Consider the following 56,009-nt stretch of genomic DNA (forward strand, 5'->3'; position numbering starts at 1 on the left):
CCGAGTTGATCCCATCGCAGGCAAGCCAGCTCCCACAGAAAAGCACAGTGGCCGGTATGCTCGGTTCATCCCACTCAGCGACGTTCGATTGCCACGAACTTGCGCTGCTCAACGCCGATGTACTCGGCGCTTGGACGGATGATGCGGTTGTTGGCGCGTTGTTCGAACACGTGTGCCGCCCAGCCAGTCAGGCGCGAGCAGACGAAGATCGGCGTGAACAGCTTGGTCGGGATGCCCATGAAGTGGTACGCCGAGGCATGGTAGAAGTCGGCGTTGGGGAACAGTTTCTTCTGTTCCCACATGGTCTTGTCGATGGCTTCGGAAACCGGGAACAGCACCTTGTCGCCCACTTCGTCGGCGAGTTTTTTCGCCCAGCCCTTGATCACTTCATTGCGCGGGTCGTTGTCTTTGTAGATCGCGTGGCCGAAGCCCATGATCTTGTCTTTGCGCGCCAGCATGCCGAGGGTGCCTTCGACGGCTTCTTCAGCGGACGAGAAACGCTCGATCATTTCCATCGCCGCTTCGTTGGCGCCACCATGCAGCGGGCCGCGCAGGGAGCCGATGGCCGCAGTGACGCAGGAGTACAAATCCGACAGGGTCGAGGCGCACACGCGGGCGGTGAACGTCGAGGCGTTGAATTCGTGCTCGGCGTAGAGGATCAGCGACACGTTCATCACCTTGACGTGCAGCTCGCTCGGCTTCTTGCCATGCAACAGGTGCAGGAAGTGGCCGCCGATAGAAGGCTCGTCGGTCACGCAGTCAATGCGCTGGCCGTCGTGGCTGAAGCGGTACCAGTAGCACATGATCGCCGGGAACGCGGCGAGCAGGCGGTCGGTCACGTCGTGCTGGGCGCTGAAGTCTTTTTCCGGTTCGATATTGCCCAGGAACGAACAGCCGGTGCGCATCACGTCCATCGGGTGGGCGTCGGCGGGGATGCGTTCCAGCACTTCTTTCAGGGCTTGGGGCAGGTCGCGCAGCTTGCTCAGTTTGGCGCTGTAGGCGGCCAGTTCGGTCTTGCTCGGCAATTCGCCGTACAGCAACAGGTAGGCGACTTCTTCGAACTGCGCATCGGCGGCCAGTTCACGCACGTCGTAGCCGCGATAGGTCAAGCCGGCACCGGCCTGGCCCACGGTGGACAGTGCGGTCTGCCCGGCCACCTGGCCACGCAGGCCGGCGCCACTCAGTACTTTTGCTTCAGCCATGGTTCTTCTCCAATTTTGTATTTATAGGGAGTCGCGTGCGGAGCTAGACCCCTGTGGGAGCGGGCTTGCCCGCGATAGCGGTATATCAGTCACAACATATTTGCTGACCCACCGCCATCGCGGGCAAGCCCGCTCCCACATAAGCCTGCGCCCACAGGTCTTATTTCTTCGCCGCAAACAGCGCGTCGAGCTTCTGCTCGAAGGTGTGGTAGTCGATGCGATCGTAAAGCTCCATGCGGGTTTGCATGGTGTCGATCACGTTCTGTTGGGTGCCGTCGCGGCGGATCGCGGTGTAGACGTTTTCGGCGGCCTTGTTCATGGCGCGGAACGCCGAGAGCGGGTACAGCACGATGGACACATCGGCCGCTTTCAATTGTTCAGTGGTGTACAGCGGCGTGGCGCCAAACTCGGTGATGTTGGCCAGGATCGGCGCTTTCACCCGGGCGGCGAACAGCTTGTACATCTCCAGCTCGGTGATGGCTTCGGGGAAGACCATGTCGGCGCCGGCTTCGATGCAGGCGGCGGCGCGCTCCAGGGCGGACTCCAGGCCTTCGACGGCGAGGGCGTCGGTGCGCGCCATGATCACGAAGCTGTCATCGGTGCGCGCATCCACGGCGGCCTTGATGCGGTCGACCATTTCCTGCTGGGACACGATTTCCTTGTTCGGGCGATGGCCGCAGCGCTTGGCGCCGACCTGGTCTTCGATATGGATCGCGGCCGCGCCGAACTTGATCATCGACTTGACGGTGCGCGCGACGTTGAACGCCGAGGAACCGAAGCCGGTGTCCACGTCCACCAGCAGCGGCAGGTCGCAGACGTCGGTGATGCGGCGCACGTCGGTGAGCACGTCGTCCAGGCCGGTGATGCCCAGGTCCGGCACGCCGAGGGAACCCGCCGCTACCCCGCCACCCGACAGATAGATCGCCTTGAACCCGGCGCGCTTGGCCAGCAGCGCATGGTTGGCGTTGATCGCGCCCACCACTTGCAGAGGGTGCTCACTGGCGACGGCGTCACGGAAACGCTGGCCTGGGGTGCTCTTATTATTGGAACTCATCATTCACCTCGTGATTGGGCTGCGCCGTCGGGGAAGTGACGGGCGATGTTGCGTTTGGATGCGCCGATGTGACGGCGCATCAACAGTTCGGCCAGTTCACCGTCGCGATCGGCAATCGCGTCCAGAATGCGGTGGTGCTCGGCAAAGGCCTGGCGTGGACGATTGGGGGTGGCGGAGAACTGGATGCGGTACATGCGCACCAACTGATACAGCTCGCCGCAGAGCATTTGCGTGAGGGTGCGGTTGCCGGCGCCCTGGATGATCCGGTAGTGAAAGTCGAAGTCGCCTTCCTGCTGGTAATAGCCGACGCCGGCCTGGAACGCTTCGTCGCGTTCATGGGTGTGCAGGACCTGGCGCAGTTCTTCGATCTCCGCGTCGGTCATGCGCTCGGCCGCCAGGCGGCAGGCCATGCCTTCGAGGGATTCGCGGATTTCATAGAGTTCGATCAGTTCGGCGTGGCTCAACGACACCACCCGCGCGCCAACGTGGGGCACGCGCACCAGCAGGCGCTGGCCTTCCAGGCGGTGGATCGCCTCGCGCAGCGGGCCACGGCTGATGCCGTAGGTGCGCGCCAGTTCCGGCTCGGAGATCTTGCTGCCGGGGGCGATCTCGCCCTTGACGATGGCGGCCTGGATACGCCGGAAGACGTTCTCGGACATGGTCTGCGAGTCGTCTTGTATCGCCACTGGGGTTTCCAGCTGATCCAGCATATTGTCGACACCTTTAAAAGCAATGCGGCAAAAACTAGCCAATCAGCCCTGGATAGTCAAAGAATAAATGCACATTGTCGACAATCGTCTAATAACCCCTTTCGCACTCCAACGGGGCATGGCCGCCTGCCAGCGCTGGCGCCAAAAAAGCATCATGTTAGAATGCCCGCCGCTTTTGCCTGACATCACCTGATGAAACGGCGCACGAGGGAGTTTGCGCAGCAATGCCAGTCGCCTTGAACTCAACATCGCACTGCACCGCCTCGGGATTTATGACACTCAAGCCCTTCCTTCTATTGATCAGCCTGCTGCTCGTGCCGGGCCTTGGCGTTGCCGCCGAGAAAACCGTGTACGGCCTCAACGAGTACGCCAAGCTCGCGGGCATCGACCTTGAAGTCGCCGCCAAACTCGACACCGGCGCCAAGACCGCCTCCCTCAGCGCCCGCGATATCAAGCGTTTCAAGCGCAACGGCGAATCCTGGGTGCGCTTCTACCTGGCCATCGACACCGCCCATTCCCACCCCATCGAGCTGCCCCTGGCCCGCGTCAGCAAGATCAAGCGCCGCGCCGGTGACTACGACCCCGACGAGGGCAAGAACTACACCGCTCGTCCGGTGATTGCCCTCGATGTGTGCATGGGCACTGCTTTACGCAGCATCGAAGTGAACTTGACCGACCGCAGCACCTTCCAATACCCGCTGCTGATCGGCTCCGAAGCGCTGAAACGCTTTGATGCGCTGGTCGACCCCAGCCTTAAATACGCAGCAGGCAAACCCGCCTGCGCCACCGACGCTCATACCGCCGAGTAAACCGAATGCGCTCTCTGACCCTGCACCTGAAAATCCTCATCGCCATTCTGGTGGTACTGGGTATTTCGGTCACCGCCTACCAGATCTTCGTGCTGGGGATCCCCGTCACCGAGGACGCCACCGACGACTTGTGGAACATCGACGCCAAGGTCGAGTTCGTCGCCAACCCGAAAGACCCGGTGAAGATCCAGATGTTCGTGCCGCCGCTGAGCCGCGACTTCGTCAGCCTCAACGAGAGTTTTATATCGAACAACTACGGGGTCAGCGTCAACCGCATCGACGGCAACCGCAAGGTCACCTGGTCGGCACGCCGCGCCAAGGGCAACCAGACCCTGTATTACCGCCTGGTGCTGACCAAGCGTTACAGCGGTGAAAAGGTCAAGGTCAAGGGCCCGACCTTCCGCGACAGCATCGCCGTGGAAGGCCCCGAGAAAATCGCCGCCGAAGCCCTGCTGGCGCCGATCCGCCAGCACTCGGCCGACGTCGAGACCTTTATTACCGAAGCGATCAAGCGCACCAACAACCTCAACGACGACAACGTCAAGCTGCTGCTGGCGGGCGACCCGTCGACGCCGCACAAGGCCAAGATCGTCGAGTTGCTGCTGTCCATCGCCCACGTGCCGGTGGAAAAAGTCCACACCATCCGCCTCGTCGCCGACCAGCCGCAAACCCCGGAACTGTGGCTGCGCAGCTTCAATGGCAATGACTGGCTGTACTTCAACCCGGAAACCGGCGAACAAGGCCTGCCCGCCGACCGCCTGCTGTGGTGGACCGGTGATGAAAACCTGATCACCGTGGATGGCGGCAAGAAAGCCATGGTGACCTTCAGCCTGAACAACAGCGAGATGAACGCGATTCGCCTGGCCAAGCTGACCGACGAGAACACCGACGCCAACTTCCTCGAATACTCGCTGTACGGCTTGCCGCTGCAAACCCAGCAGACCTTCATGATCATGGTGATGATCCCGATTGGCGTGCTGGTGATCCTGATCCTGCGCAACCTGATCGGCCTGCAGACCCTCGGCACGTTTACCCCGGTGCTGATCGCCCTGGCATTCCGCGAGACACAGCTGGGCTTCGGCATTGTGCTGTTTACGATTATTACGGCGCTGGGGTTGTCCTTGCGCTCGTACCTGGAACACTTGAAGTTGCAGATGCTGCCGAGGCTGTCGGTGGTGCTGACGTTTGTGGTGGTGTTGATTGCGGCCATCAGCCTGTTCAGCCACAAGCTCGGCCTGGAGCGCGGCTTGTCGGTGGCGCTGTTCCCGATGGTGATTTTGACCATGACCATCGAACGCCTGTCGATCACCTGGGAAGAACGCGGCGCCAACCATGCGCTGAAAGTGGCGATTGGCACGCTGTTCGCTGCGTCCCTGGCGCACCTGATCATGAGCGTGCCGGAACTGGTGTACTTCGTGTTTACCTTCCCGGCGATCCTGTTGATCCTCGTGGGCTTCATGCTGGCCATGGGTCGTTATCGCGGTTATCGCCTGACCGAGCTGGTGCGTTTCAAGGCATTCCTCAAGAAGGCTGACCAGTAATGTTCGGTTTCTGGAAAACCTGGAAGGCCCTGGAAGCGCGGGGGATCATGGGCATCAACCGGCGTAACGCCGACTACGTGCTCAAGTACAACAAGCGCAGCCTGTACCCGATCGTGGATGACAAGATCATCACCAAGGAACGGGCCATCGCCGCCGGCATCCATGTGCCGGAAATGTACGGGGTGATCTCCACCGAGAAGGAAATCGACAAGCTCGACGAGATCATTGGCGGGCGCAGCGACTTTGTGATCAAGCCGGCACAAGGCGCCGGCGGTGACGGCATCCTGGTGGTGGCGGACCGCTTCGAGGGGCGCTATCGCACGGTGTCGGGCAAGATCATCAGCCATGAGGAGATCGAGCATCAGATCTCCAGCATCCTCACCGGCCTGTATTCCCTGGGCGGCCACCGCGACCGCGCGCTGATCGAATACCGCGTGGTGCCTGACCAGATCTTCAAGAGCATCAGCTACGAAGGCGTGCCGGACATCCGCATCATCGTGCTGATGGGCTACCCGGTAATGGCCATGCTGCGCTTGCCGACCCGCCAGTCGGGCGGCAAGGCCAACCTGCACCAGGGCGCCATCGGCGTGGGTGTGGACCTGGCCACCGGCCTGACCCTGCGGGGCACCTGGCTGAACAACATCATCACCAAACACCCCGACACCACCAACGCGGTGGATGGCGTGCAACTGCCCAACTGGGACGGTTTCATGAAGCTCGCCGCCGGTTGCTATGAGTTGTGCGGGCTGGGTTATATCGGCGTGGACATGGTGCTGGACCAGGAGAAAGGCCCGTTGATCCTGGAACTGAATGCGCGGCCGGGGCTGAATATCCAGATTGCCAACGACTGCGGGCTGACCTTGCGCACCCATGCGGTGGAAGCGCGGCTGGAAGAGTTGAAGGCCGCAGGCGTGAGCGAAACTCCGGAAGAACGGGTGAAGTTTGTGCAGGAGATGTTTGGGCATATTCCGCCGGTTGAAGGCTGAAGACCGCGTCGACTGCATCGCAGGCAAGCCAGCTCCCACAGTGGAATGGGTTCACACATCAAAAAGGTGGGAGCTGGCTTGCCTGCGATAGCTTTCTGACAAGCAATACAGCCCTCCCTATAAGCCTTCAATCTGCCTATCACCGACATCCCCTCTAGGACCAAAACCGACAGGGGAATACAATCCCCTCCCCCACGCCAACGGCTGATCCACCCCGCATGCCAACCTGCTCCGTACACCCGCTGCCCTACCGGGCCAACCCTGCCGAGTATTTCACGGCGATTCGCCATGCCCCCGGCGCGGTGCTGCTGGACAGCGGCCGACCCGCTGCCGAACGTGGGCGTTATGACCTGCTCAGCGCCTGGCCTTTGGAAACGTTGACGGTATCGCCTGACGAAAGCGGCAGTTCGTTTCTGCAACGCTTACGGAAGAACCTCACACAACTGGGCGAAGCGAATATACCGGCCGGTTATGAACTGCCCTTTGCCGGCGGCTTGATCGGCTACCTGAGCTACGACTTCGGCCGGCACCTGGAGCAAATGCCGCACCTGGCGGTGGACGACCTGCACCTACCGGACGCACGCTTTGGGCTGTACGCCTGGGCGCTGATCAGCGATCACCAGGCGCAGACCAGCCAGCTTGTATTCCACCCCACGCTGGCTGACAGCGAGCGGCAACGCTTGATAGCAGTGTTCAGCGTTGAAGCTGCCGACACCGGCGCGACGTTCAAACTCCAGGGCCCCATGGCCCCGGACCTCAGCGCCGACGCTTACCGACAAGCCATCGTGCGCATCCAGGACTATATCCAGGCCGGCGACTGCTATCAGGTCAACTTTGCCCAGCGCTTTCGCGCACCATGCGTGGGTGATCCATGGACCGCGTATTGCGCCCTGCGCGCTGCCTGTCCTACGCCCTTCTCCGGTTTCCAGAGCCTGCCGAATGATGGCGCGGTGCTGAGCCTGTCGCCGGAGCGCTTCGTGCACATCAGCGACCGCCGCGTCGAAACCCGCCCAATCAAGGGCACCCGCCCCCGTGGCCTGACGCCAGCAGAAGACGCCGCCAACGCCGCCGAACTGCTGGCCAGCCCCAAGGACCGCGCGGAAAACCTGATGATCGTCGACCTGCTGCGCAACGACCTCGGCCGCACCTGCCGCACCGGCTCGGTCAGCGTGCCAGAGCTGTTCAGCCTGGAAAGCTACCCCAACGTGCACCACCTGGTGAGCAGCGTCATCGGCACACTGGCCGACGACAAGGACGCCCTCGACCTCATCGCCGGCAGCTTCCCCGGCGGCTCCATCACCGGCGCGCCGAAGATCCGGGCGATGCAGATCATCGACGAGCTGGAGCCTACAAGGCGCGGGTTGTACTGCGGCTCGTTGGTGTACCTGGATGTGCGCGGCGAGATGGACAGCTCCATCGCCATCCGCAGCTTGCTGGTCAAGGACGGGCAGGTGTGCTGCTGGGGCGGCGGCGGGATTGTCGCGGACTCAGAGTGGGAGGCGGAGTACCAGGAGTCGCTGACGAAGGTGCGGGTGTTGTTGGAGACACTGGAAGCTTTGTAGTGACTGGGCTGGCCTCTTCGCGGGCAAGCCCGCTCCCACATTTTGATGGGTGAACCCATTCTAGTGTGGGAGCTGGCTTGCCTGCGATAGGGCCATCCGCCGCGCTGAAAGCCCTACAGACTCAACGACCGATTCGACGCCTTGATAAATTCCTGCTTCAAATCCTCAAACGTGTGCACCGCCGGGAACTGCGGGAACTCACGGATCACATTCTCCGGCGCATGGAACAGAATCCCACGATCAGCCTCGCCCAGCATGGTGGTGTCATTGTAGGAATCACCCGCGGCGATGACGCGGTAGTACAGGCTCTTGAAGGCCAATACCGACTGGCGCTTGGGATCTTTCTGGCGCAATTGGTAGCTCACCACGCGGTCGGTTTCATCGGTGATGAGGCGGTGGCACAGCAGCGTCGGGAAACCCAGTTGGCGCATCAGCGGCTGGGAGAATTCGTAGAAAGTATCCGACAGGATCACCACCTGGAACCGCTCGCGCAGCCAGTTGACGAACTCAATGGCACCGTCCAGCGGCTTGAGGGTGGCGATCACTGCCTGGATGTCGGCGAGCTTGAGCCCGTGCTCGTCGAGGATGCGCAGGCGTTGCTGCATCAGCACGTCGTAGTCGGGAATGTCGCGGGTGGTGGCCCGCAGGGATTCAATACCGGTTTTTTCAGCGAAGGCGATCCAGATTTCCGGAACCAGTACCCCTTCCAGGTCGAGACAGGCAATTTCCACAAGACACTCCCATTGGATGTTGTTGGTTGAGCGAGCAAAAGGACTGCCGAACTCTAGCGATTCATGCTCGCCGCCGCAACGCAGAGCGGATTTTGATACCATCGCCCACCTATAGAGCGCTTAGCGCCACTGACCTTGTAGGAACCGTGCTGATGAACCAAGCCTTCGACGTCGCTGAACTCGCCGCGACTTATGCCAACAAGTCCGCCCAGGACATTCTCAAGCTGGCGTTCAGCCAGTTCGGCGATGACCTGTGGATTTCCTTCAGCGGCGCCGAGGACGTGGTGCTGGTGGACATGGCCTGGAAGCTGAACAAGAACGTCAAGGTGTTCAGCCTCGACACCGGCCGCCTGCACCCGGAGACCTACCGGTTTATCGAGCAGGTGCGTGAGTTCTACAAGATCGACATCGAGCTGATCTCGCCGGACCAGACCAAGCTGGAACCCTTCGTCAAGGAAAAGGGCCTGTTCAGTTTCTACAAGGACGGCCACGGCGAGTGCTGCGGCGTGCGCAAGATCGAGCCACTGCGCCGCAAACTCTCCGGCGTGAGTGCCTGGGCCACCGGCCAGCGCCGCGACCAGAGCCCCGGTACCCGCAGCCAGGTGGCGGCGCTGGAGATCGACGCAGCCTTCTCCACGCCGGAGCGCACCTTGTACAAGTTCAACCCGCTGGCACAGATGACCAGCGAGGAAATCTGGGGCTACATCCGCATGCTGGAGCTGCCTTACAACAGCCTGCATGAGCGTGGCTTTATCAGCATCGGCTGCGAGCCCTGCACCCGTCCGGTGTTGCCGAACCAGCACGAGCGCGAGGGTCGTTGGTGGTGGGAAGAGGCGACGCAGAAGGAATGTGGGCTGCATGCGGGGAACATCATCAGCAAGGCTTGAAGCTGAGGCAGTAAACAATGTGGGAGCGAGCTTGTGTGGGAGCTGGCTTGCCTGCGATAGCGGTGTATCAGTGATGAATGTATCAACTGAAACACCGCTATCGCGGGCAAGCCCGCTCCCACATTTGTTTTCGTATTGGTTACTTAAGGTGTACACACAAATGTAACCATCGGTGCCATTTATGTGTGCAATTTTTCTTTACCCGCACCAATACGTAACACCTCTTCCCGCCTATCTTCCCCGCTCGCGAATCACCCTCTTCTCGCCGAAAAATAAATACCTGTTCAATCGGTCAATTTATATTTCTTCTAATTCAGCAAGTTATTTAACCAACCTATAAAAACGAAATTAACCAAAGTTTTCATAGATCAAAAACTGGCACGCATGTGGCTTAAGGTGAAAAGTGCTTTGTATACAATAAATACAAAACCTACATACACTTTGCCATCCGCGGATCTCTCGCAGATGTGCTGGAGCCTGCCGGAATGCGTACAAGTCTCTCGAATAACATCGCACTGGATCTGCCCTCCTCCCTGAACCCTGCGGCCGAGGGCCCCGGCCCGTTGGTGCTGAGCCCGCGCCTGCACAACAAGGACCTGGCCCCCACCAAGGTCGAAGGCCGACGCTGGGGGCGCTACAGCATCTTTGCGCTGTGGACCAATGACGTGCACAACATCGCCAACTATTCGTTCGCCATTGGTTTATATGCCTTGGGCCTGGGCGGTTGGCAGATTTTGCTGTCCTTGGGGATAGGTGCCGCACTGGTGTACTTCTTCATGAACTTGTCGGGGTATATGGGCCAAAAGACCGGTGTGCCATTCCCGGTGATCAGCCGTATCAGTTTCGGTATTCATGGCGCGCAGATTCCGGCCTTGATCCGTGCGGTGATTGCGATTGCCTGGTTTGGTATTCAGACCTACCTGGCTTCGGTGGTTTTCCGCGTCTTGCTGACGGCGATTCATCCAGGTTTTGCCGACTATGACCACGACTCGATCCTCGGCCTGTCATCCCTAGGCTGGGCGTGTTTTGTCGTGATCTGGCTGGTGCAACTGGTGATCCTGGCCTACGGCATGGAGATGGTGCGTCGCTACGAAGGCTTCGCCGGGCCGGTGATCTTGCTGACGGTGGCGGCGTTGGCCGGCTGGATGTACTTCCAGACGGGCGGCAACATCGCCTGGTCGATCCGCGAGCCGCTGAGCGGCGGCGAGATGTGGCGCAATATCTTCGCCGGTGGCGCGCTGTGGCTGGCGATCTACGGCACGCTGATCCTCAACTTCTGCGACTTCGCCCGCTCCTCGCCGTGCCGCAAGACCATTCAGGTCGGCAACTTCTGGGGCCTGCCGGTGAATATCCTGGTATTTGCCGCAATCACCGTGCTGCTGTGCGGCGGCCAATTCCAGCTCAATGGCCGGGTAATCGAAAGCCCGACCGAGATCATCGCCGCGATCCCCAATACCTTCTTCCTGGTGCTGGGCTGCCTGGCGTTCCTGATTGTCACCGTGGCGGTGAACATCATGGCCAACTTCGTCGCGCCGGCATTTGTGCTGAGCAACCTGGCGCCCAAGTACCTGAACTTCCGCCGCGCCGGGTTGATCAGCGCCACGGTCGCGGTGCTGATCCTGCCGTGGAACCTCTACAACAGCCCGTTGGTAATCGTGTATTTCCTCTCCGGCCTGGGCGCGCTGCTGGGGCCGTTGTACGGGATCATCATGGTCGATTACTGGCTGATCCGTAAAAGCCAGGTCGACGTGCTGCAACTGTATAGCGAAGACCCCAACGGCGTTTATTACTACAGCCGTGGCGTCAACTTGCGCGCGGTGGCGGCGTTTATTCCCGCAGCCATGATTGCCATTCTCCTGGCCCTGCTGCCCGGTTTCGCCAGCGTGTCACCGTTTTCCTGGATGTTTGGCGCCGGTATTGCAGGGTTGCTGTACCTGCTGATCGCCAAGCGCCAGCCGTTCTACGCCGATGTCAGCGGCGAAAGCATTGCCGTCGATAACGTCAGCCATTAATCAAGGACATTCCATGCGCATCCTCGTGGTCAACGTCAACACCACCGAATCCATCACCGACACCATCGCCCAGCAGGCACGGGCCGTGGCCGCGCCAGGCACCGAGATTGTCGGGCTCACGCCCTACTTCGGCGCGGAATCGGTGGAGGGCAATTTTGAAAGCTACCTGGCCGCCATCGCGGTGATGGACCGGGTGATGGCCTACGATCAACCCTTCGACGCGGTGATCCAGGCCGGCTATGGCGAACACGGCCGCGAAGGGTTGCAGGAACTGTTGAACGTGCCAGTGGTGGACATCACCGAAGCGGCCGCCAGCACCGCGATGTTTCTGGGCCACGCCTATTCGGTGGTAACCACCCTCGACCGCACGGTGCCGCTGATCGAAGACCGCCTGAAACTCGCCGGCCTGTACCAACGCTGCGCCTCGGTGCGGGCCAGCGGCATGGCGGTGCTGGAGCTGGAAGAACACCCGCTGGCCGCGATGGAAGCCATCGTGCGCCAGGCGGAACTGGCGATCAGCGAGGACAAGGCCGAGGTGATCTGCCTGGGCTGCGGCGGCATGGCCGGGCTGGACGAACAGATTCGCCAGCGCACCGGCGTGCCGGTGGTGGACGGGGTGACGGCGGCGGTGACGATTGCGGAGGCGTTGGTGCGGTTGGGGTTGTCGACGTCGAAGATCAGGACGTATGCGACACCGCGGCCGAAGAAAGTCATTGGCTGGCCGGGCCGGTTCGGGCGGTAGACCGAGGTGCGGCCATCGCAGGCAAGCCAGCTCCCACAGGGGGTTGGAATGCGATCAACTGTGGGAGCTGGCTTGCCTGCGATGCCGGCGACTCGGTCTACCAGACTCATTAAACCGCACTAAACCGCCGCCCCCACTGCTGCTCGGCAAACTGCTCGATGATGAAATCCACAAACGCCCGGGTCTTGCCCGGCAACAACTTGTGCTCGGCGTAATAGATGGAGATATTGCCGTCGTCCACATACCAATCCGGCAACACCCGCACCACCGCGCCACTGTCCAGGAACGGCACGGCCATCGGCATGCTCACCAGCGCAATGCCCAAGCCTTGGGCGCTGGCGCAGCAGGCGGCTTCGGAGTCGCTCATGGTCATGCCCGGCTTGAGCACCAGCGGGCGGTGCTCTCGCTCGACGCTGGTCAGTTGCCACGAACGCACGCGCCCGGTTTGCGGGGAGCGGATCAGGATACCGCTACAGCGCGCCAGGTCTTCCGGCGCATTGACCGGCGGGCGTTGCGCCAGGTAATCCGGCGCGGCCACCAACACCCGATGGGCCGGCGTCAACTTGCGCGCCACCACGCCCTGGGGCAGCTCAAAACCGCCACCGATGGCCGCATCGAAACCTTGGCCGATCAGGTCCACCTGGCGGTTATCGAAGTGCCAATCCGGGCTGATATCCGGGAAGCGCTGCATGAACGCCCCCAGCAGCGGCACCACATAGCGGTTGCCAAACACCGTGCCCATGCTGACTTTGAGGGTGCCCACCGGCCGCCCTTCGGCGCTCGCCAGGTTGGCCACGGCATTTTGGATTGTGGTGAGGCTGCCACTGACTTCCTCAAGAAACAGCTTGCCGGCTTCGGTCAGGGTGAGGCGCCGAGTGCTGCGCTGGAACAGGCGCACACCGAGGCGCGCCTCCAGCTTGGCGACACTTTTGCCCACCGCCGCCGGGGTGAGGCTCAGGTGCCGCGCGGCCTCGGCAAAACTGCCCCCTTCGGCGCTGCGCACAAAGCATTCGATACTGCCAAAGCTTTCCATATCGCCTCACTCTAAACTTTTGGTTTACACAGACTATAGCAATCACGGTCTACCGGCGCCCCGGGGCGAGGCGGATACTCGGCTCCAACAACAAGGCATTCCGCCTTGAACAGCTAGGAGATCGACATGACCACACAAAACCTCTGCGGCAAAGTCGCCTTGATTCAAGGCGGTTCCCGTGGCATCGGCGCCGCCATCGTCAAGCGCCTGGCCGCACAGGGCGCAGCGGTTGCCTTCACCTACGTCAGCTCGGCCGCCAAGGCTGAAGAATTGCAGAACAGCGTGATCAGCGCCGGCGGCAAAGCCCTGGCGATCCACGCCGACAGCGCCAGCGCCGACGCCATCCGCAACGCGGTCAACGCCACCGTCGAAGCCTTTGGCCGCCTGGACATCCTGGTGAACAACGCCGGCGTACTGGCCATCGCCCCGCTGGCAGACTTCAAGCTGGAAGATTTTGACCAGACCCTGGCAATCAACGTGCGCAGCGTGTTTATCGCGACTCAGGAAGCGGCGAAACACATGGGTGATGGTGGTCGGGTGATCAATATCGGCAGCACCAACGCCGAGCGCATGCCCTTCGGTGGCGGTGGGCCGTATGCGATGAGCAAGGCGGCGCTGGTGGGCCTGACCAAGGGTTTGGCACGGGATCTGGGGCCGCGCGGCATCACCATCAACAACGTGCAGCCTGGGCCGGTGGACACGGATATGAACCCGGCGAACAGTGATTTTGCCGAGAGCCTGATCGGGTTGATGGCGGTGGGGCGGTATGGGCATGTGGAAGAGATTGCCAGCTTCGTTGCCTACCTGGCAGGCCCGGAGGCCGGTTACATCACCGGTGCCAGCTTGACTATCGACGGTGGCTTCAGCGCCTAAGACTTCAGAAACACCGCAAAACCCACTGTGGGAGCTGGCTTGCCTGCGATGGCGGTCTTGAGGACGCCATCGCAGGCAAGCCAGCTCCCACAGTTTTTGACCGAGTTCAGTCAGCGCAATGGCGGCAGGCCGTAGGCCGCCAGGTCAAACTCGGCGAGCTTGCGAATGATCTGATCCGCATGCTGGTACTTACTGTCGGCCATGGCCTCATCCGGCACGGCGATGGCGGTCATGTTGGCGGCCTTCGCAGCGGTCACACCGAACGGCGAATCCTCGAACACCAGGCAATCCTCGGGCGCAACGCCCAAACGGCGGGCGGCGGTGAGGAAGATATCCGGCGCAGGTTTGGCGGCGCCGACTTCCGGGTCATCGGCGGTGACGATGGTATCGAACAAGCCAAACCATTCGCGGTGCAACGTGGTCTTGTGCCCAAACGAATTGCGCGACGAACTGGTGCCCACGGCAATCGGAATATTGTGCGCCTTCAAGTGCCGCACCAGCGCTTCGGCGCCGGGCATGCCCAGGGCCTTGGGAAAGCGCTCGCTCATCAGCGGCTCGCGAATCACCAGGAACTCCGCCGGGGTGATCGGCAGGTCCAGCGCCTTGACCACATACTCGGCCAAGTCCTGCGCGCCACGGCCGATGATGTGCTGCTTGATCCCCCAGTCATAGGTGCGACCATAGCGTTCGGCGATGATCTGCGTGACTTCGGTGTAGATGCCTTCCGTATCCAGCAACAAACCGTCCATATCGAAAATCACGGCCTTGATCGGGCCGGCGGTACGCGGTGCGTTCATCAAAACAGATCCTGGGAGGAAGGACTAAAAGGATTCAGCACAATAACGGTCACGCTTGCCGGCAAGCAACCCTTTAGACTGTGCGCCTCTCCTTTTGAAGTGCCCACGATGCTCTACCGCCTTGCCGCCGACAGCCTGGTGCTGTTTCACCTCAGCTTTATCCTGTTCGTGTTGTTTGGCGGGTTGCTCGCCCTCAAATGGCACCGCGTGATGTGGTTGCACCTGCCCGCCGTGGCATGGGGCATCGCCGTCGAGGTGCTGCACCTGCCCTGCCCGCTGACCCGCTGGGAAAACCTGCTGCGCCACCTCGCCGGGCAGGACGGCTATGGCGCCGGGTTTATCGAACACTACATCCTCGCGCTGATTTATCCCGCCGGGCTGACGCCGGATATCCAGTTGGTGCTGGGCGCCGTGGTGGTGGCGATCAATGTCGCGGTGTACGGCTGGCTGATCCGGCGTTACGTACAGGCTTGAGACAGCTCGGCTGGTGAAGAATCAGGCTCCCTCAGTCCGTGCGTAGCCGTCGCCATGTCCGAAGCCTTCGAAGTCCCCAGCCCCCACGAAAAACACATCGAACACACCACCGAACATGCCCACGGCCGCGGGGACAATTTCGCCAGCCGCATTGCCGTGATGACCGCACTAATGGCCACCCTCGGCGCCATGCTCAGCTACCAGGCCGGCTCCACCGAAAGCGAAGCGGCGATGGACAAGAACAACGCCGCCATCATCAAGACCGAAGCCGCCAACCAGTGGAACTACTACCAGGCCAAATCCAGCCGGCAGAACCTGGCGGAACTGGCCACCCACATTCCCGGCGTGGACGCGGCGCATTACAAGGACGAGATCGAGCGCTACAAGAGCCAGAAAGAAGACGTGCGCAAACAGGCCGAGAAGCTTGAGGCTACGTCGAAGGCATGGGATGAAAAGTCGGAACAGGCGCTGCATCAGCATCACCGCTGGGCCCAGGCGATGACCGCGATTCAGATCGCGATTTCGCTGGCGGCGATTACGTTGTTGACGAGGAAGGAGTGGTTGAAGCGCATGTCGTATGCGGCGGCGGGAGTGGCAGTGGTATTGGGTAGCCTGGCGTGGCTGCATATCTGACACCCCCCAGGCCAAAAATGTGGGAGCTGGCTTGCCTGCGATAACGGTGTGCCAGCCCCCACAATTTGCACTGTCACTCCACCACCCCATCGCTATATAGTAAAAAGCATAACGAAAAAACCTACACGAGCCGAGGAACAGCTGGTGACCGCACAACCCAAGGAAGCCGTGGGCGCCGCCTACAGCATCGAATCCATGCGCTACGCCCAGGCCATGACCTGGCAAGCCATCGAACAACTCGCCCAACGCATCCGCCCCGGCATGCTCGAATCCGAAGCCCGTGAACTGGGCAAAGAAGTCCTCGCCGACCTCGACATGCAACGCATCTGGCACCCGCTGCTGGTGCGCTTCGGCGCCAACACCCTGAAGGCCTTCAACCAACGCTCCGAAGGCGATCCGGTGCTGGGCGCAGACGACATCTTTTTCATCGACATGGGCGCCGTATGGCAAGGCCACGAAGGTGACGCCGGCGCCACGTTCACCACTGGCAACGATGCAGACATGATCGCCTGCGCCAGCGCCGCCAAAGCGCTGTTCGACCGCGTACAGGCCCGCTGGAAAAACGACCAGGTCGTCGGCCTCGAACTCTACCGCTACGCCGAAGAACAAGCCCGGGCCATGGGCTGGCAACTGAACCTCGACATCAAGGGCCACCGCGTCAGCGACTTCCCCCACGCCATCCACCGTGGCGGCGACCTCGGCGACTTCGAGCACTACCCGAATGCGGGATTGTGGATCCTCGAAATCCAGATCGCCCACCCGAGCAAACCCTACGGCGCCTTCTACGAAGACCTGCTTGCCTGACTCCCTAAGGAACATCCATGGAACGCTCCACCGAATACCCTGTGCTGCTTTTTTCCTACGGCACATTGCAGGACAAAGCCGTACAACTGGCCAACTTCGGCCGCAAGCTGGCGGGCCAGCACGATGCAATGCTCGGCTACACAAAAAGCTGGGTAGAGATCACCGATCCAGAGGTGCTGGCCACCAGCGGCAAAACCCATCACCCGATCGTGGCGCCCACTACCGAAAACGGCCACAGCGTGGAGGGCATGGTCTTTCAGATCACCGAGAAAGAACTGGCGGCGGCGGATGCGTATGAAGTGTCGGACTACAAGCGGGTGTCGGTAGCCCTGGCGTCAGGGCTGACGGCTTGGGTGTACGTGCAGGCATAATGAGTCATGGGGGGCCTGAGCACTCGCGGCCCCCTCTCGACCCAAACCTTCTTTATGAAAAAGGCCATCTATCAATGAGGATGTCACTCATCGCTGCGTTGGGATTTTTATCGCTGATACACGCGTCACTCTCCCTCGCGGAGAATAGCAACGGCAAGAATCTCTTTTCACAGCGATGCGCCATGTGTCACGGAGCCGACCTCAAAGCCACAGGACCACTGGCCAATAAAAGCACCCCGCCTACGCCCAACCTGACTACACCTGCCTTCAAGAAACGGCTGGATGATTACCCGGGCGTCATCGTGTCTTCGATCATCCTTCGCCCCAATGGCGACTTGATTCCACGCACCTTGCGGGAGAACGGGGTAAAGCTCGCGCCGCATACGTGGACCATCCAGGACCTGCGCGACTTGAATGAATACATGAGTGGCGCGATCACCAAAGCCCGATGAACAGGCGGAAAAGGCACAGCCATAAATTAGGGAACGTCTGATATTCGCGGGTTTCGATGCTGAATAGAGTGCTTCATTGTTCAGAAAACTCTATCGGTATCAACATGACGCTTTGGAAAAGTTTATTGGCCAGTGCTGCCACAGTATTACTGGCTTACTCATCGAGTGCTGCAGCAGCCTGCGCCTCGAATAGCAGCGCACTTACCATTAATTTCGGAAAAAATCTAACTCAGAGCATTACGACACCCCAAGATGTACCGAACGGAACGGTACTTTACTCGGAAACTTCCGCGGTAATGCCAAAGTTTGACCTTTATTGCCAAAACGCAACACTCGGCTTTAACGTCAATCCTGCTTTGGGTAGTGCGACCACTGGAACGGTCTTTCCTTTAGGAGTGCCAGGGCTCTCGTTCCGAATATATTTCGGTGGCTTTTATGTAGCCACGCCAGCACTTGAATCCGGTAACATCACCTTTTTCTACCCCTCTACAAGTTACCGCCTTGAAATCATCAAGTCTGGCGAGCTTTTATCACAGAGCCCGGTCCCTGCAATCTCACTGGGAGAGTTCCGAGGCGATAACTTGAAAGTAATCACGTTCAACCTAATCAATCCAGTGACGGTGAATGCTGCGTCCTGCCAAACACCGTCGGTATTTGTGGCGATGGGTGACGATTACCAATTGTTTGAATTCGACAACACTGGCGACGCGCCTCGCCCCATAAAATTCGACCTGTCGTTGAACAACTGCCAACGAGGAATACAAAAAGTCACTTACCAACTCCAGGCCAATACGCCGGTCATCGACGCGCAAAAAGGCATTGTCGCACTGAGCGGCGCATCCACCGCCAAAGGCATCGGCTTGCAGCTGAAGAACGATGCAGGCCAACCCATTGTGCTAAACACGCCTTATGTATTCAGCGGGTTCAACACCACGGGTACCGACTTCAAAATCCCGTTAACCGCCGCTTATATTCGCCTGGCGGACAGCACCCTCCAAGCTGGCAGCGCCAATTCGGAAGTCACCTTTATCGTGAATTACCTGTAAAGAGGAAGGTCGTCTCATTTACCGTCAGAAGCGGCCATTCAAAAAATCGTGAACTCGCAACCTCCGAAAGCCATTTAGTGCCCCTCCTCCACTGCCACCCCAAGCGCATTGCCGGCCAAGGTCTGCCACTCAGTCGGCAGGCTCTTGTTGTGCATCCCAATAGAGCCCCAATCCCAGATCTGTCCCAGATGGCCATTTTCCAAACACCAGAAACCACAAACCCCCGGTTTCCTCTAGGAAAACCGGGGGTTTGTGTTTACTTAATGTGGCGGTGAAGGAGAGATTCGAACTCTCGATACAATTTCTTGTATACACACTTTCCAGGCGTGCTCCTTAAGCCACTCGGACACTTCACCGTATCTCGTCAAACCAGTTCAGTCTGTCGAGGCGCGCTAATGTAGTCGAAAGCCTTTCAGATGGCAAAGGTTTTTTTCAGAATTTTCATGCGCTTAGCGGGATATGCCATTCCATGCCCGGCAAGGGGCGGTGTTTCTGCCATTCTCGGGCACCAGCAGCGCACGCCCGGGGAGGCTGTTGTGCCCTGCCCTAGGCTGTCCGGCGCTGGGCAAGCGGGAAAAGTCTGACTGGGTAGTCAGTCATGGCGCTTTACCGAGACGGGCGTGGTGGGTAACGTCTGTGCATGCTCGTCTATAAACAGCCTATCTATAACAAGTCCTACAAGGAACCGCGTCATGAGTGAGTTGATTGCTTACCACCTCGAAGACGGTATCGCGACCCTGACGTTGAGCAACGGCAAGGTGAATGCCATTTCTCCCGATGTGGTCAGTGCGTTTAATACAGCGCTGGATCAGGCGGAGAAGGATCGGGCGGTGGTGATCATCACCGGCACGCCGGGGATTTTGTCCGGTGGTTATGATTTGAAGGTCATGACTGCCGGTCCTAAAGAGGCAATCGGTTTGGTGACGTCGGGTTCGACCCTGGCGCGCCGCCTGTTGTCGCACCCGTTCCCGGTGATTGTGGCGTGCCCTGGGCATGCGGTGGCCAAGGGCGCGTTCCTGTTGTTGTCGGCGGATTATCGGATTGGCGTCGAAGGCCCGTTCAGCATTGGCCTGAATGAAGTGGCCATCGGCATGACCATGCACCACGCCGGGATCGAGTTGGCGCGGGATCGTCTGCGCAAGTCGGCGTTTCATCGTTCGGTGATCAATGCCGAGATGTTCGACCCGCAGGGCGCGTTGCAGGCTGGCTTCCTCGATAAGGTGGTGGCGCCTGAAGAACTGCACGCTGCCGCCCTGGAAGCCGCACGCCAGTTGAAGAAGATCAATATGAATGCGCACAAGCACACCAAATTGAAGGTGCGCAAAGCGCTGCTGGAGGCCTTGGACGACGCCATCATCCAGGATCAGGGCCATAACCTGAGCTGACCGCCTACATCCGCAGCACTAGAGCCCGACCTTGAGTCGGGCTTTTTCTTACAAAGAAATCCGAAACACCTTTAGCCGCTCTAGCCAGCCGCTGCTGGCACATGTTGAAACATGTACTAAAACATCGCCTATCTCCTACCTCTACAGGGGTAATTGCCGAATACAGTGCACATCCGTACACTGCGCCACCTTTTGTCTCGATAGGCCGTGTCGATGCTTTTTCTGTTGCGTATGTTGTTGATGGGCCTGCATTTTATGATCGCGGGCGTGCTAGGCGTGCTCGTCGGGATCTGCCGGCCGTTCAACCCGGACAACAGTCGCCTGTGCGCACGCCTCTATGCGCTGCCGGCCATGTGGATCCTGGGGCTGAACGTCAAGACCGAGGTGGATTCGCTGCGAGACAAGCCCAGCGGTTGCGTGATCATCGCCAACCACCAGTCCAACTATGACCTGTTTGTGTTTGGCAACGTGGTGCCCTATCGCACCGTGTGCATCGCCAAGAAAAGCCTGAAGTGGGTGCCGCTGTTCGGCCAGTTGTTCTGGCTGGCGGGCAATGTGCTGATCGACCGGGGCAACGCGCACAAGGCGCGCCGGGCGATGCTCACCACCACCGATACGTTGCAACACAAGGACACGTCGATCTGGGTGTTCCCGGAAGGTACGCGCAATCTGGGCAAGGGGTTGCTGCCGTTCAAGAAAGGCGCGTTCCATATGGCGATTGCGGCCGGCGTGCCCATCGTGCAGGTGTGTGTAAGCAATTACGTCACGCATATGCGGCTGAATCGCTGGAACAGTGGTGATGTGCTCATACGCTCGCTGCCGCCGATTCCTACGGCTGGGATGACGGTGGATGACGTGCCGAGGTTGATGCAGGCGTGTCAGGCGCAGATGGAAGCTTGCATTGCGCAGATGGATCTTGAGTTGCAAGTGGGCTAAGACTTTGGGGGCGCTTCGCGCCCCAGCGCGAGCAAGCTCGCTCGCCACAACTAGCTCGCTCGGCACAGTGAGCAGCCGCAACGGAACGCCTTTCAGGCTAAGCTGCCCAACACCTGTCCTCCTAATAAGAAGTGATCAGCACCATGGGTAGAGTTGTTGCGGCCGCCGTCTACAGCGCCGGTAAGAAAGTTACGGATATCACCCTTGACGAAGGCGCGGCCTGGGCCGCCAAACCCAATCACTTTGTCTGGATCGGCCTGGAAGAACCCAACGCCCAGGAGCTGGCCAACCTGCAACGCCAGTTCAACCTGCATGAACTGGCCATCGAAGACGCCCTGGAGAAACACAGCCGCCCGAAGCTGGAAACCTTCGGCGATGCGCTGTTTATCGTCACCTACTCACCGGTGCGCGAGAACGGCAAGCTGGTGTTTATCGAGACCCATATCTTTGCCGGCAACGGCTACATCATCACCGCCCGTAACGGTCACTCGGCGTCCTACGGCTTTGTGCGCCAGCGCTGTGAGGCGCGGCCGCTATTGCTGGAGCATGGGGAAGATTTCGTACTCTATGCGTTGCTGGATTTCGTCACCGAGAACTACCAGCCGGTCAGCGAAGCGATCCATGCCGAGATCGATGAGCTGGAGCGCAACGTGCTGTGCAGCTCATTAAGTGAACGCGACATCCAGAAGATTCACGGCCTGCGCCGCGATGTACTGCGGCTCAAGCGTTATGTGGCACCGATGGTGGAGATCAGCCAGGAGCTGCAGAAGCTGAGCTTTCCGTTTATCGACAAGAACATGCGCCCGTATTTCCGTGATGTGCAGATCCACGTCACGCGGCAGATGGAAGACCTCACCACCCTGCGCGATATCGCCAGCCAGACCATCGAGATCGGTGTGTTGCTGGAGGCCTCGCGCCAGAGCGTGGTGCAGCGCAAATTCGCCGCGTGGGCGGCGATCCTTGCGTTCCCCACGGCGGTGGCGGGGATTTATGGGATGAACTTCCAGAACATGCCCGAGCTGCAATGGCACTACGGCTATTTTGCGGTGCTCGGGTTTATCGCATTTGGCTGCACCGGGCTGTGGGCCAGCTTCAAGCGTTCGGGCTGGCTTTAAGCCGCAGCGCCGGGCTTGTGCGCCACAAAGCGCATCATCCATTCCGCCACGGTCACGCCGTGGTGGTCATGTTCCAGGCTGGCCACGCCGCTGCTGTAGATCTGCTCGCCGAGGTTCTGCTGGCGAATATCCAGCAAGGCGCGGGAGTAATCGTGGATAAATTCCGGGTGGCCCTGGAAGCACAGCACCTGATCATTGATGTGGTACGCGGCAAACGGGCAGAAATCGCTGGAGGCGATGACGGTGGCGTTTTCCGGTAGCGCGGTGACCTGGTCCTGGTGGCTGATCAACAGGGTCAGTTCCTCCACCACCGGGCTGATCCACGGTGCCTTGGCGGCCATTTGATAGTTGTGGATGCCCACGCCCCAGCCTTGGCTCGCGCGCTCGCTCTTGCCGCCCAGCAGCAGCGCCAGCAACTGGTGGCCGAAGCAGATGCCCAACAGTTTGTCGCCGCGCTCGTAGCGGTTGAGCAGGTAGGTCTTGAGGGTCTGGATCCATGGGTCGGTGCCGAAGGAGTCGGCCTTGCTGCCGGTGACGAGGTAGGCATCGAACACCTGGTCGTCCGCCGGGTAATCGCCATTCATCACGTTATAGACGATGAACTCGGCCGCAATCGGCTGCTGGGAAAACAGACGCTGGAACATCTGCCCATAACCCTGATATTGATCCACCAACTCCGGGCGCAGGACATCGGTTTCCAGAATGCAGACGCGTAGCGACATAAAAAATACCTGACACGGTGATGGGAATAATGCACAGCCCAGAGCCTGCCTTGAAATACCCCTTCAAGGCAAGCCCTGCCCGTGCGCCCATCTGCTAGAAGCTAGCACCCTGTGCGGCTTTTTCCAGCAGCAACGCCGGCGGTGTGAAGCGCTCACCATACTGCTCGGCCAAATAGCGGGCGCGGGCGACAAAGTCGTTCAGGCCATACTGATTGATGAACTGCAACGCGCCGCCACTCCACGCGGCGAAGCCGATGCCGAAGATCGAGCCGACGTTGGCGTCCGCCGTGGACATCAGCACGCCCTCCTCCACACACCGCACGGTTTCGATGGCCTGGATAAACAGCAAGCGGTCGCGCACATCCTGCGCAGAGATGCGTTGATCAGGTCGCTCAAAGCGCGCTTTCAGTTCCGGCCACAGCTGCTTCTGGCCACCCAAGGGGTAATCGTAAAAACCGCCGCCTGCCGCCTTGCCCAAGCGCTTGTACTCGTTGACCAACAGATCAATCACCAGCGTCGCCGGATGCGTCGGCACGGCCTTGCCTTCGGCCTGTAGATCCTTGGCCGTCTGCTGTCGGATATGGCTCATGAGGCTGAGGGACACTTCATCGGATACCGCCAACGGCCCTACCGGCATACCGGCCTTGCGCGCTTCGGTCTCGATCATGGGCGCGGCCACGCCTTCGCCCAGCATGGCGATGCCTTCGTTGGTAAAGGTGCCGAACACCCGTGAGGTGAAGAAGCCGCGACTGTCATTGACCACAATCGGGGTTTTCTTGATTTGCAGTACGAAGTCGAAACCTCGCGCCAGGGTTTCGTCCGAGGTGTGGGCGCCTTTGATGATTTCCACCAGGGGCATCTTGTCCACCGGGCTGAAGAAATGCAGGCCGATAAACTTGCCTTGGTCCGGCACCGCCGTTGCCAGCCCGCTGATGGGCAAGGTGGAGGTGTTGGAGGCGATCACCGCGTCGGCACCGACCACACGTTGCGCCGCCGCGGAGACCTTGGCCTTGAGTTCGCGGTCTTCGAACACCGCTTCGATGATCAGATCGCAGCCGGCCAAGTCTGCGTCCTCGGCCGTAGGATGAATCCGCGCGAGGATGGTTTCCCGCTGTTCGGCGCTCAATTGCCCACGGCTGACTTTCTTGTCCAGCAACGCCGCCGAGTGTGCCTTGCCCTTCTCGGCCGCCGCCAGATTGATGTCCTTGAGCACCACCTCGACCCCGGCGCTGGCGCTGACGTAGGCGATACCCGCGCCCATCATCCCGGCGCCGAGCACGCCGACCTTGCGCGTGACATAGGGCGCAAAGCCTCGCGGCCGGGAGCTGCCGGCGTTGATTTCATTGAGTTGAAACCAGAAGGTGCCGATCATGTTTTTCGCCACTTGCCCGGTCACCAGCTCGGTGAAATAGCGGGTTTCGATCACATGCGCGGTGTCGAAATCCACCTGGGCGCCTTCCACGGCGGCACACAGGATTTTCTCCGGCGCGGGGAAACAGCCCTGGGTTTTACTGCGCAGGATCGACGGCGCGATGGCCAGCATCTGCGCGACTTTGGGATTCGAGGGCGTACCGCCGGGGATCTGGTAACCCTTGTTGTCCCACGGCTGTTTGGCTTCGGGATTGGCGAGGATCCAGGCGCGGGACTTGGCCAGCAGCTCATCGCGATCCGCCGCCAGTTCATTGAGCAACCCGGCCTGCAACGCTTGTTGTGGCCGGACTTTCTTGCCCTCCAACAAGTACGGCAAGGCCTTTTCCAGCCCGAGCAGGCGCACCATGCGCACCACGCCACCGCCGCCCGGCAGCAAACCCAGGGTAACTTCCGGCAGGCCGAGTTGCACCGACTTGTCGTCCAGCGCGACCCGGTAATGGCACGCCAGGCAAATCTCCCAGCCGCCGCCCAGCGCTGCGCCATTGATCGCGGCGACCACCGGCTTGCCAAGGGTTTCCAGGCGGCGCAGTTGCGCCTTGAGCACCCGTACGCCGTCGTAGAAATCCTTGGCGTGGGCCTTGTCGACCTTGATCAGTTCATTGAGGTCGCCGCCGGCAAAAAAGGTCTTCTTCGCCGAGGTGATGACCACGCCGGCCAGCGTGTCTTTTTCTGCTTCCAGGCGTTCGACCGTCGCGGCCATGGCCTCGCGGTACGCGCCGTTCATGGTGTTGGCGCTCTGGCCGGGCATGTCGAGGGTCAGCACGACGATCCGGTCCTGGCCTTTTTCGTAGCGAATGGCTTGGGTCATGATGGATTCCTTGGGCTCAGAGCCGTTCGATGATGGTGGCGATGCCCATGCCACCGCCGACACACAGGGTGGCCAGGCCGTAGCGCTGCTGGCGTGTTTCCAGCTCGTCGAGCAAGGTGCCGAGAATCGCGCAGCCGGTGGCGCCCAAGGGATGGCCCATGGCGATGGAACCGCCGTTGACGTTGACCCGGGCAGCGTCGATGCCCATGTCCTTGATGAATTTGAGGACCACCGAGGCAAACGCTTCGTTGACTTCAAACAGGTCGATGTCTTCCACGCGCAAGCCGGCCTTGGCCAGGGCCTTGCGCGTCGCCGGCGCAGGGCCGGTGAGCATGATGGTCGGGTCGGTACTGGTCACCGCCGTGGCGACGATGCGTGCACGAGGTTGCAGGCCCAGCTCGCGGCCCTTGGCTTCGGAGCCGATCAGCATCAGCGCGGCGCCGTCGACAATCCCGGAACTGTTGCCGGGGGTGTGTACGTGGTGGATGCGCTCGACATGGCTGTAGACCCGCAACGCGGTGGCGTCGAAGCCCATCTGCCCGATCATTTCGAAGCTGGGCTTGAGCTTGCCGAGGCCTTCGAGGGTGGAGTCGCCACGGATGAACTCATCGTGGTCGAGCAATACGATGCCGTTCTGGTCCTGCACCGCGATCAGCGATTTGTTGAAGGAACCGTCTGCACGGGCCCTGGCCGCTTTCTGCTGGGAATGTAGGGCGAAGGCGTCCACATCCTCGCGCGTGAAGCCTTCCAGGGTGGCGATCAGGTCCGCGCCGATGCCCTGGGGGGTGAAGTGGCTGTGCAGGTTGCTTTGCGGGTCCAGCACCCAGGCGCCACCGTCGCTGCCCATGGGCACGCGGGACATGGATTCGACGCCGCCGACCACCACCAGGTCTTCAAAGCCGGAACGCACCTTCATCGCGCCGAGGTTCACCGCTTCCAGGCCCGAGGCGCAGAAGCGATTGACCTGCACGCCGGCGACGCTGATGTCCCAGTCCGCCACCAGCGCAGCGGTCTTGGCGATGTCGGCGCCCTGGTCGCCCACGGGAGTGACACAACCGAGGACGATGTCATCCACCTGATGTGTGTCGAGGTCAGTGCGCCGGGCCAGCGCATTGAGCAGGCCGGCCACCAGGTTTACCGGTTTGACGCTGTGCAAGGCGCCGTCAGCCTTGCCTTTGCCACGGGGCGTGCGTATCGCATCAAAGATCAAAGCTTGGGTCATGACGTCCTCGAACCGCTGTGCATGTGTGCCCCTTACCTTAGGCCCGATTGACACGGTTTCAATGACGGATGCGCTCATTGCTTTTGACCCCCACGCTCGGACGAACGGTAGGCAGTGCGGGCCATCAGCGGGTTAATCGTTTTAGCTGTCTAGCCAACGGTCTGGCGCCAAGATGGCGTTAAGCCTCATGCCTTTTTTAGCGCAAATATTGCTTAGCTGATATGAAATGGATCTAAGCCACGCAGAACGAGGGCTCTAAGGTTGAATCAGTAGGAGGCTGCTGCCGGGTTTTGCTGGAGCAGCTGTAAGAAAAGTGTCACGCCACAGCGCAATACTGAAATTGACCGGCACGTATTTGACGCTCAGGAATAACAACAAAAGGCAGTCAGCCATGTTCAAACATTCGAAAGTACGTCAGGCGGGACTTATTCTGTTCGCCACCACACTGATTCTGATCCTGCCCAATCTGACCAAGGTCATTGGGTGACCCTTCAGCCCACACATTCCGTGCACACACAGCATCAGGACTGCAGCTTTTGGCAGCGCCTGCCGGGACATTGCGCATAGCGCTCCCGTTGCAGGCGCTGTCTTTTTGCCTGCGCATTTCCGGTATCGTGGGCGCCATTGCCACTTGTATCGGGCCTTCCTCTTGAAATCGATCCTCGCCCTGCTCGCCTTGTTCATCACCCTGCCGGTCGCGGCGGCGCAATTGACCGTCGAACTGGACCACGCCAGCAAGACCTGGCAGACCGCTGAGCTGCTCAAACACCCGGATGCGCAAACGGTGCGGATCGTCGAGGACGTTTCCTACAAGCGCGACATGACTTATCACGCAGTACCAATGGCGGTGCTCCTACCCGGCCTTGACCCGCAGAGCCATCTGCAAGCGGTTGCCCTGGATGGGTTCGCCGCCGAACTCGCTGCTGCCCCGCTGCTGGAGAAACGTGGCGCCCGCGCCTGGCTGGCGGTGGAGGACCCAGCGCACCCATGGCCCGCACTGGCGCCAGGCAAACCGAGCGCCGGGCCGTTTTACCTGGTGTGGACTGACCCGCAAGCCGGTCATATCAGCCCGGAACAGTGGCCGTTTCAGGTCGCCGCGATCAAGCAGTTGAAGAGCGTGGCCGAGCGGTTTCCGGCCCTGTTGCCAGATCCGAAACTGGCCGGCGACGATCCGATCAACCAGGGCTTTGCGCTGTTCCAGAAGAATTGCCTGGCCTGTCACCGGCTCAATGGCGCTGGCGATGCGCAGGTGGGGCCGGACCTGAATATTCCCTACAACCCCACGGAGTATTTCGGCGGGGATTTCCTCAAGCGTTATATCCGTGACCCGCAAAGCCTGAGGCACTGGCCGCAGGCGAAGATGCCGGGGTTTGCGGCCAGTGTGTTGCCGGATAATGAGCTGGATTTGTTGGTGGGGTATTTGAAGCATATGGCAGGGCGTAAACAACATCCCTGAGTACAACCTATATCAACTGTGGGAGCTGGCTTGTCGGGTCGCCGCATCGCTGCGATAGCGGTGGGTCAGCTAAACAGGTACTGGCTGATAGTCCGCTATCGCAGGCAAGCCAGCTCCCACAGGGGATTGGATGTGCCTGTGGGAGCACTGTCAGCCCTTCCAACACAGCGCCCACAGCTGATCACCTTCGCCTACTGTTGCTGCACCGCAATCACCGGCGTCGGCGCCACGAATACCTTGGCATGCATCTGCTCATGCCCGCCGCCACGGCGCATGCCGCGCACCGGGCAGGCGTCGAGGTAATCCAGGCCCACAGCCAGCTTCAAATGCCGCTCGGGCCGTGCGAGCTGGTTGGTCACGTCAAAGCTGTACCAGGCGTCATCCAGCCAGGCTTCGGCCCAGGCGTGGCTGGCCAGGTGCGCGCTGTCTTCGGTGTACAAATACCCCGACACATAGCGCGCCGGCACGCCAAGGCTGCGGGCGCAGGCGAGGAACGCGTGGGTGTGGTCCTGGCACACGCCCGCGCCGCCGGCAAAGGCTTCGGCGGCGCTGGTGTCCACTTCGGTGGCGCCGGGGGTATAGACCATCGAGTGATTCAGCGCCTGCATCAGGTCGATCAACGCATTGCGGTCGCGACGTTGCTGGCAGTGCTGCCGGGCAAAGCCGCGCAGGGCTTCGTCGGCCTCGGTCAGGCGGGTGCTGCGCAGGAAGGGGAACGCGGACTGGCTCTCGTGTTCGGCTTCGCGCAGCTCGTCGATGTCGACCTGGCCACGGGCGCCGATGATGATGGCGTCGTGGGGTTCGTCCAGGGTCAGCACGTGCAGGATATTGCCGAACGGGTCCACTTGGGCGCGCACCGGGCGTGGCAGGTCGAGTTGCCAGCTGAGGACGTGCTGGCGCTCGCTGTCGTGGGGCGTAAGGCGCAGGTACTGGATGCTCGCGCGAACCTGGTCGTCGTAGTGGTAGGTGGTTTCGTGGCTGATGGAGAGTCTCATGCGGCCTCCAGGTAGGAACTGTAGATGGCGTCGCCCAACTGGCGTACCAAGGGGATAAAGTCGGTCAGCCAGGCGTGCAGGCCTTCCTCGAGGATTTCATCGATGGCGGTAAAGCGCAGGCGCGCGTCCATCTCGGCGGCCAGGCGCTGGGCCGGGCGACCGTTGAGGCCGGGCAGGCTGGCGAGGATCTGGTCGATTTCCTCGCTGCAGGCGCGCAGCGAACGCGGCACATCGGCGCGCAACAGCAGCAACTCGGCGACTTGCCGCGCGCCAGGCGCATCACGGTAGATCTCGGTGTAGGCCTCGAACGAGGACAGCGCGCGCAGCAAGGCGCTCCATTGATAGTAGGCGTGGGCCGTGCCGTCGGTGACCGCTGCGGCTTGGTCGCCGGCCATTTCGTAGCGCGCATCCAGCAGGCGCAGGGTGTTGTCGGCCCGTTCGATAAAGGTGCCCAGGCGAATAAACCGAAAGGCGTCGTTGCGCATGATGGTGCCGTAGGTCGCGCCGCGAAACAGGTGGGAGCGTTCCTTGACCCACTCACAAAAGCGGCTCATGCCGTAGCGGCTCAGGCCTTGCTGGGCGATATCGCGAATATCCAGCCAGGTGGCATTGATGTTTTCCCACATGTCGGCGGTGATTCGCCCACGCACCGCATGGGCGCTGGCCCGCGCCGCGCCGAGGCAACTGTAGATGCTCGCCGGGTTGGCCGCATCCAGGGCGAAAAAGTGCAGCAGGTGTTCGGCGTGCAGTTCACCGTGGCGCTCGCGGTAATCATCCAGGGTGCCGGTGATCAGCAGCGGCATCGCCAGTTCGTGCAGGCCATCACCGCGCCCATCCTGGGGCATCAGCGACAGCGAATAGCTGACATCGAGCATGCGCGCGAGGTTTTCCGCGCGCTCCAGGTAGCGCGACATCCAGTACAGATCCGAAGCAGTTCTACTCAGCATGGCATCAGTCCTCCACCACCCACGTGTCTTTGGTGCCGCCGCCCTGGGACGAATTGACCACCAGCGAACCTTCGCGCAGCGCCACGCGGGTCAGGCCGCCCGGCACGACGCGGGTTTCCTTGCCGGACAAGACAAACGGGCGCAGGTCGATATGGCGCGGCGCGATGCCGTTTTCGACAAAGGTCGGGCACGTGGACAAACACAAGGTGGGCTGGGCGATATAGGCGTGGGGCTTGGCCTTGATGCGTGCGCGGAAGGCTTCGATCTCCGCCGCGGTGGACGCAGGGCCCACCAGCATGCCGTAACCGCCGGAGCCTTGGGTTTCCTTGACTACCAGATCCGGCAGGTTGGCCAGCACGTGGGACAGTTCGTCGGGCTTACGGCACTGGAAGGTCGGAACGTTCTTCAGGATCGGTTCTTCATCCAGGTAAAAACGGATCATATCGGTGACGAAGGGGTACACCGACTTGTCATCCGCGACCCCGGTGCCGATGGCGTTCGCCAGCACCACATTGCCGCAGCGATAGGCCGCGAGCAGGCCGGGCACGCCGAGCATGGAGTCGGGGTTGAACGCCAGCGGATCGAGGAAGGCGTCGTCGAGGCGGCGATAGATCACATCCACCGCCTTGGGGCCGTCGGTGGTGCGCATGAAGACGCGGTCGTCGCGCACGAACAGGTCGGCGCCTTCCACCAGTTCCACGCCCATTTCACGGGCCAGGAAGGCATGTTCGAAGAACGCGCTGTTGAAGCGGCCCGGGGTCAGCACCACCACGCTGGGGTTGTCCAGCGGGCTGGAGCTTTTCAGGGTGTCGAGCAGCAGGTTGGGGTAATGGTCGATGGGGGCGATGCGCTGGGCGGCGAACAGTTCGGGGAACAGGCGCATCATCATCTTGCGGTCTTCGAGCATGTAGCTGACGCCGCTGGGGGTACGCAGGTTGTCTTCGAGCACGTAGTAGGTGCCGTCGCCATCGCGTACGAGGTCGACCCCGGAGATGTGGGAATACAGGTCGCGGTGCAGGTCCAGGCCCTGCATCGCCAACTGGTACTGCTCGTTGGCCAGCACCTGCTCGGCGGGGATGATCCCGGCCTTGATGATGCGCTGCTCGTGGTACAGGTCGGCGAGAAACATGTTCAACGCCTTGACCCGCTGGATGCAGCCGCGCTCGACAATCCGCCATTCACTGGCGGGAATGCTGCGCGGGATCGTGTCGAAGGGAATCAGGCGCTCGGTGCCCTGTTCGTCGCCGTAAAGGGTGAAGGTGATCCCGGCGCGGTGAAACAGCAAATCGGCTTCGCGCCGGCGCTGGGCCAGCAGTTCAGCGGGGGTTTCGGCCAACCAGCGGGCGAATTCGCGGTAATGGGGACGGACCTGCCCTGCCCCATCGTACATTTCATCGTAATAAGTGCGGATCATGCCGTACTCCTTGTCACCCGGACGCAAGAACCATCGCAAGGCCCGTGCCAGCGGCATAAACACTTAAAAATCAGTGAGTTGAATAAAAACAGAAATCCAGCCGCACCGTCCTGGTGCGAGGAATGCCCGCCGTCCTGTCGTACGCTTCATCGCAATGCGAGCTTTGACTATCAACAGCATAGTCAGAGTTGATTTCACTGCCCGGTCACGCCTGCGGATAATCGCGCTCATCTGCTGAACCCGCTCCTTTCAGCACACCGCTCTTCCCTTTAGGCCACCCTTGCTGGGTGGCTTTTTTTTGGTGCCGAAAAAGGTCACGCAAGTTCCGAAAAGTTTTCCTACGGCACAAACAAAATCGGCCGACCCAAAGGTCAGCCGATACGCTGTGTTTCTCATACTGCTACATGGGTAACCCACGCACCTCCTGCTTGACGCCCCAGCCTTCGATGATCCCGCCGAGAGGTTCGACCACTGCTTCAAAGTCTTGCTCGAAGTCGCCTATGCCGTCGTAGGTGGCAAACATGATCTTGCTCAGTTCCAGGTACCAGGCGCCATCGTCGCGCGCGCTGACCTGGGCATTCAGGGATTCCCCACGAAACTCACCCGCAGCCCTGCGCGCCCGTTCCTCATCCGGGAAAATGGCGTAGAACTCGATGGGGTGAAAACGCGAGAAGTCGAAGCCGCCTTCTTTCATGCGGCGCAGAACGTTGGTGCTGATGTCTTCTTGATAGGCTGTGCTCATGAAAAGTGCTCCTCTAACCGATGGATAGACTTTCCGTGCTTCCCGAAGCCCACGCCGCAATGGCGTGGGTACCACGGCAATGACAACACCGCTGGAAAACAAGCATGTAGCTGACAAGACCAGACCTTAGCGATTCATTCGCTGATCTCGATTGCAGAGTAGCGCGAAGCTATCACCTCCACCAGAGGCGCTTTAATGGCAATCAGGGAATGTTCAGGCGGCAGGCGAGATGTCGAGGATTTGAATGCTGTTCTGGTCTTTGAGGATCTTGACCGTCGGCTCGGGCTTGCGCCCCTCAAGGTCATTGAGGTCAAGTTCGGCGGCCACCGGTACCAGTTTGTTGCGGATCATGTGCGCGGCGTCTTCGAGGCTGGGTTTTTCAGTGCAGGCAAACTGCTCCACCGAGGTCTCGCCATGATCGTCAACGAAGGTAATTTTCCACGTTTGCATCGGTGCCTCCTCGATAAAGCCCGTGTGTGGGCTCACATCCATCTGGACCTTGAGGGTTCGCCAAACGTTCCACTCAAGGCCGGAGGCACCTGATCAACTGCGCTTACTTCTCGGCGTGGTCCTTGAGGGCTTTCAAGGTGTTGAACGGCGCGTCCACCACGAACTTGTTGGCCAACCACGATGGCACGCTGCCGCCTGGCTCGGTGTGTACTTGATAGGTGACTTCGGTCAGGTTGTCGCCTTTTGGCACCAGCTTCCAGAAACCCTCGACCTGGGCGACACGCACGTAGCCTTTGACTTCCGGCTGATAGGTGGGCACTTCCAGCAACTTGCGGGTGAGCGTGCCGTCGGCGGCCTTGGAGGTGGTGATCTCCAGGATGGAGTCACGGTCGGTCACCGGGAACGGTGCCTTGAACTGGGTGTAGGTCCAGCTCTTGTCGCCTTCCTGCTTGAGCAGTTTTTGCGATTTGCACTCGTGAATCCAGGAACAGGCGCCCGCCACGTCTTCTTGCAGCGCCTGGATCTTGGCCACCGGCGCCTTGATCGTGGTCACACCGCGATACGCCTTGTACTTGGAGCCAGCGACTTCGCTCAGCGACACCTTGATCCCGTCTTCGTCCTTGGCGACCTGCCAATCCTCAGCCTGGGCAGTGGCAGCAAACATCACCGTAAAACCGCACAACACAGCCATTCGTTTCAGCGAACCCATTGTTGTATTCCTTATTGTTGAAGTTCCGATAGTAAAGCCCATCAAGCCGCCGTCATCTGCTCCCACCAGCCGATCAAGCGGATCGCATCGGCCTGGTCGGTGCCGCAGACCTCGATATCCGCCTTGAAATCACTGCACACCGCCGGTCGCTCCGGTTGCCCGAACAGTTGGCACAGCTGTTCGACCGACAGGTGCAGGCAGCGTTCGCCCGCCGGTTTGCCCTGTGGCATTCCGGGGAGTGGCGAACTGATGGAGGGGGCGATGCAGCAAGCGCCACAGCCTTCACGGCATTTCATGACCAGCAGGTCCTCGACGACTCAATGTGGATGGCCGGGCTAGAGTACGCCCTTAAACAGCCGTTTTAAAATGGTCTAACAGGGGTTTTTCGCAGAAAACAAAAGTGACTGACCAGTCTGCGACAGATGGTCGAAGGGCGCCGTCACGTTTGTGGGAAAAGTTTACTGCTTGAACTCGAATTCCAACGCTGCACCTTCCACGTCACGGCGCTCTTCGTTGCGCAGTTGCAGCTTCATCTCATTGCTGAGCAGGCGGCCGTTGATCTGGAAGGCGCTGTTGTCGGTGGGTTTCTCACCGAACATCGGCGGCAGCAAGGGCACGCTCTTGGGTTTGGGCATGGTGCCAATGGGCTGCAAGTGCCTGACCATGTCCGAAGGCAGGGACAGGTCCAACTGTGCCGGTGGCAATTTAGTCTGGGCCACTTCGTTGGCGGACTTGCTGGCTTTCGCTGCGCGTTTTTTCGCTGCAGGCGCTTTCTTTTTCGCCACTGGGGCTTTTTTCGCCGGCGTCTTTTGCTCGGCAGCGACAGGTGCGCGTTCCGTCACAGGCGCCGCCGCCAGCACGGTGCCGACGTTGCACAGGCTTAGCAGGCCAATCACCCAGACAGCACGAAAAATAGAGGTCATATCGCCAACAGCATTAACGGCAGAGGGCCATATGCTCGCTTGTTGTGCGCGGCATGACAAGCGTGGTGATTAGCCTACTACCGATCATGCCCCTGTTCCGGGGTTCAAAAGCCCGCTGCGGTTTCCTGGCACAACTGGCTGGCGAGCATCCCCAAGGTCATCAGCGCGCGCTCTGCCTCGCGGTTCCACGGCGTGCCGCAGTTGAGACGGATACAGTGGTTGAACTGCTCGGTGTTACTGAAAATCAGCCCCGGCGCAATGCTGATGCCCTGTTGCAGGGCGCGTACGTGCAGTTCCTGGGTATTGACCCGCCCCGGCAAACTGACCCACAGGATAAAACCACCACTGGGACGGGTCATCTGCGTGCCTTCGGGGAAGTACTGCTGCACCGCCAGCTGGAAGGCGTTGAGGTTCTTGCGATATTCCTGGCGGATATAGCGCAGGTGACGATCATAACCACCGTTTTCCAGGTAGGCCGCGACGCCCATCTGCGTGACGCTGCACGCCGAATGGGTGCTGAACATCTGCAAGCGCTGGATTTCCTGCTGGTACTTGCCGGCAATCATCCAGCCGATCCGCACGCCCGGGGACAAGGTCTTGGAAAAGCTGGAGCAGTAGATCACCCGATCCAGGCGGTCGTAGGCTTTCAAGGCCTTGGTGCGACCGACTTCGAACATCAGCTCGCCGTAGATATCATCCTCGACGATCTGGATATCGAAGTCCGACGCCAGGCGCAGCAACTGTTTCTGCCGCTCCTCGGGCATGGTGCCGCCGAGGGGATTGCTCAGGCGCGTGGTCAGCACCAGGGCCTTGATCGACCATTGGTTGGCCGCCAGTTGCAGGGCTTCCAGGCTCATGCCCGACGCCGGGTCGCTGGGAATCTCGATGACCTTGAGGCCGAGCAGGTCAGCCAGTTGCAGCAAGCCGTAATAAGTCGGCGACTCCGCAGCGATCAGGTCGCCGGGGCGCGTCAGCACCCGCAGCGACATCTGCAATGCATCCACGCAACCGTGGGTGATCACCACTTCGGACGGGTCCACCACCACGCCCGCATCGCGCATGCGGATCGCCACCTGGCGCCGCAGCGGCTCGAAACCGGGGCTGAACATGTAGCTGAACGCCCGTGGGCTCTGGAAGCGCGTGACCTTGGCCAACTGCTGGTGCAGTGCGCGCACCGGCAAGTAATCCACACTCGGCACGGCGGCGCCCAGCGGGAACACGCCTTCGCGGCGCGACTCGACCAATACCTGCTGGATGATGCTGCTGCGGGTGACCAACCCTGGGCGCTCTACACGGGCGATGTCTGGCGTCGGCGCGGTGAGCGCGGGCGTCTGGTGCACGTAGTAGCCGGACTGCGGCCGCGCGCGGATCAGCCCCTGGTCTTCCAGGTTGGCGTAGGCCTGCAACACCGTGGCATGGCTGACGTTGAGCTGGGAGCTCATCTTGCGCACCGAAGGCACACGCTCGCCCGGTTGATAGACACCGCGCCGGATATCCTCAGCCAGTTGCTGGGCGATACGTTGGTAGAGCAACAGATTGGTCATGACGCAGCACTCGATTTCACGGGTATTTTATTTTTGTGTGAAACATACCGGCACAGTTTAGAAGTGTACGGGGACAGTTGCCACAATAGTCGAGCGCGGGCGGGAGTGACAGTAAAAACTGTAAGGGTGCTTAAGTGCCTTTTGGGTGTACACCAAACAAAATGTGGGAGCGGGCTTGCCCGCTCCCACACAAGCCCGCTCCACATTTGAATTGGTAGCTGGCTTTTAGCGAGCAGCGCCCAGTTGGCCTTTCTCGTCGGAGAACACAATCTCTACCCGACGGTTCTGCGCCCTGCCCCGCTCGGACGCGTTGGCCTCCACCGGATACTGGTCGCCATACCCTTCGACCTGGATGCGTTTTTCATCGATGCCCAGGTCCACCAACACATCGGCCACCGATTGCGCGCGGTCACGGGACAGTTTGAGGTTTTCCTGTTCGCCACCGGTGCTGTCGGTGTAACCCTCGATGCGCACCACGCGCTTGGGGTTCAGTTGCAGGAACTGGACGATTTTCAACACGGTGCGGTTCGCCGAGTTTTTCAGCTCGGCTTCGCCGGTATCAAACAGCACATCGCCCAGGGTCATCACCAAACCGCGATCGGTCTGGGTGGTGGTCAGGCTGGCGATCTGTTCTTCGAGCCATTTGCCCTGCTGCTGCACGCTGGTCAGCTTGTTTTCCCGCAGGGCCAATTGCAGGCGCTGGCGTTCCAGTTCGAGCTTGGCGCCCCGTTCGGCGTTGAGCGCCTGCTCGGTGTGTTCGCGGGCGATGGCGCTGTAGCGCTGGCTCAGGTAGGCGTAATGCGCAACGTCGTTGCCGCTGCCCCAGTAGCTGGACAGGCGGTCGGCACGGGCCAGGGACTCGCCGGCGCGGATCACATCCTTGGGCGCGAAGCGCAGCACGTTGGCGTCTTCCTTGACCTTCTGGAAGTCGCTGCCCGCCTGCTGCAAGGCCTGCTCACTGTTGGGATGGCTGGCACAACCGCCCAGCACCGCGCTGCTCACCAGCAACGCGCAGCTCAGACCACGGATCAGCGGGCTCATTGGGCTTCTCCCAACTGCAGCTGTTTGCGCAGGCGTGTGATGCGGGTGTTGAGCACGTTCAACTGCTCCTGGCTCTTGCGGGTCAGCACTTGGGCTTCGGCCAGGCGCGCATCCAGTTCAGCCTGTTCGGCGCGCATGCGCGCGTTTTTGTAGGACTCATCGGCCATGCTGCCCTGGGCCCGGGCGAACTTGGCTTCGGCCAGTTTCAATTCAGCCGATTCATCCGCGTTGGCACCTACGGCACTGGCTTGTTCCAAGGCTTGCTGGGTGAGGCGCATTTGTTCAATCGGCGCAGGATCGCTCGCACATCCCGCCAGAGCTACAACGGCGAGGGCCGCGAAAAGAGGTCGAAGAGTCACTGAAAATCCTTACTTTGCTGGGGTGCCGACAGGTTGCTGCAATTGCGCTTTCCAACGTTCCAGATTGCTCTGCAACGCTGCTTGCGCCACACCGGAGGCCGACAATTCTGTCATCTTTTTGGCCAACTGTCCGCGTAGCCACGGATCATTGCAGGCGGAGTTGTGGGAAATCGCCAGGTACAGGCCGGGCTGATCGACCGGCACTTCATGGGCGATCAAGTCATTGCTCATCCCCAGGGTCTGGGCCATGGCCATGCCGGAGTAACGTCCGGCGAGGACGTAATCCACTTCGCCAAGCAGCAGTTTCTGGAAGGCCGGCGTCAAGCTGGGCAAGCGTTGCAGGGTGAGTTGCTGGCCGGCGAAGGTTTCGAAACCGGCGCTCAAGCGTGCACGCTCCGAGACCGCGCCCTTGTGCCCGTGCAGGTCGGTGGCGGTGGTGTAGGCCAGCGCCGAATCCTTGCGCGTCCACACCAGGTAATCGGTGTGCACCAGTGCCGGGTGGATGTAGTCGAGGGTGTCCAGTTCGCCGAGGTTCAGCGGTGCATCGGCGAGGATGTCCATGCGCCCGCTGCGCACTTCGTCCAGGGCCAGGGAGCGTTTGCCGCCGTAGAGCAGGTCAACCTTGAGGCCGAGGTCCTTGGCCACTTGTTGCAACACATCGGCGGTGGCACCGATCAGCCGCGTGGGGTCTTGGGGGTCGCGCCAGAGCAAGGGCGGTGCGTCCGGGCTGCCGGTGATCACCAGGCGTTCGCATTTGCCGGCGGCCAGCGTCAGGCCTGGCAGCAGCGTGAGGCCCAGCAGTACAGTCCAGCGACGCAATTCCATGGGGAAGTTCTCCAGCCAGTCAAAAAAAAAGCCCGGTCACAAGGACCGGGCTCTTTATAAGTGAAGCGGCTGGATTAGACCAGCTTCTCCAACTCAGGTACGGCGTCGAACAAGTCCGCGACCAGGCCGTAGTCAGCCACCTGGAAGATCGGTGCTTCTTCGTCCTTGTTGATCGCAACGATCACTTTGGAGTCTTTCATACCGGCCAAGTGCTGGATCGCGCCGGAGATACCGACCGCGATGTACAGCTGTGGCGCAACGATCTTGCCGGTCTGGCCGACCTGCATGTCGTTGGGTACGAAACCTGCGTCGACGGCCGCGCGGGAAGCGCCGACCGCAGCGCCCAGCTTGTCGGCCAGGGCGTACAGGTGCTTGAAGTTGTCACCGTTCTGCATGCCACGGCCGCCGGAAACGACGATCTTGGCAGCGGTCAGCTCAGGACGATCCGACTTGGCCAGCTCTTCACCGACAAAGCTGGAGGTGCCAGCGTCGTGGGCAGCCGCGACGGCTTCAACGGCAGCCGAACCACCTTCAGCGGCAACCGGGTCGAAACCGGTGGCGCGCACGGTGATGACTTTTACCGAAGCGGTCGATTGCACGGTAGCAATGGCGTTACCGGCATAGATCGGGCGCTTGAAGGTGTCAGCGCTTTCAACCGAGATGATCTCGGAGATCTGGTCAACGTCCAGCTGCGCGGCAACGCGTGGCAGGATGTTTTTGCCGTTGGAGGTCGCAGCAGCCAGGATGTGGCTGTAGCCAGCGCCAAGTTCTGCGATCAGCGGGGCAACGTTTTCCGGCAGCTGGTGAGCGTACGCGGCGTTGTCGGCCAGCAGTACCTTGCTCACGCCAGCGATTTTCGCCGCGGCTTCAGCCACGGCGCCAGCGCCTTGGCCTGCTACCAGCACGTGAATGTCGCCACCGATTTTAGCGGCAGCAGCCACGGTGTTCAGGGTGGCCGGGGCCACGACCTTGTTGTCGTGTTCAGCGATTACCAAGATAGTCATGATCAGATTACCTTCGCTTCGTTCTTCAGTTTCTCGACCAGTTCAGCCACCGACTTGACCTTGATGCCCGCGCTGCGTGCAGCCGGGGCTTCAACTTTTACAGTCTTGTTGGTGGAGGCGGTGGAAACGCCCAAAGCTTCAGGAGTAACCGACTCAAGCGGCTTCTTCTTGGCTTTCATGATGTTTGGCAGGGACGCATAGCGCGGCTCGTTCAAACGCAGGTCGGTGGTGACGATGGCCGGCAGTTTCAGGGAAACCGTCTGGGCGCCGCCGTCGATTTCACGGGTCACAGCTACGCTGTCGCCGCTCACTTCGACTTTGGAGGCGAAGGTGCCTTGGCCGTAACCGGTCAGGGCAGCCAGCATCTGGCCAGTCTGGTTGTTGTCGCTGTCGATGGCTTGTTTGCCAAGGATCACCAGCTGAGGCTGTTCCTTGTCGACAACGGCCTTGAGCAGCTTGGCCACGGCCAGGGAGGTCAGGTCTTCGGCAGACTCGACCAGGATGGCACGGTCGGCACCCAAGGCCAGGGCGGTACGCAGCTGCTCTTGAGCAGTGGTAGGGCCGATGGAAACCACGACGATTTCAGTTGCCACGCCTTTTTCTTTGAGGCGTACGGCTTCTTCCACGGCGATTTCACAGAAAGGGTTCATCGACATCTTGACGTTAGCAAGATCGACGCCGGAATTGTCCGCCTTGACGCGAACTTTCACGTTGTAATCGACAACGCGTTTGACAGCTACAAGAACCTTCATGGATTCCTCGTTACTCTCCGGTGAAAAGAAAGTCGCCTAGGCGAACCTGGCGGTTGATGCTCATCGGCACACAAGGGCACCTCCAAAACCTTCGGCAGGGACCTTGCTCACGGGAAGTGATGACCGTTCGTCAGTGGTGACTGAGAGGTCATTCTTTATCGCGGCGTGTAAACTGCGCGCCATCATTTGGGCACGCATGCCTTTAGCCTGTCTTTGGACGTGCTCTTGAAACCCGCTGTCTGCCTACGGTAAGCGCAAAACCGACCGTATATTGACCGGAACGCCTATTCTGGTCAATACGCCAAAATAGCCAGTCATAAGCCGCGTTGCTTTGATTTACCTAGCCTGCGGCCAATTCAAACAAACGTTTGTATTGGACGCTAGCAGTGGTCTATATATAATGCGCCACCTAGAGAGAAAGGTGGGTCGGGCCTTCGCGCCAGACGACACCAAACCTCCACCCCATTAGAAAAAAAGCCTGTTGAGCCTTGAGTAGGAGATAACCTGTGGAACGCGAATACATGGAATTCGACGTGGTCATCGTCGGCGCTGGCCCGGCGGGCCTGTCTGCCGCCTGCCGACTGAAGCAGAAGGCCGCCGAAGCCGGTAAGGAAATCAGCGTCTGCGTGGTCGAGAAAGGCTCCGAAGTCGGCGCCCACATCCTCTCCGGTGCCGTGTTTGAACCACGCGCCCTGAACGAACTGTTCCCGGACTGGAAAGAGCTCGGCGCCCCGCTCAACACCCCCGTGGTGCGCGATGACATCTATGTACTGCGCAGCCCCGAAGCCTCCACCAAGGTTCCCGACTTCTTTGTGCCCAAGACCATGCACAACGAAGGCAACTACATCATCTCCCTGGGCAACCTGTGCCGCTGGCTGGCCCAGCAGGCCGAGAACCTGGGCGTGGAAGTCTACCCAGGCTTCGCCGCCCAGGAAGCGCTGTTCGACGAAAACGGCGTGGTGCGCGGGATCATCACCGGCGACCTCGGCGTCGACCGCGAAGGCCATCCAAAAGAAGGCGTCTACACCCCGGGCATGGAGCTGCGTGGCAAGTACACGCTCTTCGCCGAAGGTTGCCGTGGCCATATCGGCAAGCAACTGATCCAGCGCTTCAACCTGGACAGCGACGCCGACGCCCAGCACTACGGCATCGGCCTCAAAGAAATCTGGGAAATCGACCCCGCCAAGCATCAGCCAGGCCTGGTGGTGCACACCGCCGGCTGGCCGCTGGACATCATGAAGAACGAGAACACCGGTGGCTCGTTCCTCTATCACCTGGAAAACAACCAGGTTGTCGTGGGCCTGATTGTCGACCTGTCCTACAGCAACACCTTCCTGTCGCCGTTCGATGAATTCCAGCGCCTCAAGCATCACCCGGTGCTGGCCCAGTACCTGGAAGGCGGCAAGCGCATCAGCTACGGCGCCCGCGCCATCTGCAAAGGCGGCCTGAACTCGCTGCCGAAGATGGTGTTCAACGGTGGCGCGCTGATCGGTTGCGACCTCGGCACCCTGAACTTCGCCAAGATCAAGGGCAGCCACACCGCGATGAAATCCGGCATGCTCGCTGCCGACGCCGTGGCCGACCGCCTGTTCGCCGACTCCGAGGGCGGTGACGAACTGACCGCTTACGTCGACAGCTTCAAATCCAGCTGGCTGTACGAAGAACTCTTCGCCAGCCGCAACTTCGGCCCGGCGATGCACAAGTTCGGCCCGATCATCGGCGCCGGCTTCAACTGGTTCGACCAGAACATCCTCGGCGGCAAGATGCCGTTCACCCTGCACGACACCAAGCCGGACTACGCCTGCCTCAAGCTGGCGAAAGACAGCCAGAAGATCGACTACCCGAAACCCGACGGCAAGCTGAGCTTCGACAAGCTGAGCTCGGTGTTCCTCTCCAGCACCAACCATGAAGAAGAGCAGCCGTGCCACTTGAAGCTGAAAGACCCGAGCATCCCGATCGGCACCAACCTGCCGCTCTACGATGAACCGGCGCAGCGCTACTGCCCGGCTGGCGTGTATGAGGTGATCACCAAGGAAGACGGCGAGAAGCGCTTCCAGATCAACGCCCAGAACTGTGTGCACTGCAAGACCTGTGACATCAAGGACCCTTCGCAGAACATCACGTGGGTTACGCCGGAAGGCGCGGGCGGGCCGACTTACCCGAATATGTAAGCGCCAACTAAGGCTCCCAGATGGGAGCCTTTTTTTATAGCTGACACAACTCGGTCAAATGTGGGAGCTGGCTTGCCTGCGATAGCGGTGGGTCAGCTACACATAAGACACTGACAGACCGCTATCGCAGGCAAGCCAGCTCCCACATTGACTGTGGTGAGCCAGCAAGACCTACGCCACCCGCTCTTCGCCAGGGTTGCGCTCGAAGTAGCGCTTATATTCGCGGCTGAACTGCGACGTACTCTGATACCCCACGCTGTGCGCCGCCTGCGCCACGCCCATGCCCTCCACCAACAGCAACTGCTGCGCCTTCAACAAGCGCAGACGCTTCAGATACTGCACCGGCGACAACAACGTGCAGCGCTTGAAATGCTCATGAAACGTCGACGCACTCATGTGCGCATACCCGGCCAACGTCTCGATATTCAGCGGCTCGTCAAAATGCGCATGCAGGTGGTTCAACGACGTGGCAATCCGCGAAAACTGCCCTTGCTGCTCCACCAACGCACGCAACACATCCGCCTGCGGCCCGCGCAGCGCGGTGAACAACAATTCACGCACCCGCGCCGGGCCCATGATCCGGCTTTCCAGCGGATCGTGCAGGCACTGCAACAGCCGCTCGACGCAACCGCGCATGGCGTCATCGAGCACCACGGAACTCATCGACTCCAAGGTCTGCGCCGTCGGCGGCGGCCCGGTCTGAATGCCCATGGCCATCACCAATTCGCCCAGGACCACGCGGTCGATGCCCACCGTCACCCCGTACAGCGGCGCATCCGGCGCCATGGCAAATGTCTCGCACTCGAACGGCACCGGCATGGCCTGGATCAGGTAATGCCCGGCGCCATACTCCAGCGTGCGCGGGCCCAGATAGGCGAGTTTGCTGCCCTGGGCCACGAACATCAGGCTCGGCTCGTAGATCTGCGGCCCGCGTGCCACATCGCAACTGGCGCGCAACACCTTCACGCCCGGCAGGTTCGTCGGGGAGAAACCGTCGCAGGGCGTCAGCCCCTCGATCAAGGAGACCAGCGTGGCGTTGGCGTCGAGATGGCGGGTCAACAACATGGCAAAAAACTTCGCGAAAAAGGGATGAGAGCATCATCGCAGGTCTGGCGACACATAAATCCAAACACAGGGCACTCCCGGACGAATAGGCATGAGACTCGGAGCAATCGCCATGGCCGCTGCAAGGCCCGGCGCGGAGAATGCGCCGCCTCTCCTGTGATTGTTTTTGCGAGGTTTTCCCCATGTACACCGCCATCGGTTATGCCGCCCAGTCGGCCACCACACCCCTCGCCCCCATGTCCTTCCAGCGCCGCAGCCCGCGCGTGGATGACGTGGCGATCGAGATCCTCTACTGCGGCGTGTGCCACTCCGACATCCACCAGGCGCGCAACGAGTGGGGCATCGCCGTGTACCCGCTGATGCCGGGCCACGAGATCGTCGGCAAGGTCACCGCCGTCGGTGCCAACGTCACCGCGCATAAAGTCGGCGACCTGGTCGGTGTGGGCTGCATGGTGGACTCGTGCCGCCACTGCGACGCGTGCAAGTCGGACCTGGAGCAATACTGCCTCGAAGGCCCGACCATGACCTACGCCACCCCGGACCGCGTTGACGGCAGCAACACCATGGGCGGCTACTCCGAAAGCATCGTGGTCAGCGAGCACTTCGTCGTGAAGATCCCGGCCACGCTCGACCTGGCCAGCGCCGCGCCGATCCTCTGCGCAGGCGTGACCATGTACTCGCCGATCAAACACTACGGCATCAAGGCCGGCGACAAAGTCGGCGTGTTGGGCATGGGCGGCCTGGGCCATATGGGCATCAAGCTGGCCAAGGCGATTGGCGCCGAGGTGACCCTGTTCACCCGTTCCGCGAGCAAGGCCGAGGAAGGCCGTCGCCAGGGCGCCGACCATGTGATCGTGTCCACCGACGCTGAGCAGATGAAAGCCGCCGCCGGGCACTTCGACTTCCTGCTGGACACCATCCCGGTGCAGCACGATCTGAACCCCTACCTCGACGTGCTGCGCTTTGACGGCGTGCACATCCTGGTCGGCCTGATCGAACCGGTTGACCCACCGGTGAACGCCGCCAAGCTGATCATGGGCCGCAAAGTGCTGGCCGGCTCCCTGATCGGTGGCATTGCCGAAACCCAGGAAGTCCTGGATTTCTGCGCCGAGCACGGCATCAGCTGCGACATCGAGATGCTCGACATCCGCAACATCAACGAAGCCTACAGCCGCATGATCGCCGGCGATGTGAAGTACCGCTTTGTCATCGACATGGCGACTTTGAAAGTCTGATGGCGCTGGACGCTGAGCGTCCGGGGCGGCGCTCCCACGCAGAGCGTGGGAACGATCATCAGGCCTTCGCGCCCAACTCCGCTGACAGCCGTGCTGCGACCTGTTTGATCACAGGGATCAGCTCGGCCATTTTCTCCAGCGGCATGTAGGGCACGGTACTGGCGATGCTGATGCCGGCGACGATTCGCCGGCTGGCATCGCGCACCGGTGCCGCGACACAACGGATCGACGGTTCGTTGTCTTCCAGATCGAACGCAAAACCACCCACCACGTATTCGCGCATGCGCTGCTCGAACTGCGCCCAGGATTGCTCCGGGTGCTGTGGCCACTGCGGGCTTTTGCCGGCCGCCGGCTGGCTGACGTCGTACAGGCGCTGCCACTCTTGCACCGGGTCATCCAACAACAACGCCTTGCCGATACCGGTGCGCGCCAGCGGCATGCGATGGCCGACCCGCGAGCGCATTTCCGGGCCGTTGCGGCCGGGGTTCTTGTGCAGGTAGAGCACGTCATCGTATTCGCGAATGGCCAGGTGGATGGTGTCGCCGGTCAGCGCCGACAACTCGTCCAGGTACGGCACCGCCAGGGTTACCAATGGCAGTTCTTCACGCGCCTGGAAACCCAGCTCGATCAGCTTCGGCCCCAACAGGTAACCGACTTGCGGCACCACGCGCAGGTAACGCTCCTCCACCAGGCAACTGGCCAGGCGGTGGGTGGTGCTGCGGGTCGTGCCGATGCGCTTGGCGATCTCTTTCAGATCCCGAGCACCGGCCGCCACCGCGTGCACCACGCCCAGGCCACGGAGCAGGGTCTGGGTGCCGGTGGGGGCGGTGTCTTTGGTGGGGGTGGGGGCGTTTTCCTGCATGTCGGGCCTATAAGTGTGAAAGCGCGGGCATTATGGCAAATACCGAACATCAATACAGTGGCGTTCCCAATGTGGGAGCTGGCTTTTGTGGGAGCTGGCTTGCCTGCGATGCGGGCGCCTCGGTGAGTCAGGCGTACCGAGGTGATGCTATCGCAGGCAAGCCAGCTCCCACATTTGGATCTCCATTGGGTCTAGCTTCAGCGTTGTTTCATGCGGTCGATGATGACGGCCAACAACAGGATCGAGCCCCGAATCACATACTGGTAAAACGTATCGATGTTCTTCAGGTTCATCGCATTCTCAATGATCGCCAGGATCAACACCCCGGCAATCACATGCCGGATCATGCCGATCCCCCCACTCAACGACACCCCGCCCAGCACGCACGCCGAAATCACCGTCAACTCGAACCCCTGCCCAATCATCGGCTGGCCCGAGGTCATGCGCGAGGCGAGGATCACCCCCGCCAAGGCGCCCACCAAGCCGTGCACGGCAAAGATGATGATCTTGGTGCGATCAACATTCACCCCCGCCAGCAGCGCCGCTTCCTGGTTGCCGCCAATGGCCATGGTGTTGCGCCCGTAGGTGGTGTAGTTCAGCAGCCAACCGAAGAACACAAAACACAGCACGGTGATGATGATCGGCACCGGCACGCCCAGCAGTTGGCCGTTGCCGAACACGAAGAAGCGCTCATCCATCACCCCCACCGCCTTGCCGTTGGAGAAGATGTACGCCAGGCCCCGCACGATCTGCATGGTCGCCAGCGTCGCGATCAACGCATTGATACGCAGCTTGGCAATCACGATGCCGTTGATCAGCCCCACCACCAGGCCCATGGCCAACGCCGCTGACACGCCGAGCACCACGCTGTCGGTATCGCGAATGACAATGCCCGCCACCACGCCGGCGCAGGCGATCACCGAGCCCACCGACAAGTCGAAGTGCCCCGACGCCAGGCAAAACAACATGGTGCACGCGGCAATACCCACGGTGGAAATCGCCAGGCCCAGGCCACGCATGTTCAGCGGCGAAAGGAAGTTGTCGATAAACAGCGCACTGAGCACAAAGATGCCCAGCGCCGCGAGCAGCATCACCCAGTCATCGAGGAACTTGCGCTGGTTGAAACCCGGCCAGAAGCCCTTTGCAGTTTTTACGTCGGACATCATTCACCTCGAATTCTTCAAGCCCGCGAACGCGGGAGAGCCAGTTGCAACAGCCGCGCTTCATCCGCCAGATCGCGACTCACTTCGCCGGTCAGGGCGCCTTCGCTCATCACCAGGATGCGGTCGCTGATGCCCATCACCTCCATCAGGTCGCTGGACACCACGATCACCGCGATCCCCTGGGCCGCGAGGTTATGGATGATCTGGTAAATCTCCGACTTGGCGCCGATATCGATGCCGCGCGTGGGTTCATCCAGCAGCAGGACTTTCATCGGCATCGACAGCCAGCGGCCGAGAATGGCCTTCTGCTGGTTGCCGCCGGAGAGGTACATGATTTTCTGCTCGGCGTTGGGCGTCTTGACCTTCATCGCCTTGATCTGCTGCGCCGCGTTGCCCTTCTCCCAGCCTTCACGCAGCAGCCAACCGAACGCGGAATGGGCGCCACGGGCGCTGATATTGATATTTTCGGCGACGCTGGACAGCGGGATGATGCCTTCCTTTTTACGGTCTTCCGGGCACAGCAGCACCCCGGCGCCGATGGCATCGCGCGGTGAATGCAGGTGCAGTTTTTTGCCACAGAGCTCCAGGTTTCCGGCGGTGCTGCGGGTCAAACCGCTCAACACGCGGAACAGCTCGGTGCGCCCTGCCCCTACCAACCCGAACAAGCCGAGAATCTCGCCCTTGTGCACCTGGAAACTGATCGGCTCGCGCAAGCCGGGGCCGAGTAAATCCTTGGCCTTGAGCGCCACCTCGCCGTGCTCGCGCGGGCGGTAGTCGTAGATATCCTGAATGTCGCGGCCGACCATGCAGGTCACCAACTGGTCATGGCTCAGCGTGCTCATGTCGTCGAAGGTGCGCACAAAACGGCCGTCCTTGAACACCGTCACCGCGTTGCAGATGCGGAACACCTCCTCCATGCGATGGGACACGTAGAGCACCACTTTGCCCTCGTCGCGCAGGCGCGTGATGATCGCCATCAGCCGGTCGATCTCCCGCGCCGAGAGGCTGCTGGTGGGCTCGTCAAAGGCAATCACATGGGCGCCTCGGGACAACGCCTTGGCGATTTCCACCAGTTGCCGTTGACCCAGGGACAACCGCCCCAACTTCTCCTCTGGGTCGATTTCATCCGCCAGCCCCTTGAGGCACGCCAGCGCCTGCTCGCGCAACTGGCGGCGATTGACCACGCCGAAACGCGACGGTAAATGCCCGAGAAACAGGTTCTCGGCCACGGTCATTTCCGGCACCAGGTGCAGCTCCTGGTGAATCACCGCCACGCCGCTGGCAATGCTGTCGGCGGCGTTCTTGAAGGCCATCGTCTGCTCGCCGATGTGCAGCGTGCCGCTGCTGGGAATGTAGGCGCCGCCGAGGATCTTCAGCAGCGTGGACTTGCCCGCGCCGTTCTCGCCCATCAGCGCATGCACTTGGTGCGGCCGCGCTTCAAAGCTGATCTGCGCCAGGGCCTTGACCCCGGGAAACTCCTTGCCGATGCCGTTGAAACGCAGGGCCGCGCCGGTCATTTCCACAGCCCGATCTTGGTCAGTTCTTCCTGGAAGTTGGCGCGGGTGATCAGGGTCACTTCATCCATGGCCGTGTACTTCGCCGGTTCCTTGCCGGTGGTGACCCACTCGTACATCGCCAGCGCGGTGCTGTAGCCCTCGATGTGCGGGCTCGGCAGCATCGAACCGAAGAAGCCGCTGTCGGCTTTCTTCAATTCACCGATGGCGTCGGTGCCGTTGATGCCGATGCCGATCACATTGGCCGCCTTGAAGCCGGCGCTTTCGGTGGCGCGCACGCCGCCGAGCACGGTGTTGTCGTTCATGCCGCCGATGATCAGGTTTTTCGCGCCGCTGGGCAGCTTGACCAGGGCCGAGTTGGTGGCGTCCATGCTGCCGGGCACGTCGAGGGTTTTCAGCGCGGCGGTGAGGATGTGGTCCTTGGGAATGCCGGCGTCTTCGAGGGATTTGATCGAGCCGTCGGTGCGTTTTTTACCGGTGTCGAGTTCGTTGTAGGTGTTGATCACGGCGTAGGTGTCTTTCCAGTCCCAGCCGCGTTTTTTCGCTTCGGCGGCCATCGCCGTGCCTTGTTTCTGGCCGACTTCGAAGGCCGCCATGCCGAGGTACGGCACGTCTTCCATGAAGTTGCCCTTGGCATCGACGAAGCGGTCATCCACCGCCATCACTTTGAGCCCGTTGGCCTTGGCCTTGGCAACGATTGCCGGGCCGAGGGACACGTCCGGCGGGCAGATCACAAAGCCCTTGGCGCCATTGGCGGCGAGGCTGTCGATGGCCGAGAGGGTCTTCTCGCCATCGGGCACGGCGATCTTGATCACCGTGAAACCGTGCTCCTTGCCGGCTTTTTCGGCGAAGGCCCATTCGGTCTGGAACCAGGGCTCTTCGGCCTGCTTGACCAGGAAACCGATCTTCACTTCTTCGGCGAGCGCCACACCGCTGAAGGCCATCGCAAGGGCCAGGGTGCCGAGTGTCTTCTTCAACATGAACCACCTCTTCTTGTTATTGGAAAAGTGTTAGTCGTGGTACATCACAGACCGCCCGCCATCGATCATCAGGCAGGTGGCATTGATAAAGGGCGCCTCGTCGGTGGCCAGGAACAACGCCGTCATCGCCACCTCGACCGGCTGGCCGATGCGCTTGGGCGGGTGCAGGTCGAAGGCGCGCTGGCGCTCGGCGTGGGGGTCGGCAAAGCCGTTCCAGTAGTCGACGTTGAGTTGGGTCTCGATATAGCCCGGCGCGATGGCATTCACGCGGATGCCCTTGGGCGCGTATTCGATGCCCAGGGCACGGGTCAGGCCGAGCAGGCCATGCTTGGCCACGGGATAGGGAAAGCAGCCGGGGATGATGTGGCTGGAATGGGTGGAGGCGATATTGATGATGTTGCCGATGCCCTGCGCGATCATGTGTGGCAACACCGCGCGGCAGCCGAACCAGGCGCCGTCGAGGTCGATGGCGAAGCAGCGGCGCCAGTCTTCGTCGCTCATTTGCAGCGGGTCGCGGAACACGTTGACCCCGGCGCAATTGACCAGCACGTCGACGCGACCGAAGCGCGCGATGGCCCGTTCGACCAGCGCCTGCCATTGCTCGTTTGAAGTGATATCGACGGCTTGCGCGTAGATTTCAGCGCCGCGGTCGCGCCAGTGGGCGGCGACTTTTTCGACTTTTTCAGCCTGGATATCAGCGATGACCAGGCGCGCCTGCTGGGCCTGGAAGCACGCGACGATGGCCTCGCCAATTCCTTGGGCGGCGCCGGTGATAATCACCACCTTGTCTTTGAGCCGCTCGCCATAGGTTGGCTCGGGCACGGCGGGGAGTGACAACGGTTGTGCCTGCATCGCTTCACCTGTTTTATTTTTGGTAGTGAGTGCTGATGCAGGCGACTATAAACCGATCTTTTGAAATATCTCAATATATAAATTATCATCCCATATATTGAACATATCGCGAAAAAAATGTGACAACCCAATCCCAATGTGGGAGCTGGCTTGCCTGCGATAGCGGTGGGTCAGCTAAAGATGTATCAACTGACAGACCGCTATCGCAGGCAAGCCAGCTCCCACAGGGGATTGTGTTCCCACAGGGAGTTGGGTTACCACATTTGAACTTCAGTGTTTTCAGCCCAGCGCAAAATCCCGCAGCGCATCACCTTCCATGCGATAACGCACCCACTCTTCCTGCGGCTGCGCGCCGATGGATTTGTAGAAGGCAATCGCCGGTTCGTTCCAGTCCAGCACGCTCCATTCGAAACGCCCGCACCCGTTGTCAAAGGCGATCTTGGCCAGGTGGCGCAGCAACTTCTTGCCGGCCCCGCCGCCGCGTTGTTCGGGGTTTATGTAGAGGTCTTCGAGGTACAGGCAGTTGCTGCCCAGCCACGTGGAATAACTGAAAAAGAACACCGCGAAACCAATCGGCAAGCCGTCGCGCAAACAGATCAGGCCATGGGCGGTGGCGCCCTCGCTGAACAGGCTGCGCTCAATGTCCACCACACTGGCGATCACTTCGTGCCGGGCCTTCTCGTACTCGGCCAGCTCAGTGATGAAAGTCAGGATCTGCGCAGCATCGCTGGGCACGGCGGGGCGAATCTCGATGGTCATGGGCGAACCTTGGGCAATTGCAAAGCACACATACTAAGGGGGTTTGGTGACTGATTGCAGTGCATTTTCATGGGCAGCGTTACTCCGTCGCCGGGTAACGCTGGCACCAGCAACCACGCAACAATCGGCCTGAGCGTGCGTGGTAAAAAGTTGCGCATAACTCCAACGACTTTCAGGCCTTCCCATGCATGCCCCAGCCCCGGTGAACACCAAGCTGTTCGCCCTGTTTTGCCTTGCCAGTTTTTTGCTGTCGCTGTCCTACGGCTCGACCTTTTTGTTGTCGCTGCTGATTCATACACGCGGTGGTGACGAGCACGATGCCGGCAGTGTGATTTCCACGGCGATGCTCAGCACCTTTGTGGCGGTGATGATCTCCGGGCACTTGTCCGATGCCTGGGGCGCGGCCCGCACGATTGCCGGGATGGGCTTGCTGTTGGTGCTGGCCTGCCTGGGTTTTGCGCTGATGCCCGGGTTTGGCCAGGGCTTGCGGGTGTTTGGCCTGGCCTTGGGCCTGGGTTGGGGGGTGTTCTATACGTTGGGGCCGATCATCGTCGCGATGCTGGTCGCACCCGAGCAACGGGCCAAGTACTTCGCGTTGCTGTCGGGCAGCATGATGAGCGGCATCGGTGCCGGGCCATTGTTGGGGCGGGCGGCGAGCGCGTTGGGGCTGCCGCTGGCCACGGCGTTCTACATCGCCGCACTGGCCAGCCTGATTGGCGTGCTGGTGTTTTGGCGCCTGAGCCGGCATCTCACGAGAGAAGCGGCGGTGGCGAAAATCTCCTGGGCCGCCACGCGCCAGGTACTGTCCTCCAAAGCGGCATTCGCAATCATCATGGTCGGCCTGGGCGGTTGTGTTTTTGGTGGGTTGTCCTCGTTCCAGACCAGCTATGCGGCGGCGCACGGGTTGGACTATTCGCTGTTCTTTGCCGGCTTCCTCAGCGCGGCGATCACCAGCCGCTTGCTGATCGCCGGGTGGGTGGTCAAGCGGGATGCCTACGCGGCGGCGTGTGTGTTGTCGGGGCTGATGCTGCTGTCGGTGCTGATGTTTGCCTTCACGGTGTCGGGCCCCTTCAGCTACCTGCTGGCGGCGGTCACCTTGGGCGTGGGTTACGGCCTGACGTACTCGGTGATCAACGGCTTGGTGGCCAATGAAGCACCGGCGGGCACTACGTCCCAGGCGCTGTTGCTGTTCAGTCTTGGGTACTTTGTCGGGGTGTTCGGGTTTCCGTTGCTGGCGGGGCGGATCATCGTCGAATACGGGCTGGCGACGTTGCTGATGACGGTCGTGGCGGTGGCGTTGTGCAACTGGTTGATCACCGTGGTGCGGCTGCTCTGGCGCCGTTCGTCGCCAGCCAGGCACCAACAGCCAATGGGGGTGGACCAATAGAGGGTAAGGACAATCATCCTAAGGAGACACCCCCATGAAGCATTCCCAGTTTGCTGCCCTCGCCCTCACCGGCCTGCTGTCTGCGGTTTCCCTGAGTGGTGTTGCGGCCACGTCGTCCACCGGCCCGACCAATCCGTCCACCAGCGAGACCCAGAAATCCATGGGCACCGGCATGGAGATCAACGGCGGCGCCGTCGACAACAGCAACAGTGCCGATCCGCACACCAAAGGCCAGGACACCCAGCGCCAGGCGCCCGCTGCTGTAGGTAATGGCAAGATGGGGCCGGCGGTGAATGAGCCGAAGGTCAATAAAGGTGATGACTCGAACATTCCGGGGGCGCCTAAACAGCCAGCGGAATAAACCAGCCTGTGACTGGCCCGCTCCCACAGTTTTGATTGGGTTTATTCAGCCAGCATTACGTCCACTTCGGCAGTGCCGGGGGATGTGGCCGGGCCCCAGCGTGTCACGGCCAGCGCCGCGGCGGCATTCGCTCGGCGCGCCGCTTGGGTGGGTGTCAAACCCCTCGCCAACCCAGCGATAAACACACCCGCATGAGCATCCCCTGCGCCATTGCTGTCCACGGCTTTCACCTTGAAGCCCGGCACATGCTCGGCATTCACCCAGCAGCCGTTCGGCCCATCCCGAACCACGCGCAATGCGCCCTCGGGCAGATGGCATTGCAATTCGCCCAATGCATCCGCCAGCGTGCTCGCACCGGTAAATGCCAAGGCTTCCGGGCCATTGCTGGTCCAGATGTCGATGCGCGGCAACATCGCGACCATCAGCGGCGAATCCGCCGCCCTGACCAGCGGGCCCGGGTCGAACACCACGCAGATGTCACGCGGCAGCGCCAGCAGCCAATCGAGCAACGCCTGCGCCTTGCCGTCCAGCAACAGGCTGTAGCCGCTGACGTAGACATAATCGTCCGCACGCGGCAGCACGCCGGCCAGATCCTCGGCGCTCAACTCGCCCTCGGCGCCGAGGTGGGAAATGAACGTGCGCTCGGTGCTCGCCTCGGTCAGCGACACACACAAGCCAGTGTCTTTATCGGCGCTGGCCGCCAGGGCCATCTCCACCCCTTCGGCCTGCATCGCCGCGCGCGCCAGGTCGCCAAAACGGCCATAGCCATGGCGCCCGAGGTACACCACCGGCAAACCGTTGCGCTTGGCGGCGGCCATCACGTTGAAACCGCCGCCGGCTTCAAAACTGGCAGACCGCGCCAGCACATCGCCGCCGCTGACGGGCAGGGAATCCAGGGCCATGACCAGATCGACGATGACCTGGCCGGTGTGCAGCAATCTAGACATGGTGGCTCTCAACTAACGCCGGCCGACGATCAGCCGCTCCGCCCAATACCGCATACATCCCACCGGCCACCAGGAAGGTCACGATCCAGCCCAGGCCGTTGTGGCCCAGCCAGGAGTCGGACAGCGGCCCGGCAAACCAGATATTTTCGGCAGTGGTGCCGATGGTGGTGAAGCTGAAGCCCAGCACGATCGCCACCGCCCACGCGCCGAACGCACGCCATTCCACGCCGCCGCGATATCAGTAGGCGCTGCTCGGGCTGACGTCCAGCAAGTCCTTGGGGCTGTAGTAGTGACGATGGATCAGGTCGACCACGAAGATCCCGACCCACGCGGTAATCGGCACCGCCAGCAGCGAGATGAAGGTGATGAACGGGCCGTAGAAGCTGTCGGCGATCAGCATGAAGTAGATGGAACCGGCAAAGATCGCGACGATATCGACGATCACCGCGTGCACGCGCTTGACCTTCAAGCCGAGGGTCAAGGTGGTGAGGCCTGCCGAGTACACCGAGAGGTTGTTGGACAGCAGCAACCCGCCGAAGGCCGTGATCAGGTACGGCACGGCCATCCAGGTCGGCAGCATGTCGCGGATCGCGATGATCGGGTCAGTGGCCGAGGCCAGGTCATTGTTGCCCACCGACAACAGGCCACCGAGGGTAATCAGCAACACCAGTGGAATGCCCGCGCCAAACGCCGCCGACGCCACCAGGCGCACGGCCTTGACGCTGCGGTGCTGGTAACGCGACATGTCGGCGCCGGCGTTGGCCCAGCCAATCCCGGTGCCGGCCGCCATGGTGCCGACGCCGATGATCATCGCGCTGAGCGGCGCCGGGGTTGCGTTGAACACGGCGCTCCAGTCGATGGTGGCGCAGAGGAAGCCGCCCACCAGCAGGTTCAGGGCGCCGAATACGTAGGTCGCCCACTTCTGGATCACCAGCAAGGTGGCGTGGCCCAGGCCCGAGACCGCCAGGGTCAGCAGCACAAAGATGGCGATGAACAGCAGGGTCAGCAGGGGTGCGCTTTTCGCGGCGACGGGCGAACCAAACAGGATCGAGCACAACGACAGCAGCACGAAGGCGGCGGTGGTGGTGTTGACGGTTTCCCACCCCAGGCGCGACATCAGCGAGACCAGCGTCGGGCCGATATTGCCGCGCACGCCGAAGATCGCCCGGGACAGCGTCAGGCTCGGCGCGCGGCCCCGTCGGCCGGCGATAGAGATGATGCCCACCACGGCGAACGAACCGGCCGCGCCCAGGATCGCAACGATGATCGCCTGCCAGATGGCCAGGCCACGAAACGCCACCAGCGTCGCGCCCAATGGCAAGCCGAGGATGCTGATATTGGCGGCGAACCAGACCCAGAACAGTTGTAGCGGATGGCCGTTGCACTCGCCTTCCGGGACCGGCTCGATGCCGCGTGTTTCCAATTGCCCGGCGCTTTGGCCGGAAGAGGTGTTGCTCATGAAGGGATACTCCGGGTGCCGATATTGTTGTGGTTGTGGCAGATGTTCTATTCAACTCGGTCCAATGTGGGAGCTGGCTTGCCTGCGATTGCATCACTGCAGTTCTACTGACAGACCGAGGTGTCTGCATCGCAGGCAAGCCAGCTCCCACAGAGGCCAGTTCATACATCAGGCTTTGCGGTGTTACTGGTTTTTCACCAAGGTCGGCTCAGCGCGGTACTGCTCGGGAAACAGCGTTTTCAACTGCGCCACCTTTGGCAAGTCATTGATCACGATGTACGGGTAAGACGGGTTCTCGGTAAGAAAATCCTGATGATAGGCCTCCGCCGGATAGAACGGCTTGCCCATTTCAATCGTGGTTGCGATGGGCTTGTCGAAGGACTTGGCGGCATCCAGCTGCGCGATATAGGCCTGGGCCACCTTCTGCTGTTCGGCATCCTGCGCAAAGATCGCCGAGCGGTACTGCGTGCCGGTATCCGGGCCCTGGCGGTTGAGTTCCGTGGGGTTGTGAGCCACCGAGAAGTAGATCTGCAACAGCTTGCCGTAGCTGATCTTGCTCGGGTCATAGGTAACAGAAACCGCCTCGGCATGGCCGGTATCGCCCGCGCTGACAGACTCGTACTGCGCCGTGCCGGCCGCGCCGCCGTCATAGCCGGAGACTGCGTTTTTCACCCCCTGCACGTGCTGGAAAACCCCTTGTACGCCCCAGAAGCAACCGCCGGCGAAGACCGCCGTTTGCAGGTTGGCCGAGGCTGGCAGGTCCAGGGCGGGGGGTGCGATGACGACGGCATCGTCGGAAGAACCGAAGGAAAAGGCCTGGGCCTGGCCGATAAAGGCAACCAAAGCCAACACCGGTAAACATCTCAACATCTTCATAGATCTCACTCCAGAACACGGTCAACTGTGGGAGCTGGCTTGCCTGCGATAGCGGTGTATCAGAACCACATAAGGTGGCTGACCTGCCGCCATCGCAGGCAAGCCAGCTCCCACAAAAGCCAGCTCCCACAGTTATAGGGTTGTCGAGTTAGCCAAAGGTGAAGGCGTAGGCCGCCACGTTCGGATCGAGGAATTCAATGCTGAAGGTACGGTCCTGCACCTCACCCGGCTGGCGCACCAGTTGATACAGACGCTGCTCCGTCACCGTACCGCTGCCATCCGGCGCCACATCCGTGCCGTGGGCAGCCCCCGGAGCCTTGCCGTCGACGGTGACCTTGAAGCGCACCGGCTTGCCATCCGCGCCGGGCGCCAGCACCAGGTGCAAGTCACGGGCGTGGAAACGGTAGACGATGCGCCCACCGGCCTGCTCCAGCGTGACTTGCTGGCCGCCCACGTTCCATTGGCCTTCCAGGGTCCAGTTGTTCAGCGCCAGTGGGCCGGACTTGACGAAGTTCTCGGCGCGCTGGGCGCCCAGGTAGGTTTCCGGCGACTGCACGGTGTTCAGGTCCGGCGCCTGTTGCACGCCCTTGGCAGCCACGTCGATCAAGCCGCCCGCGACGTTTTGCGCGCCGGCTTCGCGCAACAACTGCTGGATCACCCGCTCCGACTCGGCATAGTCGCCCTCGCCAAAGTGGTGATAGCGAATCTGGCCGTTGGCATCGGCAAAGTAATGCGCCGGCCAGTACTGGTTGTTGAAGGCGCGCCAGATCTTGTAGTTGTTGTCGATGGCCACCGGGTAGGTGATACCCAGGTCCTTCATGGCCTGGGTGACGTTGCCCACATCCCGCTCAAAGGCAAACTCCGGGGCGTGGACGCCAA

At 61.0% G+C, this 56,009-nt stretch carries 55 protein-coding genes, 1 tRNA gene and 1 pseudogene (1 of these 57 running past the window's edge); 22 read left to right on the forward strand and 35 right to left on the reverse strand.

Annotated features, from left to right (window positions below; genetic code table 11):
- Positions 1–74: 74 nt before the first annotated feature.
- The 3 genes from prpC to B348_RS0127395 all read right to left on the reverse strand — a co-directional run bounded on the left by prpC (position 75) and on the right by B348_RS0127395 (position 2,966).
- Positions 75–1,202: a 2-methylcitrate synthase gene (gene prpC, locus B348_RS0127385; protein ID WP_017739214.1), complete on the reverse strand. Its 1,128-nt coding sequence runs from the start codon at positions 1,200–1,202 to the stop codon at positions 75–77.
- Between the two features lie 160 nt (positions 1,203–1,362).
- Positions 1,363–2,256, reverse strand: coding sequence for a methylisocitrate lyase (gene prpB, locus B348_RS0127390; protein ID WP_017739215.1), 894 nt, complete (start codon positions 2,254–2,256; stop codon positions 1,363–1,365).
- Complete coding sequence (locus B348_RS0127395; RefSeq protein WP_017739216.1) at positions 2,256–2,966, reverse strand: GntR family transcriptional regulator; 711 nt, start codon at positions 2,964–2,966, stop codon at positions 2,256–2,258. The genes prpB and B348_RS0127395 overlap by 1 nt, the downstream gene beginning before the upstream one ends.
- Before the next feature lie 272 nt (positions 2,967–3,238).
- Here B348_RS0127395 and B348_RS0127400 point away from each other — a divergent pair, with 272 nt between their 5' ends.
- The 4 genes from B348_RS0127400 (at position 3,239) to pabB (ending at position 7,864) form a co-directional block, all read left to right on the forward strand.
- Positions 3,239–3,775, forward strand: a complete 537-nt coding sequence (locus B348_RS0127400; RefSeq protein ID WP_017739217.1) for an ATP-dependent zinc protease — start codon at positions 3,239–3,241, stop codon at positions 3,773–3,775.
- A gap of 5 nt (positions 3,776–3,780) precedes the next feature.
- Positions 3,781–5,316, forward strand: coding sequence for an inactive transglutaminase family protein (locus B348_RS0127405; protein WP_017739218.1), 1,536 nt, complete (start codon positions 3,781–3,783; stop codon positions 5,314–5,316).
- Positions 5,316–6,302 carry an alpha-L-glutamate ligase-like protein gene (locus tag B348_RS0127410; RefSeq protein ID WP_017739219.1) on the forward strand — a complete coding sequence of 329 codons (987 nt, stop codon included), beginning with the start codon at positions 5,316–5,318 and terminating at the stop codon, positions 6,300–6,302. The genes B348_RS0127405 and B348_RS0127410 overlap by 1 nt, the downstream gene beginning before the upstream one ends.
- A 218-nt stretch (positions 6,303–6,520) precedes the next feature.
- Positions 6,521–7,864, forward strand: coding sequence for an aminodeoxychorismate synthase component I (gene pabB / locus B348_RS0127415; RefSeq protein ID WP_017739220.1), 1,344 nt, complete (start codon positions 6,521–6,523; stop codon positions 7,862–7,864).
- A 113-nt stretch (positions 7,865–7,977) separates the two neighbouring features.
- Here the strand turns inward: pabB and thrH are convergent, their stop codons facing one another.
- A complete protein-coding gene (gene thrH, locus B348_RS0127420; protein ID WP_017739221.1) occupies positions 7,978–8,595 on the reverse strand; it encodes a bifunctional phosphoserine phosphatase/homoserine phosphotransferase ThrH in 618 nt (205 codons plus the stop codon).
- Positions 8,596–8,747: 152 nt separating this feature from the next.
- On the opposite strand from thrH, the gene B348_RS0127425 reads away from it, so the two are divergent.
- The 3 genes from B348_RS0127425 (at position 8,748) to B348_RS0127435 (ending at position 12,236) form a co-directional block, all read left to right on the forward strand.
- Complete coding sequence (locus B348_RS0127425) at positions 8,748–9,482, forward strand: phosphoadenylyl-sulfate reductase (RefSeq protein ID WP_017739222.1); 735 nt, start codon at positions 8,748–8,750, stop codon at positions 9,480–9,482.
- A gap of 485 nt (positions 9,483–9,967) precedes the next feature.
- Positions 9,968–11,494, forward strand: a complete 1,527-nt coding sequence (locus B348_RS0127430; RefSeq protein WP_017739223.1) for an NCS1 family nucleobase:cation symporter-1 — start codon at positions 9,968–9,970, stop codon at positions 11,492–11,494.
- A 13-nt stretch (positions 11,495–11,507) separates the two neighbouring features.
- Complete coding sequence (locus B348_RS0127435) at positions 11,508–12,236, forward strand: aspartate/glutamate racemase family protein (RefSeq protein ID WP_017739224.1); 729 nt, start codon at positions 11,508–11,510, stop codon at positions 12,234–12,236.
- A 109-nt stretch (positions 12,237–12,345) separates the two neighbouring features.
- On the opposite strand, the gene B348_RS0127440 is transcribed toward B348_RS0127435, so the two are convergent.
- Positions 12,346–13,269 (reverse strand): LysR family transcriptional regulator, encoded by a 924-nt coding sequence (locus tag B348_RS0127440; RefSeq protein WP_017739225.1) that lies wholly within the window; start codon positions 13,267–13,269, stop codon positions 12,346–12,348.
- A gap of 126 nt (positions 13,270–13,395) precedes the next feature.
- On the opposite strand from B348_RS0127440, the gene B348_RS0127445 reads away from it, so the two are divergent.
- A complete protein-coding gene (locus tag B348_RS0127445; RefSeq protein ID WP_017739226.1) occupies positions 13,396–14,142 on the forward strand; it encodes a 3-oxoacyl-ACP reductase family protein in 747 nt (248 codons plus the stop codon).
- 110 nt (positions 14,143–14,252) lie between these two features.
- On the opposite strand, the gene B348_RS0127450 is transcribed toward B348_RS0127445, so the two are convergent.
- A complete protein-coding gene (locus tag B348_RS0127450) occupies positions 14,253–14,939 on the reverse strand; it encodes an HAD-IA family hydrolase (protein ID WP_017739227.1) in 687 nt (228 codons plus the stop codon).
- Between the two features lie 108 nt (positions 14,940–15,047).
- On the opposite strand from B348_RS0127450, the gene B348_RS0127455 reads away from it, so the two are divergent.
- From B348_RS0127455 to B348_RS1000000131305, 6 genes are all read left to right on the forward strand, one after another.
- Positions 15,048–15,413, forward strand: a complete 366-nt coding sequence (locus tag B348_RS0127455; RefSeq protein ID WP_017739228.1) for a DUF2784 domain-containing protein — start codon at positions 15,048–15,050, stop codon at positions 15,411–15,413.
- Between the two features lie 54 nt (positions 15,414–15,467).
- Positions 15,468–16,046, forward strand: coding sequence for a DUF4337 domain-containing protein (locus B348_RS0127460; protein WP_017739229.1), 579 nt, complete (start codon positions 15,468–15,470; stop codon positions 16,044–16,046).
- Positions 16,047–16,190: 144 nt separating this feature from the next.
- Complete coding sequence (locus B348_RS0127465) at positions 16,191–16,850, forward strand: M24 family metallopeptidase (RefSeq protein WP_017739230.1); 660 nt, start codon at positions 16,191–16,193, stop codon at positions 16,848–16,850.
- A gap of 17 nt (positions 16,851–16,867) precedes the next feature.
- Entirely contained in the window at positions 16,868–17,221 is a 354-nt protein-coding gene (locus tag B348_RS0127470; protein ID WP_017739231.1) for a gamma-glutamylcyclotransferase family protein, read from the forward strand.
- Positions 17,222–17,295: 74 nt separating this feature from the next.
- Entirely contained in the window at positions 17,296–17,673 is a 378-nt protein-coding gene (locus B348_RS0127475) for a c-type cytochrome (RefSeq protein WP_017739232.1), read from the forward strand.
- Between the two features lie 104 nt (positions 17,674–17,777).
- Entirely contained in the window at positions 17,778–18,719 is a 942-nt protein-coding gene (locus tag B348_RS1000000131305; RefSeq protein WP_081609301.1) for a fimbrial protein, read from the forward strand.
- Positions 18,720–18,985: 266 nt separating this feature from the next.
- Here B348_RS1000000131305 and B348_RS0127485 read toward each other — a convergent pair.
- Positions 18,986–19,075 (reverse strand) — tRNA-Ser (locus B348_RS0127485).
- Positions 19,076–19,411: 336 nt separating this feature from the next.
- Between B348_RS0127485 and B348_RS0127490 the strand changes: the two genes are divergently transcribed.
- The 3 genes from B348_RS0127490 (at position 19,412) to B348_RS0127500 (ending at position 22,155) form a co-directional block, all read left to right on the forward strand.
- Positions 19,412–20,104, forward strand: a complete 693-nt coding sequence (locus B348_RS0127490) for a crotonase/enoyl-CoA hydratase family protein (RefSeq protein ID WP_017739235.1) — start codon at positions 19,412–19,414, stop codon at positions 20,102–20,104.
- Positions 20,105–20,317: 213 nt separating this feature from the next.
- Positions 20,318–21,040, forward strand: coding sequence for a 1-acyl-sn-glycerol-3-phosphate acyltransferase (locus B348_RS0127495; protein WP_017739236.1), 723 nt, complete (start codon positions 20,318–20,320; stop codon positions 21,038–21,040).
- Positions 21,041–21,183: 143 nt separating this feature from the next.
- Positions 21,184–22,155: a magnesium and cobalt transport protein CorA gene (locus B348_RS0127500; RefSeq protein ID WP_017739237.1), complete on the forward strand. Its 972-nt coding sequence runs from the start codon at positions 21,184–21,186 to the stop codon at positions 22,153–22,155.
- On the opposite strand, the gene B348_RS0127505 is transcribed toward B348_RS0127500, so the two are convergent.
- The 3 genes from B348_RS0127505 to B348_RS0127515 all read right to left on the reverse strand — a co-directional run bounded on the left by B348_RS0127505 (position 22,152) and on the right by B348_RS0127515 (position 26,338).
- Positions 22,152–22,877 (reverse strand): amidotransferase, encoded by a 726-nt coding sequence (locus tag B348_RS0127505; RefSeq protein ID WP_017739238.1) that lies wholly within the window; start codon positions 22,875–22,877, stop codon positions 22,152–22,154. The genes B348_RS0127500 and B348_RS0127505 overlap by 4 nt on opposite strands.
- Positions 22,878–22,971: 94 nt before the next feature.
- The gene (locus B348_RS0127510; protein WP_017739239.1) at positions 22,972–25,116 is read right to left on the reverse strand and encodes a 3-hydroxyacyl-CoA dehydrogenase NAD-binding domain-containing protein; all 2,145 of its coding nucleotides are present in this window, start codon (positions 25,114–25,116) and stop codon (positions 22,972–22,974) included.
- A gap of 16 nt (positions 25,117–25,132) precedes the next feature.
- A complete protein-coding gene (locus B348_RS0127515; protein ID WP_017739240.1) occupies positions 25,133–26,338 on the reverse strand; it encodes an acetyl-CoA C-acetyltransferase in 1,206 nt (401 codons plus the stop codon).
- Positions 26,339–26,987: 649 nt separating this feature from the next.
- On the opposite strand from B348_RS0127515, the gene B348_RS0127525 reads away from it, so the two are divergent.
- Entirely contained in the window at positions 26,988–27,794 is an 807-nt protein-coding gene (locus tag B348_RS0127525) for a cytochrome c (protein WP_017739241.1), read from the forward strand.
- 191 nt (positions 27,795–27,985) lie between these two features.
- On the opposite strand, the gene B348_RS0127530 is transcribed toward B348_RS0127525, so the two are convergent.
- From B348_RS0127530 to B348_RS0127595, 14 genes are all read right to left on the reverse strand, one after another.
- Entirely contained in the window at positions 27,986–28,789 is an 804-nt protein-coding gene (locus B348_RS0127530; RefSeq protein WP_017739242.1) for a transglutaminase family protein, read from the reverse strand.
- The gene (locus B348_RS0127535; RefSeq protein WP_026137110.1) at positions 28,786–29,736 is read right to left on the reverse strand and encodes an alpha-E domain-containing protein; all 951 of its coding nucleotides are present in this window, start codon (positions 29,734–29,736) and stop codon (positions 28,786–28,788) included. Before B348_RS0127535 ends, B348_RS0127530 begins: the two co-directional genes overlap by 4 nt.
- A 4-nt stretch (positions 29,737–29,740) precedes the next feature.
- A complete protein-coding gene (locus tag B348_RS0127540; RefSeq protein WP_017739244.1) occupies positions 29,741–31,150 on the reverse strand; it encodes a circularly permuted type 2 ATP-grasp protein in 1,410 nt (469 codons plus the stop codon).
- A 400-nt stretch (positions 31,151–31,550) separates the two neighbouring features.
- A complete protein-coding gene (locus tag B348_RS0127545; protein WP_015885395.1) occupies positions 31,551–31,892 on the reverse strand; it encodes a ribonuclease E inhibitor RraB in 342 nt (113 codons plus the stop codon).
- Between the two features lie 213 nt (positions 31,893–32,105).
- Positions 32,106–32,342: a hypothetical protein gene (locus B348_RS0127550; RefSeq protein WP_026137111.1), complete on the reverse strand. Its 237-nt coding sequence runs from the start codon at positions 32,340–32,342 to the stop codon at positions 32,106–32,108.
- Between the two features lie 103 nt (positions 32,343–32,445).
- Positions 32,446–33,051 (reverse strand): START domain-containing protein, encoded by a 606-nt coding sequence (locus B348_RS0127555; protein WP_017739246.1) that lies wholly within the window; start codon positions 33,049–33,051, stop codon positions 32,446–32,448.
- 41 nt (positions 33,052–33,092) lie between these two features.
- Complete coding sequence (locus B348_RS0127560; protein ID WP_026137112.1) at positions 33,093–33,347, reverse strand: YkgJ family cysteine cluster protein; 255 nt, start codon at positions 33,345–33,347, stop codon at positions 33,093–33,095.
- Between the two features lie 162 nt (positions 33,348–33,509).
- A complete protein-coding gene (locus B348_RS0127565) occupies positions 33,510–33,974 on the reverse strand; it encodes a hypothetical protein (protein WP_017739248.1) in 465 nt (154 codons plus the stop codon).
- Between the two features lie 104 nt (positions 33,975–34,078).
- Complete coding sequence (locus tag B348_RS0127570; protein WP_017739249.1) at positions 34,079–35,518, reverse strand: PLP-dependent aminotransferase family protein; 1,440 nt, start codon at positions 35,516–35,518, stop codon at positions 34,079–34,081.
- Between the two features lie 225 nt (positions 35,519–35,743).
- Positions 35,744–36,559, reverse strand: coding sequence for an OmpA family protein (locus tag B348_RS0127575; RefSeq protein ID WP_017739250.1), 816 nt, complete (start codon positions 36,557–36,559; stop codon positions 35,744–35,746).
- The gene (locus B348_RS0127580; RefSeq protein ID WP_026137113.1) at positions 36,556–36,918 is read right to left on the reverse strand and encodes a DUF4398 domain-containing protein; all 363 of its coding nucleotides are present in this window, start codon (positions 36,916–36,918) and stop codon (positions 36,556–36,558) included. Before B348_RS0127580 ends, B348_RS0127575 begins: the two co-directional genes overlap by 4 nt.
- Positions 36,919–36,927: 9 nt before the next feature.
- Positions 36,928–37,743, reverse strand: coding sequence for an ABC transporter substrate-binding protein (locus tag B348_RS0127585; protein ID WP_017739252.1), 816 nt, complete (start codon positions 37,741–37,743; stop codon positions 36,928–36,930).
- 74 nt (positions 37,744–37,817) lie between these two features.
- On the reverse strand, positions 37,818–38,747 hold the full coding sequence (locus tag B348_RS0127590) for an electron transfer flavoprotein subunit alpha/FixB family protein (RefSeq protein ID WP_017739253.1): 930 nt from the start codon (positions 38,745–38,747) through the stop codon (positions 37,818–37,820).
- Positions 38,748–38,749: 2 nt separating this feature from the next.
- Entirely contained in the window at positions 38,750–39,499 is a 750-nt protein-coding gene (locus B348_RS0127595; RefSeq protein ID WP_017138339.1) for an electron transfer flavoprotein subunit beta/FixA family protein, read from the reverse strand.
- Between the two features lie 506 nt (positions 39,500–40,005).
- Between B348_RS0127595 and B348_RS0127600 the strand changes: the two genes are divergently transcribed.
- Positions 40,006–41,670, forward strand: coding sequence for an electron transfer flavoprotein-ubiquinone oxidoreductase (locus tag B348_RS0127600; RefSeq protein ID WP_017739254.1), 1,665 nt, complete (start codon positions 40,006–40,008; stop codon positions 41,668–41,670).
- Between the two features lie 171 nt (positions 41,671–41,841).
- Here B348_RS0127600 and B348_RS0127605 read toward each other — a convergent pair whose 3' ends face one another.
- A complete protein-coding gene (locus B348_RS0127605; RefSeq protein ID WP_017739255.1) occupies positions 41,842–42,735 on the reverse strand; it encodes an AraC family transcriptional regulator in 894 nt (297 codons plus the stop codon).
- A 182-nt stretch (positions 42,736–42,917) separates the two neighbouring features.
- Between B348_RS0127605 and B348_RS0127610 the strand changes: the two genes are divergently transcribed.
- Positions 42,918–43,970 (forward strand): NAD(P)-dependent alcohol dehydrogenase, encoded by a 1,053-nt coding sequence (locus B348_RS0127610; protein WP_017739256.1) that lies wholly within the window; start codon positions 42,918–42,920, stop codon positions 43,968–43,970.
- 58 nt (positions 43,971–44,028) lie between these two features.
- On the opposite strand, the gene B348_RS0127615 is transcribed toward B348_RS0127610, so the two are convergent.
- From B348_RS0127615 to B348_RS0127640, 6 genes are all read right to left on the reverse strand, one after another.
- Entirely contained in the window at positions 44,029–44,832 is an 804-nt protein-coding gene (locus tag B348_RS0127615; protein ID WP_017739257.1) for an IclR family transcriptional regulator, read from the reverse strand.
- 197 nt (positions 44,833–45,029) lie between these two features.
- The gene (araH, locus tag B348_RS0127620; protein ID WP_026137114.1) at positions 45,030–45,995 is read right to left on the reverse strand and encodes an L-arabinose ABC transporter permease AraH; all 966 of its coding nucleotides are present in this window, start codon (positions 45,993–45,995) and stop codon (positions 45,030–45,032) included.
- A gap of 17 nt (positions 45,996–46,012) precedes the next feature.
- Positions 46,013–47,512 (reverse strand): L-arabinose ABC transporter ATP-binding protein AraG, encoded by a 1,500-nt coding sequence (gene araG, locus B348_RS0127625; RefSeq protein WP_017739259.1) that lies wholly within the window; start codon positions 47,510–47,512, stop codon positions 46,013–46,015.
- Entirely contained in the window at positions 47,509–48,489 is a 981-nt protein-coding gene (locus B348_RS0127630) for a substrate-binding domain-containing protein (RefSeq protein ID WP_017739260.1), read from the reverse strand. Before B348_RS0127630 ends, araG begins: the two co-directional genes overlap by 4 nt.
- A gap of 30 nt (positions 48,490–48,519) precedes the next feature.
- Positions 48,520–49,341, reverse strand: coding sequence for an SDR family oxidoreductase (locus tag B348_RS0127635; protein WP_017739261.1), 822 nt, complete (start codon positions 49,339–49,341; stop codon positions 48,520–48,522).
- 279 nt (positions 49,342–49,620) lie between these two features.
- Positions 49,621–50,100, reverse strand: a complete 480-nt coding sequence (locus tag B348_RS0127640; RefSeq protein ID WP_010208407.1) for a GNAT family N-acetyltransferase — start codon at positions 50,098–50,100, stop codon at positions 49,621–49,623.
- A 184-nt stretch (positions 50,101–50,284) separates the two neighbouring features.
- Here B348_RS0127640 and B348_RS0127645 point away from each other — a divergent pair, with 184 nt between their 5' ends.
- Both B348_RS0127645 and B348_RS0127650 read left to right on the forward strand, forming a co-directional pair.
- Positions 50,285–51,487 carry an MFS transporter gene (locus B348_RS0127645; RefSeq protein ID WP_017739262.1) on the forward strand — a complete coding sequence of 401 codons (1,203 nt, stop codon included), beginning with the start codon at positions 50,285–50,287 and terminating at the stop codon, positions 51,485–51,487.
- Positions 51,488–51,521: 34 nt separating this feature from the next.
- On the forward strand, positions 51,522–51,848 hold the full coding sequence (locus B348_RS0127650; RefSeq protein WP_017739263.1) for a hypothetical protein: 327 nt from the start codon (positions 51,522–51,524) through the stop codon (positions 51,846–51,848).
- Between the two features lie 41 nt (positions 51,849–51,889).
- Here B348_RS0127650 and B348_RS0127655 read toward each other — a convergent pair whose 3' ends face one another.
- The 4 genes and pseudogenes from B348_RS0127655 to B348_RS0127670 all read right to left on the reverse strand — a co-directional run.
- Positions 51,890–52,795 carry a PfkB family carbohydrate kinase gene (locus tag B348_RS0127655; protein ID WP_026137115.1) on the reverse strand — a complete coding sequence of 302 codons (906 nt, stop codon included), beginning with the start codon at positions 52,793–52,795 and terminating at the stop codon, positions 51,890–51,892.
- Positions 52,788–54,254, reverse strand: a pseudogene (locus B348_RS01000000130375) (cytosine permease). Before B348_RS01000000130375 ends, B348_RS0127655 begins: the two are co-directional and overlap by 8 nt.
- Before the next feature lie 183 nt (positions 54,255–54,437).
- Entirely contained in the window at positions 54,438–55,130 is a 693-nt protein-coding gene (gene msrA, locus B348_RS0127665) for a peptide-methionine (S)-S-oxide reductase MsrA (protein ID WP_017739267.1), read from the reverse strand.
- Positions 55,131–55,278: 148 nt separating this feature from the next.
- A protein-coding gene (locus B348_RS0127670) for a cytochrome c biogenesis protein DipZ (protein WP_017739268.1) crosses the window boundary here: on the reverse strand, positions 55,279–56,009 show its 3' end. It continues 964 nt past the right edge of the window; only the last 731 of its 1,695 coding nucleotides appear in the window; its start codon lies beyond the right edge, outside the window — the gene reads right to left on this strand; its stop codon occupies positions 55,279–55,281.

This window comes from Pseudomonas sp. CBZ-4, from assembly GCF_000346755.1.
Taxonomy (GTDB): Bacteria; Pseudomonadota; Gammaproteobacteria; order Pseudomonadales; family Pseudomonadaceae; genus Aquipseudomonas.

What these genes read in the sequence shown, in the direction of transcription:
- prpC (WP_017739214.1), bottom strand. Translation starts at nt 1,202, where the DNA reads ATGGCTGAAGCAAAAGTACTGAGTGGCGCCGGCCTGCGTGGCCAGGTG.
- prpB (WP_017739215.1), bottom strand. Translation starts at nt 2,256, where the DNA reads ATGAGTTCCAATAATAAGAGCACCCCAGGCCAGCGTTTCCGTGACGCC.
- B348_RS0127395 (WP_017739216.1), bottom strand. Translation starts at nt 2,966, where the DNA reads ATGCTGGATCAGCTGGAAACCCCAGTGGCGATACAAGACGACTCGCAG.
- B348_RS0127400 (WP_017739217.1), top strand. Translation starts at nt 3,239, where the DNA reads ATGACACTCAAGCCCTTCCTTCTATTGATCAGCCTGCTGCTCGTGCCG.
- B348_RS0127405 (WP_017739218.1), top strand. Translation starts at nt 3,781, where the DNA reads ATGCGCTCTCTGACCCTGCACCTGAAAATCCTCATCGCCATTCTGGTG.
- B348_RS0127410 (WP_017739219.1), top strand. Translation starts at nt 5,316, where the DNA reads ATGTTCGGTTTCTGGAAAACCTGGAAGGCCCTGGAAGCGCGGGGGATC.
- pabB (WP_017739220.1), top strand. Translation starts at nt 6,521, where the DNA reads ATGCCAACCTGCTCCGTACACCCGCTGCCCTACCGGGCCAACCCTGCC.
- B348_RS0127425 (WP_017739222.1), top strand. Translation starts at nt 8,748, where the DNA reads ATGAACCAAGCCTTCGACGTCGCTGAACTCGCCGCGACTTATGCCAAC.
- B348_RS0127430 (WP_017739223.1), top strand. Translation starts at nt 9,968, where the DNA reads ATGCGTACAAGTCTCTCGAATAACATCGCACTGGATCTGCCCTCCTCC.
- B348_RS0127435 (WP_017739224.1), top strand. Translation starts at nt 11,508, where the DNA reads ATGCGCATCCTCGTGGTCAACGTCAACACCACCGAATCCATCACCGAC.
- B348_RS0127440 (WP_017739225.1), bottom strand. Translation starts at nt 13,269, where the DNA reads ATGGAAAGCTTTGGCAGTATCGAATGCTTTGTGCGCAGCGCCGAAGGG.
- B348_RS0127445 (WP_017739226.1), top strand. Translation starts at nt 13,396, where the DNA reads ATGACCACACAAAACCTCTGCGGCAAAGTCGCCTTGATTCAAGGCGGT.
- B348_RS0127450 (WP_017739227.1), bottom strand. Translation starts at nt 14,939, where the DNA reads ATGAACGCACCGCGTACCGCCGGCCCGATCAAGGCCGTGATTTTCGAT.
- B348_RS0127455 (WP_017739228.1), top strand. Translation starts at nt 15,048, where the DNA reads ATGCTCTACCGCCTTGCCGCCGACAGCCTGGTGCTGTTTCACCTCAGC.
- B348_RS0127460 (WP_017739229.1), top strand. Translation starts at nt 15,468, where the DNA reads ATGTCCGAAGCCTTCGAAGTCCCCAGCCCCCACGAAAAACACATCGAA.
- B348_RS0127470 (WP_017739231.1), top strand. Translation starts at nt 16,868, where the DNA reads ATGGAACGCTCCACCGAATACCCTGTGCTGCTTTTTTCCTACGGCACA.
- B348_RS0127475 (WP_017739232.1), top strand. Translation starts at nt 17,296, where the DNA reads ATGAGGATGTCACTCATCGCTGCGTTGGGATTTTTATCGCTGATACAC.
- B348_RS1000000131305 (WP_081609301.1), top strand. Translation starts at nt 17,778, where the DNA reads ATGACGCTTTGGAAAAGTTTATTGGCCAGTGCTGCCACAGTATTACTG.
- B348_RS0127490 (WP_017739235.1), top strand. Translation starts at nt 19,412, where the DNA reads ATGAGTGAGTTGATTGCTTACCACCTCGAAGACGGTATCGCGACCCTG.
- B348_RS0127495 (WP_017739236.1), top strand. Translation starts at nt 20,318, where the DNA reads ATGCTTTTTCTGTTGCGTATGTTGTTGATGGGCCTGCATTTTATGATC.
- B348_RS0127500 (WP_017739237.1), top strand. Translation starts at nt 21,184, where the DNA reads ATGGGTAGAGTTGTTGCGGCCGCCGTCTACAGCGCCGGTAAGAAAGTT.
- B348_RS0127505 (WP_017739238.1), bottom strand. Translation starts at nt 22,877, where the DNA reads ATGTCGCTACGCGTCTGCATTCTGGAAACCGATGTCCTGCGCCCGGAG.
- B348_RS0127510 (WP_017739239.1), bottom strand. Translation starts at nt 25,116, where the DNA reads ATGACCCAAGCCATTCGCTACGAAAAAGGCCAGGACCGGATCGTCGTG.
- B348_RS0127515 (WP_017739240.1), bottom strand. Translation starts at nt 26,338, where the DNA reads ATGACCCAAGCTTTGATCTTTGATGCGATACGCACGCCCCGTGGCAAA.
- B348_RS0127530 (WP_017739242.1), bottom strand. Translation starts at nt 28,789, where the DNA reads ATGAGACTCTCCATCAGCCACGAAACCACCTACCACTACGACGACCAG.
- B348_RS0127535 (WP_026137110.1), bottom strand. Translation starts at nt 29,736, where the DNA reads ATGCTGAGTAGAACTGCTTCGGATCTGTACTGGATGTCGCGCTACCTG.
- B348_RS0127540 (WP_017739244.1), bottom strand. Translation starts at nt 31,150, where the DNA reads ATGATCCGCACTTATTACGATGAAATGTACGATGGGGCAGGGCAGGTC.
- B348_RS0127545 (WP_015885395.1), bottom strand. Translation starts at nt 31,892, where the DNA reads ATGAGCACAGCCTATCAAGAAGACATCAGCACCAACGTTCTGCGCCGC.
- B348_RS0127550 (WP_026137111.1), bottom strand. Translation starts at nt 32,342, where the DNA reads ATGCAAACGTGGAAAATTACCTTCGTTGACGATCATGGCGAGACCTCG.
- B348_RS0127555 (WP_017739246.1), bottom strand. Translation starts at nt 33,051, where the DNA reads ATGGGTTCGCTGAAACGAATGGCTGTGTTGTGCGGTTTTACGGTGATG.
- B348_RS0127560 (WP_026137112.1), bottom strand. Translation starts at nt 33,347, where the DNA reads ATGAAATGCCGTGAAGGCTGTGGCGCTTGCTGCATCGCCCCCTCCATC.
- B348_RS0127565 (WP_017739248.1), bottom strand. Translation starts at nt 33,974, where the DNA reads ATGACCTCTATTTTTCGTGCTGTCTGGGTGATTGGCCTGCTAAGCCTG.
- B348_RS0127570 (WP_017739249.1), bottom strand. Translation starts at nt 35,518, where the DNA reads ATGACCAATCTGTTGCTCTACCAACGTATCGCCCAGCAACTGGCTGAG.
- B348_RS0127575 (WP_017739250.1), bottom strand. Translation starts at nt 36,559, where the DNA reads ATGAGCCCGCTGATCCGTGGTCTGAGCTGCGCGTTGCTGGTGAGCAGC.
- B348_RS0127585 (WP_017739252.1), bottom strand. Translation starts at nt 37,743, where the DNA reads ATGGAATTGCGTCGCTGGACTGTACTGCTGGGCCTCACGCTGCTGCCA.
- B348_RS0127590 (WP_017739253.1), bottom strand. Translation starts at nt 38,747, where the DNA reads ATGACTATCTTGGTAATCGCTGAACACGACAACAAGGTCGTGGCCCCG.
- B348_RS0127595 (WP_017138339.1), bottom strand. Translation starts at nt 39,499, where the DNA reads ATGAAGGTTCTTGTAGCTGTCAAACGCGTTGTCGATTACAACGTGAAA.
- B348_RS0127605 (WP_017739255.1), bottom strand. Translation starts at nt 42,735, where the DNA reads ATGTTGTTGACCCGCCATCTCGACGCCAACGCCACGCTGGTCTCCTTG.
- B348_RS0127610 (WP_017739256.1), top strand. Translation starts at nt 42,918, where the DNA reads ATGTACACCGCCATCGGTTATGCCGCCCAGTCGGCCACCACACCCCTC.
- B348_RS0127615 (WP_017739257.1), bottom strand. Translation starts at nt 44,832, where the DNA reads ATGCAGGAAAACGCCCCCACCCCCACCAAAGACACCGCCCCCACCGGC.
- araH (WP_026137114.1), bottom strand. Translation starts at nt 45,995, where the DNA reads ATGTCCGACGTAAAAACTGCAAAGGGCTTCTGGCCGGGTTTCAACCAG.
- araG (WP_017739259.1), bottom strand. Translation starts at nt 47,512, where the DNA reads ATGACCGGCGCGGCCCTGCGTTTCAACGGCATCGGCAAGGAGTTTCCC.
- B348_RS0127630 (WP_017739260.1), bottom strand. Translation starts at nt 48,489, where the DNA reads ATGTTGAAGAAGACACTCGGCACCCTGGCCCTTGCGATGGCCTTCAGC.
- B348_RS0127635 (WP_017739261.1), bottom strand. Translation starts at nt 49,341, where the DNA reads ATGCAGGCACAACCGTTGTCACTCCCCGCCGTGCCCGAGCCAACCTAT.
- B348_RS0127640 (WP_010208407.1), bottom strand. Translation starts at nt 50,100, where the DNA reads ATGACCATCGAGATTCGCCCCGCCGTGCCCAGCGATGCTGCGCAGATC.
- B348_RS0127645 (WP_017739262.1), top strand. Translation starts at nt 50,285, where the DNA reads ATGCATGCCCCAGCCCCGGTGAACACCAAGCTGTTCGCCCTGTTTTGC.
- B348_RS0127650 (WP_017739263.1), top strand. Translation starts at nt 51,522, where the DNA reads ATGAAGCATTCCCAGTTTGCTGCCCTCGCCCTCACCGGCCTGCTGTCT.
- B348_RS0127655 (WP_026137115.1), bottom strand. Translation starts at nt 52,795, where the DNA reads ATGTCTAGATTGCTGCACACCGGCCAGGTCATCGTCGATCTGGTCATG.
- msrA (WP_017739267.1), bottom strand. Translation starts at nt 55,130, where the DNA reads ATGAAGATGTTGAGATGTTTACCGGTGTTGGCTTTGGTTGCCTTTATC.